The organism is Flavobacterium sp., assembly GCF_044341265.1.
Classification (GTDB): domain Bacteria; phylum Bacteroidota; class Bacteroidia; order Flavobacteriales; family Flavobacteriaceae; genus Flavobacterium.
The window spans coordinates 1-57,671 of record NZ_JBIISA010000015.1 but is presented as its reverse complement, the minus strand read 5'-3'; the positions used below and the strand labels follow the sequence as shown (position 1 = coordinate 57,671).

The 57,671-nt window shown below is 31.4% G+C and carries 41 protein-coding genes and 1 tRNA gene (1 of these 42 running past the window's edge); 19 read left to right on the top strand and 23 right to left on the bottom strand.

The window, feature by feature from the left end:
* The 12 genes from ACIQ06_RS09075 to ACIQ06_RS09020 all read right to left on the bottom strand — a co-directional run.
* Nucleotides 1-2,601, bottom strand: partial view of a fibronectin type III domain-containing protein gene (locus ACIQ06_RS09075; RefSeq protein ID WP_396145618.1) — the 5' portion only. The gene continues 1,065 nt to the left of window position 1, outside the view; 2,601 of the gene's 3,666 nt are visible here — the first part of the coding sequence; the start codon lies at nucleotides 2,599-2,601; its stop codon lies beyond the left edge, outside the window.
* Between the two features lie 122 nt (nucleotides 2,602-2,723).
* Entirely contained in the window at nucleotides 2,724-3,938 is a 1,215-nt protein-coding gene (locus ACIQ06_RS09070; RefSeq protein ID WP_396145616.1) for an NAD(P)/FAD-dependent oxidoreductase, read from the bottom strand.
* 63 nt (nucleotides 3,939-4,001) lie between these two features.
* Complete coding sequence (locus ACIQ06_RS09065) at nucleotides 4,002-4,688, bottom strand: glycerophosphodiester phosphodiesterase (protein WP_396145614.1); 687 nt, start codon at nucleotides 4,686-4,688, stop codon at nucleotides 4,002-4,004.
* Between the two features lie 138 nt (nucleotides 4,689-4,826).
* The gene (locus ACIQ06_RS09060; protein ID WP_396145611.1) at nucleotides 4,827-6,482 is read right to left on the bottom strand and encodes an alpha-amylase family glycosyl hydrolase; all 1,656 of its coding nucleotides are present in this window, start codon (nucleotides 6,480-6,482) and stop codon (nucleotides 4,827-4,829) included.
* On the bottom strand, nucleotides 6,483-8,906 hold the full coding sequence (locus ACIQ06_RS09055) for a TIM-barrel domain-containing protein (RefSeq protein ID WP_396145609.1): 2,424 nt from the start codon (nucleotides 8,904-8,906) through the stop codon (nucleotides 6,483-6,485).
* Between the two features lie 9 nt (nucleotides 8,907-8,915).
* A complete protein-coding gene (locus tag ACIQ06_RS09050; protein ID WP_396145607.1) occupies nucleotides 8,916-9,854 on the bottom strand; it encodes an alpha/beta hydrolase in 939 nt (312 codons plus the stop codon).
* A 1-nt stretch (nucleotide 9,855) separates the two neighbouring features.
* On the bottom strand, nucleotides 9,856-11,730 hold the full coding sequence (locus ACIQ06_RS09045) for a glycoside hydrolase family 13 protein (protein ID WP_396145605.1): 1,875 nt from the start codon (nucleotides 11,728-11,730) through the stop codon (nucleotides 9,856-9,858).
* Nucleotides 11,717-12,097, bottom strand: coding sequence for a GxxExxY protein (locus ACIQ06_RS09040; protein WP_396145603.1), 381 nt, complete (start codon nucleotides 12,095-12,097; stop codon nucleotides 11,717-11,719). Before ACIQ06_RS09040 ends, ACIQ06_RS09045 begins: the two co-directional genes overlap by 14 nt.
* Before the next feature lie 115 nt (nucleotides 12,098-12,212).
* Nucleotides 12,213-14,516 carry a glycoside hydrolase family 65 protein gene (locus tag ACIQ06_RS09035; protein ID WP_396145601.1) on the bottom strand — a complete coding sequence of 768 codons (2,304 nt, stop codon included), beginning with the start codon at nucleotides 14,514-14,516 and terminating at the stop codon, nucleotides 12,213-12,215.
* Between the two features lie 94 nt (nucleotides 14,517-14,610).
* Nucleotides 14,611-15,267, bottom strand: a complete 657-nt coding sequence (pgmB, locus tag ACIQ06_RS09030) for a beta-phosphoglucomutase (protein WP_298303041.1) — start codon at nucleotides 15,265-15,267, stop codon at nucleotides 14,611-14,613.
* Nucleotides 15,260-16,789, bottom strand: coding sequence for an MFS transporter (locus ACIQ06_RS09025; RefSeq protein WP_396145599.1), 1,530 nt, complete (start codon nucleotides 16,787-16,789; stop codon nucleotides 15,260-15,262). Before ACIQ06_RS09025 ends, pgmB begins: the two co-directional genes overlap by 8 nt.
* 190 nt (nucleotides 16,790-16,979) lie before the next feature.
* The gene (locus ACIQ06_RS09020; RefSeq protein WP_396145597.1) at nucleotides 16,980-18,002 is read right to left on the bottom strand and encodes a LacI family DNA-binding transcriptional regulator; all 1,023 of its coding nucleotides are present in this window, start codon (nucleotides 18,000-18,002) and stop codon (nucleotides 16,980-16,982) included.
* 226 nt (nucleotides 18,003-18,228) lie between these two features.
* Between ACIQ06_RS09020 and ACIQ06_RS09015 the strand changes: the two genes are divergently transcribed.
* From ACIQ06_RS09015 to ACIQ06_RS08995, 5 genes are all read left to right on the top strand, one after another.
* Complete coding sequence (locus ACIQ06_RS09015; RefSeq protein ID WP_396145595.1) at nucleotides 18,229-21,156, top strand: SusC/RagA family TonB-linked outer membrane protein; 2,928 nt, start codon at nucleotides 18,229-18,231, stop codon at nucleotides 21,154-21,156.
* A gap of 3 nt (nucleotides 21,157-21,159) precedes the next feature.
* On the top strand, nucleotides 21,160-22,773 hold the full coding sequence (locus tag ACIQ06_RS09010) for a RagB/SusD family nutrient uptake outer membrane protein (RefSeq protein ID WP_396145593.1): 1,614 nt from the start codon (nucleotides 21,160-21,162) through the stop codon (nucleotides 22,771-22,773).
* Between the two features lie 17 nt (nucleotides 22,774-22,790).
* Complete coding sequence (locus ACIQ06_RS09005) at nucleotides 22,791-23,942, top strand: SusE domain-containing protein (RefSeq protein WP_396145591.1); 1,152 nt, start codon at nucleotides 22,791-22,793, stop codon at nucleotides 23,940-23,942.
* A gap of 54 nt (nucleotides 23,943-23,996) precedes the next feature.
* A complete protein-coding gene (locus ACIQ06_RS09000) occupies nucleotides 23,997-26,900 on the top strand; it encodes an alpha-amylase family glycosyl hydrolase (RefSeq protein WP_396145589.1) in 2,904 nt (967 codons plus the stop codon).
* Nucleotides 26,901-27,003: 103 nt separating this feature from the next.
* Complete coding sequence (locus tag ACIQ06_RS08995) at nucleotides 27,004-29,739, top strand: AsmA-like C-terminal region-containing protein (protein ID WP_396145588.1); 2,736 nt, start codon at nucleotides 27,004-27,006, stop codon at nucleotides 29,737-29,739.
* A gap of 89 nt (nucleotides 29,740-29,828) precedes the next feature.
* Here ACIQ06_RS08995 and ACIQ06_RS08990 read toward each other — a convergent pair.
* A tRNA-Phe gene (locus tag ACIQ06_RS08990) sits at nucleotides 29,829-29,901 on the bottom strand.
* 122 nt (nucleotides 29,902-30,023) lie between these two features.
* Between ACIQ06_RS08990 and ACIQ06_RS08985 the strand changes: the two genes are divergently transcribed.
* The 7 genes from ACIQ06_RS08985 (at nucleotide 30,024) to ACIQ06_RS08955 (ending at nucleotide 37,557) form a co-directional block, all read left to right on the top strand.
* The gene (locus ACIQ06_RS08985) at nucleotides 30,024-30,755 is read left to right on the top strand and encodes a type III pantothenate kinase (protein ID WP_396145587.1); all 732 of its coding nucleotides are present in this window, start codon (nucleotides 30,024-30,026) and stop codon (nucleotides 30,753-30,755) included.
* A complete protein-coding gene (locus ACIQ06_RS08980) occupies nucleotides 30,748-32,046 on the top strand; it encodes a hypothetical protein (RefSeq protein WP_396145585.1) in 1,299 nt (432 codons plus the stop codon). The genes ACIQ06_RS08985 and ACIQ06_RS08980 overlap by 8 nt, the downstream gene beginning before the upstream one ends.
* A gap of 18 nt (nucleotides 32,047-32,064) precedes the next feature.
* The gene (locus ACIQ06_RS08975; protein WP_396145584.1) at nucleotides 32,065-33,312 is read left to right on the top strand and encodes a hypothetical protein; all 1,248 of its coding nucleotides are present in this window, start codon (nucleotides 32,065-32,067) and stop codon (nucleotides 33,310-33,312) included.
* A complete protein-coding gene (gene lptC / locus ACIQ06_RS08970; protein ID WP_396145582.1) occupies nucleotides 33,312-33,866 on the top strand; it encodes an LPS export ABC transporter periplasmic protein LptC in 555 nt (184 codons plus the stop codon). Before ACIQ06_RS08975 ends, lptC begins: the two co-directional genes overlap by 1 nt.
* 2 nt (nucleotides 33,867-33,868) lie before the next feature.
* Nucleotides 33,869-34,084 (top strand): hypothetical protein, encoded by a 216-nt coding sequence (locus ACIQ06_RS08965; RefSeq protein ID WP_396145581.1) that lies wholly within the window; start codon nucleotides 33,869-33,871, stop codon nucleotides 34,082-34,084.
* On the top strand, nucleotides 34,084-35,343 hold the full coding sequence (locus ACIQ06_RS08960) for a hemolysin family protein (RefSeq protein WP_396145579.1): 1,260 nt from the start codon (nucleotides 34,084-34,086) through the stop codon (nucleotides 35,341-35,343). Before ACIQ06_RS08965 ends, ACIQ06_RS08960 begins: the two co-directional genes overlap by 1 nt.
* Before the next feature lie 108 nt (nucleotides 35,344-35,451).
* Nucleotides 35,452-37,557, top strand: coding sequence for a peptidylprolyl isomerase (locus ACIQ06_RS08955; protein ID WP_396145577.1), 2,106 nt, complete (start codon nucleotides 35,452-35,454; stop codon nucleotides 37,555-37,557).
* Between the two features lie 57 nt (nucleotides 37,558-37,614).
* Here the strand turns inward: ACIQ06_RS08955 and ACIQ06_RS08950 are convergent, their stop codons facing one another.
* Nucleotides 37,615-38,529, bottom strand: coding sequence for a GYDIA family GHMP kinase (locus tag ACIQ06_RS08950; protein ID WP_396145575.1), 915 nt, complete (start codon nucleotides 38,527-38,529; stop codon nucleotides 37,615-37,617).
* Between the two features lie 4 nt (nucleotides 38,530-38,533).
* Entirely contained in the window at nucleotides 38,534-39,850 is a 1,317-nt protein-coding gene (locus ACIQ06_RS08945; RefSeq protein ID WP_396145574.1) for a hydroxymethylglutaryl-CoA reductase, degradative, read from the bottom strand.
* 168 nt (nucleotides 39,851-40,018) lie between these two features.
* Between ACIQ06_RS08945 and ACIQ06_RS08940 the strand changes: the two genes are divergently transcribed.
* From ACIQ06_RS08940 to ACIQ06_RS08920, 5 genes are all read left to right on the top strand, one after another.
* Nucleotides 40,019-42,190, top strand: coding sequence for a S9 family peptidase (locus ACIQ06_RS08940; protein ID WP_396145571.1), 2,172 nt, complete (start codon nucleotides 40,019-40,021; stop codon nucleotides 42,188-42,190).
* A gap of 31 nt (nucleotides 42,191-42,221) precedes the next feature.
* Nucleotides 42,222-43,910, top strand: a complete 1,689-nt coding sequence (locus tag ACIQ06_RS08935; RefSeq protein WP_396145570.1) for a peptide MFS transporter — start codon at nucleotides 42,222-42,224, stop codon at nucleotides 43,908-43,910.
* A gap of 74 nt (nucleotides 43,911-43,984) precedes the next feature.
* Complete coding sequence (locus ACIQ06_RS08930; RefSeq protein ID WP_396145568.1) at nucleotides 43,985-45,643, top strand: peptide MFS transporter; 1,659 nt, start codon at nucleotides 43,985-43,987, stop codon at nucleotides 45,641-45,643.
* Between the two features lie 2 nt (nucleotides 45,644-45,645).
* Nucleotides 45,646-47,157: a peptide MFS transporter gene (locus ACIQ06_RS08925; protein ID WP_396145567.1), complete on the top strand. Its 1,512-nt coding sequence runs from the start codon at nucleotides 45,646-45,648 to the stop codon at nucleotides 47,155-47,157.
* A 48-nt stretch (nucleotides 47,158-47,205) separates the two neighbouring features.
* On the top strand, nucleotides 47,206-47,748 hold the full coding sequence (locus tag ACIQ06_RS08920; RefSeq protein WP_396145566.1) for a thioredoxin family protein: 543 nt from the start codon (nucleotides 47,206-47,208) through the stop codon (nucleotides 47,746-47,748).
* On the opposite strand, the gene ACIQ06_RS08915 is transcribed toward ACIQ06_RS08920, so the two are convergent.
* The 5 genes from ACIQ06_RS08915 to surE are packed head-to-tail and all read right to left on the bottom strand — an operon-like array spanning nucleotide 47,749 to nucleotide 52,525.
* On the bottom strand, nucleotides 47,749-49,782 hold the full coding sequence (locus ACIQ06_RS08915) for a ComEC/Rec2 family competence protein (protein ID WP_396145564.1): 2,034 nt from the start codon (nucleotides 49,780-49,782) through the stop codon (nucleotides 47,749-47,751). It abuts the gene before it with no gap.
* A 45-nt stretch (nucleotides 49,783-49,827) separates the two neighbouring features.
* Nucleotides 49,828-50,295: a C40 family peptidase gene (locus ACIQ06_RS08910; RefSeq protein WP_396145562.1), complete on the bottom strand. Its 468-nt coding sequence runs from the start codon at nucleotides 50,293-50,295 to the stop codon at nucleotides 49,828-49,830.
* A gap of 44 nt (nucleotides 50,296-50,339) precedes the next feature.
* Nucleotides 50,340-51,452: a lipid-A-disaccharide synthase gene (gene lpxB, locus ACIQ06_RS08905; protein ID WP_396145559.1), complete on the bottom strand. Its 1,113-nt coding sequence runs from the start codon at nucleotides 51,450-51,452 to the stop codon at nucleotides 50,340-50,342.
* A 5-nt stretch (nucleotides 51,453-51,457) separates the two neighbouring features.
* A complete protein-coding gene (locus tag ACIQ06_RS08900; RefSeq protein ID WP_396145557.1) occupies nucleotides 51,458-51,730 on the bottom strand; it encodes a hypothetical protein in 273 nt (90 codons plus the stop codon).
* 24 nt (nucleotides 51,731-51,754) lie between these two features.
* Nucleotides 51,755-52,525, bottom strand: a complete 771-nt coding sequence (surE, locus tag ACIQ06_RS08895) for a 5'/3'-nucleotidase SurE (RefSeq protein ID WP_396145555.1) — start codon at nucleotides 52,523-52,525, stop codon at nucleotides 51,755-51,757.
* 152 nt (nucleotides 52,526-52,677) lie between these two features.
* Between surE and ACIQ06_RS08890 the strand changes: the two genes are divergently transcribed.
* Entirely contained in the window at nucleotides 52,678-54,951 is a 2,274-nt protein-coding gene (locus ACIQ06_RS08890) for a carboxy terminal-processing peptidase (RefSeq protein WP_396145553.1), read from the top strand.
* 67 nt (nucleotides 54,952-55,018) lie between these two features.
* Here ACIQ06_RS08890 and ACIQ06_RS08885 read toward each other — a convergent pair whose 3' ends face one another.
* The 3 genes from ACIQ06_RS08885 to ACIQ06_RS08875 all read right to left on the bottom strand — a co-directional run bounded on the left by ACIQ06_RS08885 (nucleotide 55,019) and on the right by ACIQ06_RS08875 (nucleotide 57,194).
* On the bottom strand, nucleotides 55,019-55,591 hold the full coding sequence (locus ACIQ06_RS08885; RefSeq protein WP_396145551.1) for a hypothetical protein: 573 nt from the start codon (nucleotides 55,589-55,591) through the stop codon (nucleotides 55,019-55,021).
* A gap of 17 nt (nucleotides 55,592-55,608) precedes the next feature.
* On the bottom strand, nucleotides 55,609-56,529 hold the full coding sequence (locus ACIQ06_RS08880) for an OmpA family protein (protein WP_396145549.1): 921 nt from the start codon (nucleotides 56,527-56,529) through the stop codon (nucleotides 55,609-55,611).
* Nucleotides 56,530-56,651: 122 nt separating this feature from the next.
* A complete protein-coding gene (locus tag ACIQ06_RS08875; protein ID WP_396145548.1) occupies nucleotides 56,652-57,194 on the bottom strand; it encodes a hypothetical protein in 543 nt (180 codons plus the stop codon).
* Nucleotides 57,195-57,270: 76 nt separating this feature from the next.
* Between ACIQ06_RS08875 and ACIQ06_RS08870 the strand changes: the two genes are divergently transcribed.
* Nucleotides 57,271-57,591, top strand: coding sequence for a hypothetical protein (locus ACIQ06_RS08870; RefSeq protein WP_396145546.1), 321 nt, complete (start codon nucleotides 57,271-57,273; stop codon nucleotides 57,589-57,591).
* The last annotated feature ends 80 nt before the right edge of the window (nucleotides 57,592-57,671 follow it).

Genomic DNA, 57,671 nt, shown 5'->3' with positions numbered 1-57,671 from the left:
TTGAGTTAGAACAATAGGGAAGTAAAGAATTTGTGTTCCACTTCCTACTGGAATATTTACATCATTGAATGAAGTTGTTCCAGAGCTATAGTAAGGAAGGTATTCTGTTTGGATACTATATGAGAAGTCATAAGTATTTACAGGATTTGAACCGTAAACTGTTTGTCTTCCAGTTGATGAAAAGGCATTTGTAATTGGTCCAGTATTATTTTGCTGATAAACAAATGAACCATTTGTAAAGTAGGTTTCACCTGAATCTTTAATACCGTTATTATTTTGGTCATTGAAGGCAACAAGAATAATTTTATCTAAATCAGGACCACAAGTAATACTAGCAAACCAACCTGTTCTTACTACAGAAGAATCACTTCTAAATCTAAAGGTCAAGCAACCACTAGGATCTGAAGATGTAAATGGTCCTGGAATAGATGTACCCCAGAAAGAACCAGTTAAACCTCCTGGAACTTGTCCAGCTCCATTTGTACTAGCGATTTGTGGAGAAGTAATTGAGTTACCGTCAAAAACATATAATCCATCCCAATTTGTTTCAACATCAAATAGTGTAAATGTTACAGTTACAACCTCTCCAGGATTTGTAGGGCATATAGTATAAGTATTGTCAGCGTTATTGGTATAATTAGCGTTTGAGCCACCATTGTCAACAAATACACCTCCGCATGCAGGTGGAGCCGGTGTTGTATTAATACTAATTCCGTTTGACCAATCACTTGAATCACTTGCTGAACAAATTGCTCTTACAAAAATACTATAGCAAGTATTTGCTGTTAGACCATTTAAAATAAATGGATTAGTTGTTGTAATTGTACCTGTTGTTGTGCTGTCAGGAACTGTGTTACAAGGAAGGACAGCAACTTCCCATGAAGTGGCAGTACTATTATTTGTCCAAGCTATCGAAGCAGATTGTGATGTTATTGCAGATGTAACCAATGCAGTTGGTTTTGGACATGTTGCTGGTGTGTTAAGAGTTGCGCCAATAGACCAATCGCTCATATCTGAAGGAGAACAAATTGCTCTAACATACAATTGGTAGCAACTATTTGGAGTCAAGTTTGTAAATGTATATGGATTAACAGTTGTTACTATACCTACTGATGTTGCAGTCGGAGCAGTTCCGCATGGTAAAGCAATTACTTCCCAACTTGTTGCTGAGCTATTGTTAACCCATCCTAAAGTTGCTGAAGTTGTTGTAATTCCAGTAACAACTAAGTTTGTTGGCTTTGGACAAGTTGGCGCTACACCGCATGTAATATTTGCTATCCAACCAGATTGTACAACTGAGCCATCACTTCTAAATACAAAAGTTAAACATCCACTAGAATGTGTTGAAGTAAATGGACCAGGTAATGTTGTTCCCCAATAAGCTCCAGCTAGACCTCCAGGAACGTTTGCCGCTCCATTTGCACTTGCTATTTGAGGTGATGTAATTGAATTTCCATTATAAACATACAACCCATCAAAATTTGATTCAAGAGAGAATGATGTGAAAGTAACTGTAACTTGATCGCCTATATTGGTTGGACAAATTGTAACAGTTGAATTAGTATTATTTGAGTAATTTGCATTAGCACCTGCAGGATCTGTAAAAATACCTCCACATGTAAATGGGTTTGTTGTATCTGCCAATGTAGTAAAAGTATAGGCTTGCGACCAAGAACTTGAAGTTGTAGGAGAGCACATTGATCTAATAAAAACAGAATAGCAAGTATTTGGATTCAATCCAACGGCTTGATAGGTATTTGTAGTAACCAATACTCCGGTATTATTTGGTGTTGGATTTGGTGATCCGCATGGTACAATATAAACTTGCCATTGAGAATTATTAGAAGAAATTGCCCAATTTAAATTAGCTGTAGTTGTTGTTACGCCAGAAATAGCTATGTTAGTTGGTTCAATACATGTTGCTGTTGTTCCTGTTGTAAAAGTTATCGGAGATGACCAATCACTTGTAGTATTTCCACAGATTGATCTTACAGAAGCTGTATAAATTACACCAGGTGTTAATCCAGTTAAGTCAAATGGATTTGATTGTGCTATAATTGGTTGCGAAATTGCAGTGCCATTTGCAGTTAACAAGATTTCCCATGGACCAGTTCCCTGATTAGGATTTAACCAATTCAATACTGCAGTAGTATTGCTTGTTGGAGTTGCATTTACGGAAATAGGTGATAAACATATTGGAGTTGATCCACAAGTAATGTTTGCAACCCAACCTGCCTGATTTATTGAAGAATCAGATGTAAAAACGAATGTTAAACATCCACTTATATCACTTGATGTGTATGCAGGTGGAATTGTATTTCCTGTTAAATCAGCAATTAAAGTTGCACTTGCAGAAGTTCCGTTATAGATTTTTAACCTATCAAAATTGTTTTCTAATGCAAATGATGTAAAAGAAACAGTAACAAATTCTCCTGGATTTGTTGGACAAATAGTTGTTGTTACGTTAGAATTATTTGCATAATTTGCAGTTGCACCAGCAGGGTCAGTAAAAGTTCCTCCACAAACAGGAGTAGTTTGTGCAAGAGTTAAAAATGTTCCTAAAAAGAGTGCAAAAAAACTTAAAAGTAATTGTTTTTTCATTTTTGTTTGTTTTTTGGTAAACCAAATATAGGTTGATTTTTAAATACTTACAAACAAAAGGTAGTTTTATTTTATTGAAAAACAATCAGTTTCAATGATATCAAGGGATAAGAAATTTTAAATTAATTAACAATTGTTTGAGCAATAATAAAACCACCAGTCCAAGCATTTTGAAAATTAAATCCGCCAGTAATTGCATCAATATTTAAAATCTCTCCAGCGAAATATAAATTTGGATGTAATTTACTTTCCATCGTTTTGAAGTTGATTTCTTTTAAATCGATTCCGCCAGCAGTTACAAACTCTTCTTTGAAAGTACTTTTGCCATTTACTTGAAATTCGCCATTTGTTAATTGATTGCCTAAATTGGATAGTTGATTTTTAGATAAATCTGCCCATTTTGTATCTTCTGAAATTTCAGATGCTAAAACCAAACTTTCCCATAATCGATTTGGAAATTCAAACGGAGATTTCTTTGAAACTGCTTTTTTAGAATGTTCTAATTTTAGTTCCTTAAGTTTTTCAAGCGTTTCTTCAAATGTTAGGTCGTTTAACCAATTGACTTGTAAAACAAACTGATAATTTTTATCTGCCAATATTCGTGCGCCCCAAGCTGAAAGGCGTAATATTCCTGGTCCAGACATTCCCCAATGGGTTATCAATAATGGTCCAGACGATTCCAATTTTGTGTTTTTAACTTTTACAGATGCAAAAGCCGACAAACCCATCAAATCTTTAATTCGTTTGTCTTTTATATTAAAGGTGAACAATGAAGGAACAGCCGAAATGATAGAATGACCGAGTTCAGTAAGCATTTCCCAAACTTTTGGATTACTTCCAGTAGTCATCACTAATTTTTGACAAGAAAATGTTTCTACATTGGTTTCTACTTTCCAATAATTTTCTGCTTTGAAAAGTGATTGCACACTTTGATTGGTAAGAATATCAATTTTTAATTTTTGAGTAGCATTAAAAAAACAATCAATGATAGTTTGAGAAGAATCGGAAGTTGGAAACATTCTACCATCGTCTTCTATTTTTAATTCAACTCCATGTTTTTCAAACCACTCAATTGTATCACCAGAACAAAATTGATGAAAAGGTCCGCGAAGTTCCTTTTCGCCACGAGGATAAAATTTGACTAAATCATTTGGAACAAAACACGCGTGTGTAACATTGCAACGTCCGCCGCCAGAAATTCTTACTTTAGATAAAACTTCTTTTCCACGTTCTAAAATAGCGACTTTTAACTTCGGATTTTTCTCAACAATATTAATTGCCGTAAAAAAACCTGCTGCACCACCACCAACAATTAGTATGTCGTATTTTGAATTCATTTTTTGTAAATCTTTGTTAGAGTTTTAATCTTTGACAAAGATAAACTTTTATAACACTAAACTTTAATGCAATCTTTCAGGATAATTGCAAAAAATTCCGTCAACACCTAAACGAATCATTTTTTTGATGGTTTCAGGTTCGTTTACTGTGTAAGTATAAATTTTGAAACCTTTTTTATGAAGTAGGTCAATATTTTCTGATGTTAAAGTCTTATACCAAGGATTAATGCTTTGAGCTTTTAATTTTTCAGCAATGTTAATGGCATCAATTGGATTCTCTTCTGTTAAAATTCCAATGGAAATAGCATTGTCAAGTTGTCTATAATTTTCTAATTCATCCCAAAGAAAACTTGAAATTGTAAAATTATCTTTTGTCCATCCTTTTTCATAAAACGTTTGAAGTATATCAAAAACAGGTTTAGCAGTTTTGCTTCCTTTTAGTTCAATATTTAAAGGAGTTTTTTTATTTATTGTTGAGATTACTTCTTCTAAAAGTGGAATTTTATGGTTTCCTTTTACAATTACTTTTTGAAGTTCTTCCCAATTATAGTCTTCTATTTTTCCTTTAGCATTAGTCAAACTATCTAAAATGTCATCGTGAAAAACTACAACTTCGCCTGATTTAATTACAAAAACGTCAATTTCAATCATATCAACATTAAGCTCCAAAGCTTTTTTGATAGAGGAAATAGTGTTTTCAGTTTCGTGTCCCATTGCTCCACGATGTCCAATATTGAGTGGTTTTTTCATCACGTTGCATTGTATAAATAGAAATGAAATTAAAAATAAATAACAGATTTTCATTGTAGTATATTGAATTGAAATTATTATTTCAAAACTAATTTGTTGAAAATTATTACTTTAAATTATCACGTTATGATATTGTTATTAATTTTTCTCCAATAACACAATCCCAAATTCACTATCAATCGCAACTTTTCCATCAATAACTTCTGAAGTCGTTCCAGAATAAGCATCTTTTACTTTTGTTCCATTTTCAAAAATAGTTCCAACAGAAATTTCTTTTTTTCCGATAGGTAAATCTAAACCAACAACAACTTTATCAGAATAATTTCCATTAGAATAGTCACGACTAAATACATAAGGAGAATTCGTAATTTGCTTGTGAATTCCTGCGCCAACTGATGGATGATTTTTTCTAAATTGTCCTAATTTTTGCCAATGATTTAATAGTTTGAAAGTCATTTTATTGGTTTTCAAATCGTCCCAATTCATCATCGAACGCAAAGTTGCATCGCCATTTGTTCCTTCAATATCTAAAGAACGAGCAGTTTCATCTCCATAATACACTTGAGAAACTCCAGGAGTAAGCAATAATTTGGTTCCAGATTCAAATGTTTTTTCACGTTTTTTGTCAAAAGGATATCCATCATCGTGAGACGAAACATAATTCATAACCGTTTTTCCTTTCAAATCATTCTGAAGAATATTGGAATATTTAGAAAACAATTCTTCGTAGTTCATTTTGGCTTCATTTCTAAAATCAAAATTGATTAAACTAGTAAATCCGTTGGCATAATAATCTACTTTTTTGTCTCCAAAATCGTAAATTCTTTTGCTTCCAATGTTGTAACCATAAACTTCTCCAACAGTAAAAAACGCATTATTATCCAAAACTTTTGTTGGATTTCTAGCTTTAAATTCTGCAAATGACATTTCGCAAACTTTTCCAAAGTCATACCAAACATCTTCCATAGTATGTTTTACGGTATCAACACGATAAGCGTCAATTCCGAAATCTATAATATAATCAGCAAGCCATTTCATGATGTAATATCTTGGTGCTCTTGGATAACAAGTTTTTTTGAAAAAAGCATCCAATTCGGCAACTTCTTTTTCATAACGTCCTTCTTTTTTCCATTTTGCAATCAAAAAAGGAGGTAATTCAACATTTTCTTTGCTTTCTGTTTTAACGTCAAAAAGTCCTGTAACTAAAGTACAATTGATATTAGTATCATATGAATTGTATTTGCAATTTGGTGTAGAACGAACCCAATCATCAGGATATTTCTCGTCAAATTCTGTTGCGTGACCAGTGTGATTTATAACTGCATCAAGCATAATTCTAATTCCTTTTGCGTGCGCTTTATCAACCAATTCCTTTAAATCTTCGCGCGTTCCATAACTTGGATCTAATGCGGTCCAATCTTTTGTCCAATATCCGTGAAAACCATAAGTATTTCCTGTTCCTTCATCAACTGAGCCGTGAATTTGCTCTACAACAGGCGTCATCCAAATGGCGTTGATTCCTAAATCGGTAAAGTAACCTTCGTCTAGTTTTTGAATAACACCACGAATATCGCCACCTTCAAAACCGCGCAATTTTGCAGTGGGTTTATCTCTTTTAATGATAGCATTGTTGTTTGGATTTCCATCTAAAAATCTATCGGTTAATAAGAAATAGACATTGGCACTTTCCCAAACGAAAGGTGTTTTTGTTTTTTGAGTATAAGTTACTTCTTTGCTTGAGTTACAACTTGAAAAAGTAATAGCAAGTAGTAGGAGTAAGGCTGTTTTTTTCATCTATAGTTTTATTTCAATTTTTTTATTATTATCTAATTCACATTGTAAAGAAATGTAGATTAGATTATTTTCAAATTTGTATTGGTTATTATTTAAAATCTTATCATTAAGAAGAATGGTTGTCGGATTTTTGTCAAATCCGTGAATAATTATATTTATTTTTTTGGAGGTTGTGGTAGAATAGGTTTTGTCAAATTCAATATCTAAAAAAAGTGAGTTTTTATCAATAGCACTTTCAAAATCAAATTCTTCATAAACCGATTTTTCAATAGAAGTAGTTGATAATCCATCATCATTAAATAATTCTAATTCTGATTTTTTCACCTCTTTATCAAAATAAAAATGCACATCAAAATCGTTTAAAATATAATTCTGTGTGTTTGGTTGAACTTTACTCATCGGAATAAAACTTCCGGCACGAACAAATGTTGGAATGTTATTTTTGTTTAATTCTATTTTTTGAGTTGTTCCAGCATCGTATTTTTTTCCAGTGTAGAAATCAAACCAATTTGAATTTTTCGGAAAATAAACTTCTTTTTGAGTTTGACCTTTTTCAGTAATTGGATATACTAAAAAATCATTTCCCCAAAGATAACCATCCGATTTTGAAAGTAATTCTTTGTTGTTTGGTTCATTAAAAAACAATGGTCGCATTAAAGGTTTTCCTTCTGTAGTATTCTCAAAAGCCAATTGATAATTATAAGGCAGTAATTGATAGCGTAATTCGACAGCTTTTTTAGCAATTTCTTTCGTGTCAACGTCTTTATAAGCCACTTCTGAAGCTACATCTTCTTGAGCGTGCGGACGAAAAATTGGGTTGAAAACACCATATTGCAACCAACGCAAATACAATTCGTTATCAAAATAATCTCCAGCAAATCCACCTAAATCACTGTGCATATAAGCCATTCCTTGCATTCCCATTTGAAGTGCAATTTCCATTTGACTTTGCAATCCGCCCCAACTTCTTGAAACATCGCCACTCCAAGGAATCATCCCAAAACGTTGACTTCCAGAATATCCAGAACGCATTAAAATAAATGGACGTTGATTAGAAAAATCTTTTTTGTAACCATCAGCAATTAACTTTGCCCAATTGTGACCGTAAACATTGTGAACTTCATCGGCTGTTCCTGCAAACGTATTGGCATAAGATGGAAAAACTTCAGGTTCACCTAAATCACCCCAAAGTCCAGCAACTCCTTGATTGATTAATCGTTTATAAACATTCCAAAACCATTCTTTTCCTTCGGGTTTGAAGACGTCAACAATTCCAGTGTTTCCAAAATAGAAATCCCAAGTAGCAGGTTTTCCATCTTTTAATGTTGCTAAAACTTTTTTATCAACGGTTTCCTTCCATTTAGAAGATGTTGTAAGGATAAATGGTTCAGTTATCAAAACGGTTTTTACGCCTTTTGCATTTAAGTCTGCTATCATTTTATCAGGATTTGGGAAATTCTCTTTATCCCATTCTAGATTTCCCATCGTACCTTGAACTGTTTTTCCGAACCAATATAAATCCAGAATTATAGCATCGACAGGAATTTTACTTTCTTCAAATTTACGAAAGGTTTTTTCAACTTCTTCTTGTGTATGATAACCAAAACGAGAAGAGAAATTTCCGAAAGCCCAACGTGGTGGCAAAGGTTGTTTTCCGGTTAAATCTGTGTAGTTTTTTACTAAATCTTCCCAAGAATTCCCTACAATAACTTGATAGGTTTTTCTACCAGAAATTGTTTCGTACTCTAAAGTGTTATCTTTTTTTGAATCTAAATCCAAATATCCAATGGCTTCATTATCAAAATGAACAGCATATAATTTGGAAGACAAAACCAAAGGAATACAGAAATTCATTAATTCGGCACGTGTTTCATAACCATATTGCGCTCTGTTGTAAAGTGCTAATTTGCTACCACGACGGTTCATTCCTAAAGCTCTTGCACCACCACCATAAAGTACTTCATCTGATGAAATATTGAATTGTAAAACTTCAGTAGAATCGGCAGTAATATTTCCTTTAACATTATCTAAAGGAATGTGTTTGCGTTTTAAATAACCTGATTTTTCAGAAATAATTTCTTGGTTATTATTTAAATAAGATATTTTGAATGGTGTTTTTTGAATAACGACCTTCAAATTACTTGATTTGGAACTACATTCAACTGAGTTTTTATTCTCTTTGAAAGAGATGTTTTTCAATTTATTTTTTAATACAACTGCATCTGATGGATTGTTATTTTTTTCTCCTTTTGGTGTAAATGAAGTTTCAATAATTTTATCATTTAGAAAATTTATTAAATAATTTCCATCTGAAATTCTAACCGAAAATCCACTAGAAAGTTTTTCAATTTTAATGAATTTTCTATCTGCATTTTGAGCAAATGAAATTGTTGATATAAATAGTAGTGCAAATATTTTTTTCATTTTCATTGTTTATTTTTCAAACATAAATTCTACAGGAATATTAATTCGTTTTTGCCAAGAAGCTTCCGAATGGTTTTCTCCTTCAAATTTAAGACTTTTATAATTTTCTGTTGTATATCCTTTTGATTGTAACACTTCATCAACACGATATTCATACTTTAAATAACTAGCGTCAAGTGTTTCAGTTCCGTAATCGAAATAGATTTTGTGATTTTTTGGATCGGGTAAATTTTTCTGCATATAAGTAAAAAAACTTTCCGGAATAGGATTGTTCTCAAAATCACGAAATCCAACCCAATGCGTTGATAGACAACTCGCTTTTCCAAATACATTTGGATATTCACAAATCGCATACATCGAAATCAATCCACCCATACTCGAACCCATAATTCCAGTGTGCTCAGCATCAGTGTAAACAGAATAATTTTGATCGATGTAAGGTTTTAATTCAGTAACAATAAATTGAAGATAGTTATCAGAATTTATCTTTTTGTCATCAAATGGAAATTTTGCCTTTTTTACTTCTGTTTGAATTTGTTCTTGAATTTCTTTTGATAGTAATTGATACGGTTTGTTTGGATATAAATCCATATGACGCAAGTTTGGAATGTTCCAAATGGCAACAACAATAATATCTTGAATTTTATTTTCAGAATTCAATTTTGAAACTACTTCATCAACCATCCATTCTTGTTTGTTCCAAGTTGAAGAGGCATCAAATAGCATTTGTCCGTCGTGCATATACAAAACGCTGTATTTTTTATCTTTAGAATAATTGGATGGCAACCAAATATCAACGGTTCTCGGAACAATGAATTTTGTTGGAAAACTATCAATTCGATTAATAATTCCTTCAAATTTTTCTTTGTCAATGATTTGATGGCTTTCAATTTTGCTTTGAGCAAATGAAAATGTAGCTGTTAATAAGATTAAAAGTAGTTTTTTCATTTTACTTCAATTCTAAAATTAAAACTGATTTTCCTTCAATTTCAATATCATTTTTTAAATCAAATGATTTATCAGTAAGGACATCTTTTCCTGAAGTATTGTTTTTGATATTTTCTTGAAATCTTGTAGTTTTTATAGTTTGTTTTTCAGTTGAATTATTCATTACAATCATTACACTTTCCTTTTCATTATATCTGAAATAAACATAAACATTGTTTTCTGGAATGTAGTGAGTTGTTTTTCCAGTGTGAATTACTTCTTTGTTTTTTCTCCAATTGAAAAGTTTCTTAGTTACTGCATGATATTTTTCTTGTTCAGAAGTTCTTCCTTCTTTTGTAAAGGCGTTTTGTTTATGGTCAGACCATCCGCCAGGAAATTCTCTACGAATATCACCATCTCCTACATTTTTACTTCCAGTCATTCCAATTTCTGAGCCATAATACAACTGAGGAATGCCTCGAATAGTTGCTATTAAAGCCATTGTAATTTTGTAATCATCAAATTTTGGATAGACAAAATTGATACGTTGTGTATCATGATTTTCTGCAAAAACAAACATATTGTTGATGTTTGGATATAAGAAATCATTTGAAAAGGTATCATAAAATTTGGTTACACCTTCATTCCAATTTTGCTTTTCTTCTTTCAAAACACCTTTTTCTAAAATGGTTTGCAACATAAAATCCATTACAGTTGGGCAATAAGAATTATAGCTTTGAATAGCTGCAATTTTACTGTCTTTTTGCCAATAAGAAATTTGTGCATGAGAATATAACCATGCTTCTGCTGCAATATTGAAATTTGGATATTCGTCAGTTACAGCTTTTGTCCAAAGAGCAATTGATTCTTTATCAGTATAAGGATAAGTATCTACTCTAAAACCATCAAGATTTGCATATTCTATCCACCAAATGGCATTTTGAATTAAATAGTTAAGGACTAATGGGTTTTTCTGATTCAAATCGGGCATTGATTTTACAAACCAACCACTTGTTGCTAAGTTTTTATCAGTTTCAGAGGCATTTGTATCAGAATGTATTGTGGTTTTAAAATTGGTCTGCTTAAATCCTGGAAATTGATGAAACCAATCGTATGTTGGCATGTCTTTCATCATCCAATGGTTATAACTCCAGTGATTTGTAACATAATCCATGATTAATTTCATGTTGCGATTATGTAGTTCATTACTTAATTTTACATAGTCTTCATTTGTACCAAATCGTGGATCAATTTTATAAACATCTGATTGACCATAAGTGTGATATGAGCCTCTTTCATCATTATCTTCACAAAGTGGTGTTGGCCAAAGAGTTGTTGCTCCCAAGTCCTTAATGTAATCTAAATTTTTAATCATCCCATCAATATCGCCACCATAACGACCATCAATTTTTGTTCTATCAGCTTTTTCAATTACCGATGGATGGCTGTCATTGTTTGGATTTCCATTTGCAAATCTATCAGGCATTAATAAATAAATCATATCAGAACTATCGAAGCTCTTTCTGAATTTAGAATTTTCCTTTCTCGATTTTAAAGAATAGTTTTGAGTAAACGATTTGTTTTTGTTTTTGAAAGTGAAAACTAAATCTTGAGCCGTTGTATTTTTTGTGTCGATGGTTACGAAAACGTAGTTAGGATTTTCGGTTTTTTGAATGCCTTTAATGATAATTCCATTGGAAACGGAAACTTGATTTTCTGCGATATTTTTTCCGTAGAACATTATTTGAACATCAGAAAGATTCATATCACTCCACCAAAATGGAGGTTCAACTCGGTCAACTTGAGCGAAAATTGAAGTTGATATCAATAGAAAGATAACTAATTTTGTTATTCTCGCAAAGGCGCAAAGGCGCAAAGTTTGTTTAGTATAGTCCATTTACTACTCTTTTGATTCCATTTTTTATTAAAGCTTCATTAAAATTTATTAGTAACCCTAACCTTAAATCAGTTACTCTTACATACGTTAGTAACTGTTTCAGATGAACATTTGAAATACTTTCTACAGATTTTATTTCAATTATTATTTTCTCTTCAACAATCAAGTCAGATCGAAATCCTATGTCTAAATGAACATCATCCCAAACTAAGGGAATAGGTTTTTGTCTTTCTACTTTTAAACCTTTTTTGATCAGTTCGTGATGTAATATTGCTTCATAAACGCTTTCCAATAAACCAGGACCAAGTTTTGTGTGAATTTTGTAACTTACATCGACTATTATTTTTGAAAGTTCATTTTCTGTCATAATCTTCATTTTTTCTCGCAAAGTCGCAGATGGACAAAGTTTTATTTTCTTGGTATTTATTTTATTAAAAAAGTCGCAAAGTTCATTCTTTGCGACTTTGTGTCTTTGCGAGAAACTAAACAGTTACCAAACTATTCGGCTCCACTAAAACTTCTTTTCCATTTACAAAAACTGAAATTTCTTTACTTCCTTCTAATGAAAATTTAGTCTCATTTTGAAGCACTTCAACTTTTAAAATTTGATTTCTGAAGTTAATTTTAAAAGAGTAACCTTGCCATTGTGATGGAATTTTTGGTTCAAAATGTAAAGTGTCATTTTTAACTCTCATTCCACCAAAACCTTCTACAATACTCATCCAAGTTCCTGCCATTGATGTGATGTGACAACCTTCTTCTACTTCTTTGTTATAATCATCTAAATCTAAACGAGATGTTCTTAAGTAAAATGTGTAGGCTTGTTCCATTCTATCAAGAGTTGCAGCTTGAATAGAGTGAACACAAGGAGAAAGTGAACTTTCATGAACAGTAAATGGTTCATAAAAGTCGAAATGTTTTTCTAATTGTTCTTTGGTAAAATGATCTTCAAAGAAATAAAAACCTTGTAAAGTATCGGCTTGTTTTATGTATGGCGAACGCAAGATTCTATCCCAAGACCATTTTTGGTTAATTGGACGTTGACTCTTGTCTAAATCATGAACTTTTACCAATTCTTTATCTAAGAAGCCATCTTGTTGTAAGTAAACATCATGTTCTTTAGAATATGGGAAATACATATTATCAGCAACTGCTTTCCAATGTGCGATTTCTGCATTATCCAAATTCACTTTACTCATTATTCGAGAATAATCTGAAGTATATTCTTTTTCTACTTTATTAATTTGTTCAACGGCATAATCGATACACCATTTTGCTAAATAATTCGTATAGAAATTGTTATTAACGTTGTTTTCATATTCATTCGGACCTGTAACTCCAAGAATCACATATTGATTTCTGTAAGTAGAATAGGTTGCTCTTTGGTGCCAAAAACGTGCAATTCCGATAAGAACTTCTAATCCTTTTTCAGGAATGTATGAGTAATCTCCTGTAAATCTGTGATAATTAAATATCGCAAAAGCAATCGCACCGTTTCTATGAATTTCTTCAAATGTGATTTCCCATTCGTTATGACATTCTTCGCCATTCATAGTAACCATCGGATACAAAGCAGCTCCGTTTTTGAAACCTAATTTACCTGCATTTTCAATCGCTTTATCCAATTGATTATATCGGTAAGTCAATAAATTTCTTGCTACTTGTTGGTCTTTGGTTGCCATATAGAAAGGAATGCAATAAGCTTCGGTATCCCAATAAGTTGAACCACCATATTTTTCACCTGTAAATCCTTTTGGACCAATATTTAAACGAGAATCTTTTCCTAAATAGGTTTGATTTAATTGGAAAATATTGAAACGAATTCCTTGTTGTGCTTTTACATCGCCATCAATAGTAATGTCACTCATTTCCCAAATTTTTGCCCAAGCTTGAATCTGATTTTCTTTCAAATTTGAATAACCAATTTTCAAACCTTCAGCAATAACATTTTGAGCGGCAACTTGTGTGTTTTCATGATTTAATGAAACCGTATAACCACCTAATTTTTGAATGGTAGCAGTTTGTTCTTTAGCTACATTTATTTCATACGAAAATTGAACTTTTTCGTTGTTTTTTTCAATATTAATAGGTGAAGCATTTACGTTTGAACCGTTCAACAGAATGGTATTTTGCATAAAAGTGGTTGCCGTGAAATGCGTTTTGAAAGTTCTAGCAGTAACAAATGCTTCATTATTTGAATGTTGAACGTTCAATGGTTCCCAGAATTTTTCTTCCCAGTTAGCATCTTCGTTGTGAACTCCGGCATCAATATAAGGTTTGTAAACAATTTTGGCATCACCATTTAATGGAGTAATCTCAAAATTAATCACACCTAGTTCGTCAATATCTAAGGAAAGAAAACGCGTTACTTTAACTGAAATTTCTAGTCCGTTTTGCAATGTGGCAGAGAAAGAACGATAATAAATGCCTTCTTTCATATTCAACTCACGTTTAAAATTGGCAATAGTTTTGCATATAGCCAAATCAAAAACTTCATTGTTTATTTCAATGTCAATTCCAATCCAATTTGGAGCATTTAATACTTTTGCAAAATATTCAGGGTATCCATTTTTCCACCAACCCACTTTTGTTTTGTCAGGATAATAAATTCCTGCAATATAGCTTCCTTGAAATGTTTTTCCTGAATAGTATTCTTCAAAATTGGCACGTTGTCCCATAGCACCGTTTCCGATACTGAATAAACTTTCAGATGATTTTACTCTTTCTGCATCAAATCCTTCTTCAATGATGGACCAATTGTCTGCTTTGATATAATCTTGGTTCATTTTTTTTAAGTTTAAAAGTTTAGAGGTTTAAAAGTTTAAAAGTTCATTGTTAAACTTTTAAAACATCTATGCTCTATGTTCTATTCTCTTTTTTCTAATTTATTAACGATTCAATAAAAGAAACATCAATAAATGTAAAATCTTTAAATATATATTTTGCTTCGTGTAATGTTGTTGCTTCTCCAATTCCAATGCTGGTCATATTTGCAATATTAGCGGCTTGAATTCCTGCAACTGAATCTTCAAAAACAATTGAATTTTCGTTAGTTGCTCCTAATTTTTTTGCAGCTTGAAGAAATACTTCCGGATCTGGTTTTGCATTCGAAACATCATTTCCATCAACGATTGCATCAAATAGATTTAGAATTCCTGTTTTTTCTAAAATTGGTCTTGCGTTTTTACTTGCAGAACCTAATGCAATTAATTGATTTTTATCTTTTAAATAGTGCAATACAGGAAGTACACCTGGTAAAATTTCACTTTCATCAATATCTACCAAATAGGATAAATAATCTTCATTTTTTTGGATAAGCCATTTGTTTTTGTCCTCTTGAGAAGCTTGAATTCCTCCAAGCTCTAAAATAATATCAAGAGAACGAACACGGCTAACTCCTTTTAATTCTTCATTGTGTTCGGGTGTAAATTCGATGCCTAGTTCTTGAGCTAATTTTTGCCACGCCAAAAAATGATATTTTGCTGTGTCAACAATTACTCCGTCAAGGTCGAATATGAATGCTTTTTTGTTATTCATTTAAATTAATTTTCGATTCGTCATTAATTGTCAAAGCAATTATTCCGGCAAGAATCATTGATGCTCCTCCAATTAATAAAGCGTAAATCGGTTCACTGTTAAAAAATCTGGACACTAAAAATCCTAAAATTGATGCGGCAACTAATTGAGGAATTACAATAAAAAAGTTAAAAACTCCCATGTAATAACCCATTTTACTTGAAGGTAATGAACCAGAAAGCATTGCATAAGGAATAGATAAAATACTTGCCCAAGCAATACCAACTCCAATCATTGGAAGCCATTCCATTGTGAAAACTGTTGGTTCAGAAATAAAATAAACAGAAATTAAACCTAATCCTCCGCAAACTAATGCAATGAAATGGGTGAATTTTCTACTTGTGTATTTTGCTAATAATGGTAAAAGAAAAGCTGCTAGTGCTGCAATTAAATTATAATTTGCAAACATTTCGCCAACTTGATTTGCGCCAATGTTGTATGCTTCAGAAGTTGTATCGGTTGTTTTGTAAATGTGTTGTGTAACGGCAAGTGTCGTGTAAATCCACATTGAAAAAAGTGCAAACCATGAAAAGAATTGAACCCAAGCCAATTGTTTCATGATTTTTGGCATAAACTGAAAATCATTCATGATAGTCACAAAACCATTTTCAGTTTTACTAGCTTTTTGCATCAAGCCAGAAATTAACATAGCTATTCCGCCAAGACCAATTAGTCCAATAGAAAGAACGTATAAATCTTTTTTCAAGTCATAATTATAAATGGCAAAAGAGAATAATGCACTTATAATTAAAAATAATAATCCTTTACTTAAATGTGATTTACCATTAGCTAAAAACCATTCTTTTGAATGCGTTTCTTTTTGGTAAGTTTCTTTGTTGTGGTTTTCAAAAGCTTCTAATTCTTCAGGTGAATATTCTTTAGAAGTTAAAACTGTCCATAAAACTGTAATTAGAAAAGCAATACCTCCAAAATAGAATGAATATTTTACAGAATCAGGAATAATTCCCAATGGCGCTGTATTGCTTACTCCAAAATGAGTAAAAATTAATGGAAGTTTAGAAGCGAAGTAAGCACCAATTCCAATAAAGAAACTTTGCATAGCAAAACCTGTAGTTCTTTGTGAATCAGGTAAATTGTCACCTACAAATGCGCGAAAAGGTTCCATGGAAACATTTATTGACGCATCCATAATCCATAACATACCTGCTGCAAACCATAACATAGGAGAATTTGGCATTATAAACAAAGCGGCTGAAGCTAAAATTGCACCAGCAAGAAAATAAGGTTTTCTTCTGCCCAATTTAGTCCATGTTCTATCTGAAAAATATCCGATAATTGGCTGAATTATTAATCCAGTCATTGGAGCGGCAACCCAAAGAATTGGTATGTCATCAATTTCAGCACCAAGTGTTTGAAATATTCTACTTACATTAGAATTCTGAAGGGCAAAACCCATTTGTATCCCTAGAAATCCGAAACTCATGTTCCAAATTTGCCAGAAACTTAACTTACGCTTTTCCATTATCGTAATTTATTGATTAGAAATACGATAAGCGCGATGCTTATCAAAACTTATTTTTTGTTTTCGAAGTAAAAAGTATAAGCTTTGATTCGGTAAAGATATTTAAAAATTTCAGATTTCAGATTTCAGATTTCAGAAATTTGAATAAATGAGTAACGAAAACGTTTTTTTGTTGATAAAATTTTTGAAGTTATTTTGTGGATTCTCTTTCAACTAGTTCGGTTTCAATCACTTCTGTCTTGTATTGTTCTTCGTAATCTTCTTCTTCGATTTCAAGTTTTTCGAGAAGCATTCTTGCTGCTTTTTCACCCATTTTCACTCCATTTTGACTAACAGTAGTAATGGAAGGTGAAGAATATTTAGAGATAATTCCATCGGTAAAACCAATTACAGAAACATCATTTGGAACTGATTTTCCTAATCGTGTTGCAACTTTAATTGCGGTTACTGCAAAAATTTCGTTTACTGCGAAAATTGCATCTAAATCATTGTTCAATATTAAGTTTTCGATTTGATCTTCAAAGTTGTCGGTATCTTCTATTTTAACAATTAAATTTTCATCCACTTTAAGATCATTAGTTTTTAAAGCTTTGATGTAACCTTCAGTTCTTAATTTTCCAACACTAACATAATCTACGGTTGTTAATAACGCAATTTTTTTAAATCCTTTATCGATTAGAAATTGAGTTGCGTTGAAAGCAGCTAAGTTGTCGTCAATAATTACTTTGTCGCAAAGAATGTCGTTTGTAATTCTATCAAACATTACAACTGGCATTCCTTGACTAATTACTTCTGTAATATGATGAAAATCTCTTTTTTGTTGGGTTTCTTTTGATAATGACATAATGAATCCGTCAATGCTTCCATTGGCTAGCATTTCCATGTTAATCACCTCTTTATCAAATGATTCGTCAGAAAGGCAGACAATTACATTGTATCCGTTTTCATTAGCAACATGTTCAACACCACTAATTACGGTAGCAAAAAAATGATGAATAATTTCAGGGATTATTATGCAAATAGTTTTAGATTTTCTATTCTTTAAACTTAAAGCAATATTATTGGGTTTGTAATTGTATAATTTGGCAAAAGCTTGCACTTTTTGTCTTGTATCTTCACTGATTTCTGAGCTGTCTCTTAATGATTTTGAAACTGTTGAAATTGATACATCTAATTCCTTGGCAATTTGCTTTAAAGTGACTTTTCTTCTCATTATGTGATTTTGATAAATGTTTAATTTTCAATAAAGATATATTTATTTTTTTATACTATCAATTTTGTAACAAAAAATGTGAAATATTCAGAAAGTTTTCAACACGAAAACGTTTTCGGTAGCTTTATATTAAGGTGTCATTTTTTTATCTGAAAATTTATCTTAAATTTAACATTCGAAGTTAAAGTATAAGCAAAAAACAAATTTATTAACCTAAACAAAATGTATGAAAACAATTTATAAAAAGTTGTTATTTTTATTGCTAATGCTCCCATTAAGTGTTTTGGCTCAAACCACTGTGGAAGGAGTTGTTGTTGATTCAAAATCAAACCAACCGATTCCTGGAGTAAATGTAATTATTCAAGGTACCCAAATGGGTACATCAACTGATTTTGATGGAAAGTTTAAACTAACTAAACTTAAAAATGGAGACAAATTAGTGTTTTCTTTTATTGGTTATAAAAACGAAACCATTGCTTTCGATGGTCAAAAATCGCTTACTGTTTCTATGACAGAAGAGGCTAACGTATTACAAGAAGTTGTAGTACAAGTTGGTTATGGAGCTGTTAAGAAAAAAGACGCTACGGGTTCAGTTACGGTAATTGGATCAAAGGACTTTAACAAAGGTGCAAATGTTACAACCGAAAACTTATTACAAGGTAGGGTAGCTGGTGTTACTATCAATACTGGAGGTGGAGCTCCTGGTTCTGGGTCAACAATAAGAATTAGAGGTGGTTCATCACTTACTGCAAGTAATGATCCTTTAATAGTTATTGATGGATTGCCATTAGAAAATTCTACAGTTACTGGTTCGACTTCTTTTTTAGCTTCATTAAATCCAGCTACAATTGAGTCTATTTCGGTTTTAAAAGACGCTTCAGCGACTGCAATTTTTGGATCGAGAGCCTCTAATGGAGTTATTATTATTACAACAAAAAAAGGTTCGAAAAGTTTGTCTGTGGACTATAATTTTCAATACGGTTCTGGGAAAGTTGTTGAAACGGTTGGTGTTTTCAGTGCGAATGAATTTAGAAATTTAATACAACAAAACTATCCGTCTGATGCTTCTTTGTTAGGTAATTCTAACACAGATTGGCAAAAAGAAATTTATAGAAGAACAGATTACATAGATAATAGCATTGGTTTAAGAGGAAATTTATTTGGCGTAATTCCAACAAGATTAACTGTAGGGAATACTTATCAAGAAGGATTGAGACTTACTAATAAATTCAATAGAACTACTGCTGGAATTGCTCTTAATCCAAGTTTCTTGAAAGATCATTTAAAATTAAGGTTAAATGCAAACTTTTCAAATGAAAAAAATCGTTTTGCTGATGGTGTTGAAGGATCAGCAATTTCTTTTGACCCAACGCAACCGGTTTATGATTCTAATTCCATTTATGGTGGTTTTTTTGAATATTATAATACTTCAAATGGCGAGCTAACTACACAAACACCACGAAATCCAGTAGCCCAATTGCTACAAACATATGATGTTGGTAGAAGTAATCGCTATTTTGGTAATTTTGAAATTGATTACAAATTACACTTCTTCCCAAAAATTCGTGCAATTGTTAATGTTGGTTTTGATGAAGCTAATGGTGAAAGAACAAGATTGGTTGGCACTAATGCTGCATCTGCTCCTTCCAATAATAATTTTCCATTTGGAACAAATGAGTTTAGTGAACAAATGCGTAAAAACAAATTATTAGATGCTTATTTCGTTTATAACGAAACTTTTGGAAATCTTAAATTTGATTTTACTGGTGGATATTCATATCAAAAATGGGATTCTGATAGATTTGAAACTAGAAATAAGTTAGGTCCAAATCCATTAGGCTCAATAAACATAGTTGATTTCGATAGAGTTTTAATAAGTTATTTCGGAAGATCAAACTTATCGTTAAAAGACAAATATCTTTTAACTTTATCGCTTAGAAGAGACTCATCGTCTAAGTTTGCACCAGAAAACAGAGATGCATTTTTTCCTGGAGCAGCATTTGCATGGAAAATCAAACAAGATTTTTTTAAAAACAGTAGTACAATTTCTGATTTGAAGTTGAGATTAGGAGTGGGAACAAGTGGACAACAAGATGTTTCAAATAATAACGACTATTTACAGTTTTATAACATGGGTCAGTCAAATTCGCAGTATACTTTTGGTTCATTACCAACACCTATTGCAGTATCTGCAAAAGTTAGTAACGAACTTAAATGGGAAACTACAATAACCTATAACGCAGGTTTAGATTTTGGAATTTTTAATAATAAAGTAACTGGAAGTGTTGATGCTTTTTTAAAGCAATCTAATGATCTTTTAGCGAGAGTAGCTACTGCTGATGGGGGAAATTTTTCAAATACTTCTTTTCAAAATATTGGTTCATTAGAAACTAAAGGTATTGAGTTTACTATAGCATCAGATGTGATTAAAACTCAAAACACTACCTGGAATCTTTCTTTTAATGCAACTAGTTTTGTCAGAAGAGTTACAGAATTAAACAAGACAGATATAATTAGAGTTGGCGAAAACGTTGCTGGAACAGGAACTCAGGCTCAGGTTCATATTGAGGGTTTTGCACCAAACTCTTTTTATGTTTACAAACAATTATATGATGCTTCTAACAATCCAATTGAAGGAGCTTATGCTGACATAAATGGTGATGGTGTAATTAATGGTGATGATAAATACATATATAAAAATGCTGACCCTAAAGTTTCACTTGGGTTTGCCTCTTCATTGAATTATAAAAATTTTGATTTTTATTTCAATTTAAGAGCAAACATTGGAGGTAGCGTTTTTAATCAAGTAGCTGCAAGCAAAGCACAATACTCTATTGTTGATTCAGGAAATGCTTTGTTTAATATTCCTTCGTCAGTTCAAGATACAAACTTTAACACAACTCCAGATGTATTGCTTTCGGATTATTATGTAGAAAATGGTTCATTTTTGAGAATGGATAACATTACCTTAGGTTATACTTTTCCAAAATGGTTAGATGGTAAAGCTAGTTTGAGATTGTTTACTGGGTGTCAAAATGCATTTATACTAACAAAATACTCTGGCTTAGATCCAGAGGTAGGCAATAATGGTTTCGATAATACAATTTATCCAAGACAAAGACAATTTTTGTTTGGAGCTAACGTAAAATTTTAAGTTATGAAAAAAGTAAGTTTATTAAGTTTAATCGGATGTTCGTTAATCTTTTTTGCTTCTTGTGAAAAAGATTTAGATGTAGAATCAGAAAATGCTTTTGATATTTCTGCCGATCAACAGTATTCGACTCCTGAAGGATACAAGCAAGCACTGGCAGGAGTTTATGGTAATTTGAGTTTGACTGGTACTGCTGGTCCAGGAAATTCTTTTTTAGAAGGAATTGATGCAGGAACAAGTCAATTTGCTCGTTGTTTGTGGTACCTTCAAGATTTGACAACTGATGAAGCAGTATGGAGTTATGAAAATGATGAAGGAGTTAGAGAATTACAAAGAAATATTTGGACATCAAATAATCCTATACTTCTAGGAATGTTCAGTAGAACTATGGCAGAGGTTGCGTTTGTTAATGATTTTTTAAGACAATCAACACCGGAAAAATTATCATCTAGAGGGATTACCTCACCAACAGATGTGGCTAACATCAATGATTATAGAAATGAGGTTAGAGTTTTGAGAGCATACTCTTATTATGTGATGATGGATTTATTTGGAAAAGCTCCTATGGTTACCGAAAACAATCCACTAGATTTTAGTGGTCCAGAATTTAACAGACAACAATTATTTGCATTTATTGAAACTGAGTTAAATGCAGTAATTCCAAATTTGAAGGCAGCAAGAACAAATGAGTATGGCAGATTAGATAAAGCTATGGCTCAGATGATTTTGGCTAAAATGTATTTGAATTCAGAATCATATGGCTTAACAAACAAGTATTCAGAATGTATGTCTTTGTGTTCTAGTATTATAAGTGGTGGTTATACTTTAAATACTAATTATTTAGATAATTTTAAATCAGATAATCATCTTTCAGGTGAAATGATTTTTACATTACAATCTGATGGTGCTGTTACTCAAAATTACGGTGCAACAACAGTGATCATAAACGGACAAGTTGGTTCATTAGAAAATAATGGTGCTGAGTTTGGTGTAGGTGGTTGGGGCGGAGCATTAAGATTGAGAAAACAGCTAGTACAGAAATTTGATGGTTCCGATTTTGATTTTGACGCAAGAAAAACAGCTACTGGTGGAGGTGCTAGAACTTTGGAAATCAGTAATATTGCACTTCAAAAAGAAGGGTATATATTAAAAAAATATTCAAATAAAAATTCAGCCGGTATTCCAAGTGCTAATTCAACTTTTGTTGATACTGATTTCCCATTATTTCGTTTAGCAGATGTTTATTTAATGTATGCAGAAGCTCAAATGAGAAGAGATGGCGCAACAAATTCTTCTTCTACTACTAATGCCTCAACAATTTCTTTAGATTATTTAAATCAGTTGAGAGATAGAGCAAATGGTTATGATTTCCCAGATTTTGCACAAAATCAGGTAACTTTAGATTTTATACTTGATGAAAGAGCTCGTGAACTTCACTGGGAAGCACACAGAAGACAAGATTTAATTCGTTTTGGAAAATATACAGGAGGATTATATAATTGGGCATGGAAAGGAAACGCAATGAATGGTGTTTCGATTTCATCAAACCTAAAAGTATTCCCTATTCCAGCAAATAATTTATTAGCAAATACAAATTTAACACAAAACCCAGGTTATTAATACAAAAAATTATAGATATGAAAAATAAAATAATAGCACTATTTATCGCTGCAATTGGATTAACAAGTTTAAATTCTTGTGAGGACGAAAATTTTGAATTAACTAGTCCAGAGGGAAGTTTTCGAATAACAACTCCTTTAAATGGTGAGTCTGTTGTTCTTTCAGAGACCACATTAACAAATCCAGGATTGTCAATAACTTGGTCTGCAATGAGTTATACTACTCCAACATCTGTTTCTTATACAGTTGAGATTGCGAAAGATGGAACTGATTTTGCTGCTCCAATTGAACTAGGTACAACTACCAACCTTTTTGCGTCATTTCAAACAGGTGATTTTAATTTAAAATGTTTAATGTCAGGAGCCGTACCTTTCGTTCAAACAGCTATCAACGTGAGAATTAAAGCAACATCAGGTACAACAGGTTCTCAACCGGTATATTCAAACTCAATAACTTATCTAGTTACTTGTTTTGGATGTTTAAATCAGTACGCTGTTGGTCAAGGACTTCCTCAATCAGGATGGAATTGGAACAATCCTAGAACATTGTTGTGTGACAACGGTGTTTTATCTATGACCGCCGATTTTCTTAATGGAACTAATGATACATTCCGTTTCTTTACAACTGAAGGTGACTGGAATACAGGTAGAAATTATCCGTACTATTCAGGATTAAATTATAAAATTGTCTCTACTCTAGTTAATGCAGCTGATGGAGATCAAAATTTTAGAAATACAGGTGTTGCAGGTAAATATAAACTTACAATTGATTCTAACAATAAAACAATTAATATAGCTAGAAGAACATTAACTTCAGGAAATTTAGATCTAGAACCAACTTCTAATTGGTTAGTTGGTGCAGCAACTCCAGGAGGATGGTCTTGGGCAGGAAACAATGAAACCGAGCTAGGACAAGTTGATACTGGAATTTTCGAAGTAGCTCTTGAATTAAAAAATAATGATACATTCAGAGTTTTCTTAGGAAACAATGGCGGTGACAGTTGGGGCTTAGGAGATAGAAATTTTCCTTGGTATGTTAATAATGGTTATACAATTGATTCTGAATTAGCAAATGCTGCAGATGGAGATTCTAATTTTAGATATACTGGCCCAACTGGAGTAAGGTTGTTTAAAATTAACTCAATTACAAAAGTTATAACTGTTGATTAAATTTTTATTAACAGGGTTGTATTTATGCAACCCTGTTTTTTTAATTCAAATGCTATGAAGAAAAAAACTTTAATTTTACTATTTTTTTTACAGAATTTGTTGACTTATTCACAAGTTCAGACTATAACTCCTGTGGTTTCTCCAAATCCTTTTGAAAGAAATCAATCAATTACTATAACTGTTCAAGGTTCTCAAATCAATGAAGCAACTTGGGGTGTTACAAATAATGCATTATATTATTGGGGATGGATGTTAGATGCTAATAATAATCCAATTGGAGATTGTCCATCTAATGGTGTTTGGACTTCCTCGAGTGAAACAAATAGATTTGTTTATAATGCTGGAAATGACACTTACACATTAACTTTTGTTCCTGAAACGTTCTATTCTAACACAATCTTTGGAAAATTAGGTTTTTTAGTTAAAGCTAAAGACGGAACTGGTGATAAAAAAACAAATGATAATGTTTTCGGAATAGGTGCATTTCAATATACACTTAATACTCCTTTGCCAAATAGTACAACATTATTAAATTCTGGATCAAATTTTACAATCTCAGCGGTTAGTACTAATGGAAATGCAGCTTATAATTTATTTGTAAATGGTTCTTCTACACCATTAAATACTCAAAATACTGCTTCTTATTCTTTTACAGACACAGCAATTTCAACTAATAGAAATTATGAATTAAGAATTACACAAGGATCTACAACTTACATTTCTAAATTTTCTGTTGTAATTGCGGCAACACCAGTTTCTCAAGCAATACCAGCAGGAATGGTTGATGGTATAAACTACAATCCTAATGATGCAACAAAAGCAATTTTAGTTCTAAATGCACCATGGAAAAGCTTTGTTTATGTTGCTGGTAATTTTAATAATTGGAATCCGAATTCTACTTATTTAATGAAAAGGGATGCTACATCAGGTTCAACTAAGTTTTGGTTAGAGTTAACTGGTTTAACTCCTGGTCAGCCATATGCATACCAATATTGGGTTTGTGATAATGTAAATCTTCCAGCTAATTCTCCTAATGTAGTTAAGACAGCGGATCCGTTTTCAACATTAGTATTATCTCCATTTGATGATCCAGAAATAATTACTCTTGGAGTTTTCCCTAATCTTCCTGTGTATGCGACTATTGCTCCCGGTCAAGAAAGAGAGGTTTCTTTATTCCAAACAGGTTCAAATAATTATTTTTCTTATAATTGGAGTAGTGCTACCACAAATTTTGTAAAGCCTAAAAAGAAAGATTTAGTATTTTATGAAGTTTTAATTCGTGATTTTGATGCTAACAGAACTTATCAAGATTTAATTAATAAAATAGATTATTTTAGAAATCTTAAAATCAATGCAATCAAAATAATGCCTGTAATGGAGTTTGAGGGAAATATGAGTTGGGGATATAATACCGTTTTTCATATGGCTTTAGACAAGCGTTATGGACCTCCTACTAAACTAAAAGAGTTTATTGATTTATGCCATCAAAATGGAATTGCAGTTATATTAGATTTAGCTTTAAATCACGTTTTTGGTCGTTCTCCTCTTGAAAGAATGTGGATGTTAGATTCAGATAATGATGGATGGCCTAATTCCACTGGGCCAAGAACAACAACTGAAAATCCATACATAAATCAAGTTGCTTTACACACCTACAGTGTAGGAAGTGATTTAAATCATTTTAGAGAAACTGGACCTGGTGGAAATTTAACAAATACTTATGCAATAAGAACAATTCAATATTGGATAAATGAATTTAAAATCGATGGTTATCGCTGGGATTTAACAAAAGGATTCACAAACCAATGTTCATCATCAGATGAAACATGTACTAATGGATACCGTTCTGATAGAGTTGCAAAGTTAAAATGGTATGCCGACAAACAATGGGAAGTTGATCCAAATTTTCTTGTAATTTTTGAACACTTAGGAAGTGGTGGCTCTTACACAGAAGAAGTAGAATGGGCTAATTATCTTCGTTCAGGTGATACAAAAGGTATTATGCAGTGGAGAAAAATGACAGATCCGTATGCTAATTTGTTAAAAGGTAATTTTGCAGATATTTCTGGGATAGCAGATGCGACAGACCGATTTATAGGTTATGCAGAAAGCCATGATGAAGAAAGAGTTGCTTATAAAGCTTTAAATGAAGCTGGACAAACTTTTGGCAATCTTAACAAAGTGCATCAAAGACTTCAAGCAATGGGTTCAGTTCTTTTTCTTGTTCCCGGACCAAAAATGATCTGGCATTTTGGAGATCTTGGATGGGAATATTCATTATTTACATGCAGCAATGGTTCTGTTCAGTTTAATGATGGTTGCAAATTAGACACCAAACCACAACCTCAATGGACTGGAAACTGGTTAACAGATACAAATAGAAGTGCTATTTACAATAGTTGGGCAAAAATGATTGACATGAAAAAAACTGAAAATGTTTTTGAAAATGGAACTTATGCTTGGAATATTGGAAACACAGGGCGTCCTAGATTAGATGTTTGGACAAGCCAAACTCAAACCTCTGCTTTAAGTTATGTTTTTGTCTTGACTAATTTTTCTGATAATACTTACAATGTTGTTGGAGGATTTCCATTCACTGGAACTTGGGCAAATCTAATGGATAATACCACTTTTAATGTTACAGATGTTAATATGAATATTAGTATTGAGCCAGGTGGATACAGAGTTTTTGGAAACAGAGCTCTTCTTAATAATGATACATTTGATGCTTTAGATTTTGTAGCGTTGTCTCCAAATCCAGCTTCAACTTATTTCACAATTAATACTTTGGTAGAAAAAGTTCAAATCTATTCTATCACTGGTCAATTAGTAAAATCGTTTTCAAATGCTTCAATAAACGATAGTTTTTCAATCGAAGATTTAACTAAAGGTGTTTACATCGTTAAAATTTCAGATGCAAATAATCGTGAAAAAACTTTAAGATTAATAAAAGAATAATTTTGTTGAGTTAGTTTAAAATAGAATTTTCTAAAAGGCCCTTCATAATTTTGAAGGGTCTTTTTTATACTATAACTTTGCAAAGTCATATTTCAATTGTTAAATGAAGAAAATAGTAGTAAAATTTTTAAAAATTTTAGGAATCTCAATCTCAATTTTATTGTTAGGAATGTTTCTATTTCCAATAATCTTCCCAGGTAAAATTGAAAAAGAAATTAAAAGTTTTGCAAATGAAAATCTAAAAGGTGAACTAAATTTTAAAGAAGCAAATCTTTCATTTTTCAATCATTTCCCATCATTAACTTTATCGCTTGAAGAGTTCAGTTTAAAAGGTTCCGAACCATTTAAGAGAGACACATTAGTTTCTGCTAACGAAATTGCTTTCGGAATCAATCTTAAAGATTTAATCTTTGACGGAAAAGTGACAATTGATGAAATATATCTCTCTGATGCTTTTATGAACGTAAAAGTTAATGAAAAAGGAGAAGCAAACTACAATGTATATGTTTCTGAAAACAAAAAAGTTTCTAAAGACACATCATCCACAGCTATTCGATTGGATAAAATTTCTATAAAAAATAGTCATTTAGTTTATGATGATAAATCAACAAAAATTTTAATCAGTGCTAAAGGATTTAATTATCATGGGAAAGGTGATTTAGATAAAGCTGTATTTGACTTAAAAACCGAAGCTAAAATCGATGATTTTAATTTCACTTTTGGTGAAGATCAATATCTTAAAAATAAAAAAGTAAATGCTGATTTGATTACAAAAATCAATACCAATTCGCTTTCCTTTATTTTTGAAGAAAATAATTTAAAAGTAAATAAACTTCCAATTGAGTTTATAGGAAAGTTAGATTTCCTGAAAAATGGTTATGATTTAGATTTTAATGTCAAATCTCAAAATAGTAAATTGAATGACTTTTTTACAGCATTGCCACCAGCTTATGTTACATGGTTAGAGAAAACAAAAGTTAAAGGAAGTACAGATTTACTATTGACTCTAAAAGGAAAGTATATAGCTTCTACAAATGAAAAACCAGATTTAGCTTTCAATATGAAAATTAGAGAAGGTGAGATTAATCATAAAGAAACACCTCTTCCAGCTTCAAATATATTTTTGAATTTTGACACAAAATTACCTTCATTAGATACGGAAAAATTGAAAGTCAACATCGATTCTATATTTTTTAATGTTGGAAAAGATTATGTAAAAGCTATTCTAAAATCTGAAGGTTTATCACGTCCTAAAATAGATGCTAGAATAAAAACAGCAATAGATCTAGCCAAATTAGATAAGGCTATTGGAATCCAAAATATGGATTTGAAAGGGCAATTAAATTTGGATGTCAATTCTAAAGGTGTTTATGATTCAAAAAGTAAAATTGTTCCAATAACCAAAGGAAAAGTTTTATTCAAAAATGGTTATATCAAAACAGATTATTACCCTAATCCAATAAGAAATATAAATGTTTTAGCTGATGTTTCAGATAATACAGGTTCGTTAAAAGATTTAAAAGTTACTATAAAACCAGCCTCTTTCAATTTTGAAGGAAAACCAGTATATGTGACTGCAAATCTAGAAAATCTAGAAAATGTCAAATATGATATAGTCGCAAAAGGCGAATTGGATTTAGCCAAAATTTATAAAGTATTTTCACAAAAAGGATTGGATTTACAAGGTTACATAAAAGCAGATGTGGCTTTGAAAGGAACTCAAGCCGATGCAGTTGCTGGGAATTATAATAAGTTGAATAATAGTGGGACATTGCTGTTGAGAAACATAAAAACAAGTTCCGAATATTTGCCAAAACCATTTGTTATAAAAGAAGGTGAATTTGTTTTCAATCAAGACAAAATGAATTTCAATAACTTCTCTGCTGTTTATGGTCAATCCGATTTTAAAATGGACGGATACATGCAGAATGTTATTGATTTTGTTCTTTCAGAAAAAGGTGTTTTAAAAGGAAATTTTAGCATCAATGCTAACTATATTAATGTAGATGAATTCATGTCTAATTCAGCAAAAAATCAAGCTGAGAACAATCCAACAACAGCTGCGACTGGAGTTGTAATTATTCCACCAAATCTTGATTTGCAATTCAATTGTTTGGCTCAAAAAGTGGATTTTGATGAATTGAAAATGCAAAATCTTAAAGGAAATGTAAGAATCAACAACGGAAAACTCCAATTAAAAAAATCTGGTTTTGATATTATTGGCTCTAATGTAAATATGGATGTTATTTACGGAAGTGAATCACCAGAAAAAGCTTTTTTTGAGTTTGAAGTACTAGCTAAAGATTTTGATGTAAAACGTGCTTACAACGAAGTTAAAATGTTCAGGGAAATGGCTTCAGCTGCAGAAAGTGCTGAGGGAATAGTTTCATTAGAATACAAAGTTGGTGGAAAATTGAATAATGCAATGCAACCCATTTATCCTTCATTAAAAGGAGGCGGAACTCTTTCTGTGAAAAATGTAAAGATGAAAGGGTTTAAAATGTTTGGAGCTGTAAGTAAGAAAACAGGTAAAGATGCCATAAAAAACCCTGATTTGTCCAAAGTTGATATTAAAACTACTGTAAAAAACAATATAATTACAATCGAGAGATTCAAATTTAAAGTAGCAGGATTCCGACCAAGGATTGAAGGAACAACAAGTTTTGACGGAAAATTGAATATTAAAATGCGCCTTGGATTACCACCATTAGGAATCATCGGGATCCCATTAACAGTTACTGGTACTCAAGAAAATCCAAAAGTAAAACTCGGAAGAAAAGGAGAGGATATTGAAGAAACAGAATATGATGATACAAATCCTGAAATAGTAAAACCTTAAATAAAAAAAGCATCAAGTTATTATTTGATGCTTTTTTATTTGTCAGATTTTTAAAAACAAAAAACCCGAATATTGCTATTCGGGTTTTGTGGTACCTCCAGGGATCGAACCAGGGACACATGGATTTTCAGTCCATTGCTCTACCATCTGAGCTAAGGTACCTTTACAATTTAGAGCATTACTGCTACTTGATTGCGGGTGCAAATATAGAACGATTTTTAATTTATCCAAAACAATTTTTAAAAAAAATCTATTTGTAACTTTGCAACTCTAAACTTAGAATTATGCTTTTAGTCATCGATGTAGGAAATACACAAATCAAAGCGGCTGTTTTTGAACAGAATACGCTTTTGAAAAAAGAAATAATAGCCTATGAAGACTGGCAAATCTCATTGAAAAAAGTCATGAAAAATTTTTCAGAAATCAGTATTTTAGTTGTAGCATCGGTTGGAAAACTAGAAAAAAGTGATTTTTTGACATTAGATTCAGGACTAAATGTTTATTTCATTACTAGAGAAAGTAAGTTTCCGTTTAATAATCTTTATGCTTCTCCATCAACCTTAGGTATCGACAGAATGATTCTTGCATCAGGTGCCGTTCTGCAATTTCCTAAAAAAAACAGATTGGTTATCGACGCTGGAACTTGTATTACTTATGATTTTATTGATTCAAATGATAATTATTTAGGCGGAGCTATATCGCCTGGAATAAGATTGAGATACGAATCCTTGCACAATTACACTGCTAAATTACCGTTATTAAAGAAAGAAAAACCCATCGATATTGTTGGAAATTCAACAACACAATCCATTCATTCTGGTGTTATTAATGGTGTTTCTTTTGAAATTGAAGGTTTTATTAACTCTGTTTTAGATAAAAATGATAACTTTATCATAATTTTAACTGGTGGAGACGCAGTTTTTTTGGCTGAACGATTAAAAAATACCATATTTGCCAATCCAAATTTTCTTTTAGAAAGTTTGAACCAAACTTTTCAATATAATAACAATGATTAAAAAAATTATAGTAAGCGTTTGTTTACTTTTTTCGCTAGTTTCATTTGCTCAAGAAGGAACATCTTCTCCCTATTCATTCTACGGAATTGGCGATGTTAGATTTAGAGGTACAATAGAAAATCGTTCTATGTCAGGATTAGCTATAGTTCCTGATAGTATTCACATCAATCTTCAGAATCCTGCAATGTATTCTAGTTTGAAATATACTTCTTTTACTGTTGGAGGCACTTTTTCAGCAAATCAATTGAAAACAAATCAGAAAGACGAAAAAGCACAACGTACCACTCTTGATTATCTTGCAGTTGGTATACCTTTAAAAAAATTAGGTCTTGGTTTTGGATTAATTCCTTATTCATCTGTTGGATATAATATTAGAAATTCTGAATATTCTAATGAAAATAACATTGTTAACTATAATAGAACGGATAACTTTTATAAAGGTTCTGGGGGTTTAAACAAGGTTTTCTTTGGTTTTGGATATCAATTAGCTAAAAACTTGAGTATTGGTGCAGATGTACAATACAATTTTGGAAAAATAGACACTAGAAGCTTATCGACACAGTTTACTTTAAACTCGTCAAATCTATATGAACAAGTGCAATACAGTACTAGGGAAACTAATTCATCGTCTGCTAGTGGAGTGAATTTTAATGCAGGGTTGTCTTACAACACTAAATTATATAAAAATATTTCTCTATTTTCTAGTCTAACTTATTCGCCAGAAGCAACAATTACTTTAAATAATGAAAGATTTATTGCAATTGTTCAATCGGCTAATGGTATTTTAGATACAGTTGATGATGAAGTAGAGATTCAAGTAGCAGATACGAAATTAAAAATGCCTTCTAAATTTTCTTTCGGATTAGGTATTGGTGATACAAAAAAATGGATTGTTGGTACAGAACTAACTTTTCAAGGGACAAGTAATTTCGGGAATAGATTTAATGATATCGACAACGTATCTTATGAAAACGCTACTAGATTTACAGTAGGAGGTTATTATATTCCAGATTATAAGTCATTTACAAACTACTTTGAAAGAATAGTTTATCGTGGTGGTTTTAGATTTGAAAACACTGGTTTGGTAATTAACAACCAACCTATAGAAGATGCAGCAGTAACACTTGGATTAGGTTTGCCACTAAGAGGAGCTTTCTCAAATGTAAATGTAGGTTTCGAACTAGGAAATAGAGGAACTCAAAATAGAGGATTAGTCAGAGAACATTACATGAACTTTAGCATTGGATTATCTCTTAACGATAGATGGTTTATTAAAAGAAAATACAACTAATTTTAAATCTCAATTAGCATGAAACGTAAATTAATTATTCTATTAATGATTTTTGCTTTCCAATTTGGAACTGCTCAAGAAACGAATTGTGCTGATAAAGAAAGTAAACTTGCAAAGTATTTATCAGAAAATGATTATATCAAAGCAAAAGAAGTTTGGAATGACATAAAAATGACTTGTCTTACTTCAAGCGAAAAGTCTTTTCAACTTGGATTACAATTACAACAATATAACATCGAGATTGCTTCAAGAGAAGATAAAGAAAAAGAAGTTCGCGAAATTTTAGGTCTATTTAAATTATACGATAAAACATTTCCAAACAATAGTAATGGGAACTTTGAGAAAAGCGCAATGGCTTTGTACCTAAACAAAGTTGGAACAAACAACGAAATCTATAGCTTATTAGATCAAGCATTTGAGTTACAGAAAAAAACATTTCAAGATCCAGAAGCAATTTTTGTTTACCTTCAATTGTATGTAGAAAAGTATAAAGCTGAAAAATCAACAATTACTAGCGATAAATTGTTAAGCAAATACACAGATGTAATTTCATTAATAGAAATGAATAAGGAAACTGTTCCTGCTAACCAAGAAATTTATGATAGAGTTCTTGTTTCTATGGAATCTCTTATGAAAGATTTTTTGGTTTGTGAAAACATTGTTTCTCATGCTAAAAACAATTTCCAAAATAAAACAAACGATGTTTATTGGTTGCAATCTGTAGCAAAAATGCTCTCAGTTTCTTGTAAAAACGCTCCAATATTTGAATCGATTGCCACAGAATTACATACTAGAAAACCTTCTGCTAAATCGGCTTATTATCTTGCAACCTACAATTTAAATACAGCCAAACAAGATAAAGCTATAGAGTTCTTTTCGGAGTCAGTTAAATTAGAAAGTGATAAAATGACTAAAGCAACTACGGCTTACACAATTGCATCAATACTTTCTACAACAGATAAAGAAAAATCAAAAGAAATGGTGCTTACTGCAATAGAAAACAATCCAACTAATGGAAGATACTACATCTTTTTAGGAAATTTATATGCAAATGCTGTTTCAGAATGTGGCACAAATGATTTAGAAAAAAATGCTATTTACAAATTGGCTTCCGATACAGTTTTAAAAGCAATTTTAGTTGAGCCAAGATTAAAAGGTACTTCAGAAGAATTGTCTAAATCTTATTTGCAGAAAATAATTACAACTAAGGCCAATACAAAATCTGTAAAAATTGGTTGTTGGATTAATCAAACAGTAATTTTGTAATGCAATTAATGGTTAAAAAATCACTACTTTTTTCATTTACTACAATAGTGGTTTTTTTACTATTTGCTTGCGAAAGTAATTTTAAAGAAGTTCAAAAATCTACTTTTGCAGAGTTTACTCCAAGTGGTGAGGCTGATTCTATAAATATTAAATACACAGATTCTGGTAGAATTAAATCTATTCTTATTAGCGATAAGATGTTAGATTATGCTACAGTTGATTTTCCTTTTACAGAATTTCCAAAAGGTGTAAATGTAACTTTGTATGATGAAAACGGAAAGCGAACCTTTGTAACTTCAAAATACGCTGTGACTTTCAAAAATACCGATTTAATTGATTTGCAAGGAAGTGTGAAAATCACAAATGAAACAGGACAATTATTTGAAACAGAACAATTGTATTTTGATCAAAAAAACGAATGGTTTTATACCGAAAAAAGATATAAATTTACAGATCCAAAAGGAATATCGTTTGGAGAAGGTGTAGATTTTAGTAAAGATTTTAAAATAATAAACTCTCAGAGTGTTTCTGGAGAAGTTGAAAACGATAAATAAACATGAACTATCTTAAAATAACAAAATATATTTATTTACTAATTGGTTTCATCATGGTTTATGATGCAATCTCTAAATGGAATGATGCTGAAAAACCATGGTTGAGCGTTGTTCTTGCAGGATTAGCTTTTTTCACTTTTTTCTTTAGAAGCCGTTTTGCAAAGAAATTTGAAGATAGAAGAAATCAGAATAGTCAAGGTAATCAAAACAATACTTAGTGGAAATAACAGTAATCATAATATGTTTATTACTGTCTGCTTTCTTCTCTGGGATGGAAATAGCTTATATTTCATCCAACAAAATCTATCTTGAAATTGAAAAAAAACAAGATACATTTCTTTCAAAAATTTTAACCAAAATTACTGAAAAACCTTCCAAATTTATTGCAACAATGCTTGTTGGTAACAATATTGCAATTGTAGTTTACGGTTTTTTTATGGGTGATTTGTTAATGAATTGGATAAACTCGTTCGGATTTCAATTGTCTGAATTTTCAAATTTATTATTGCAAACGGTAATTTCTACATTAATAATTTTAATTACTTCAGAGTTTTTACCAAAAGTTTTTTTTCAGATTTATTCTAATAGTTTGATGAAATTTTTTGCGATTCCATCTTATGTATTCTATTTAATTTTCAATTATATATCAACATTCATAATATGGATTTCTGATTTTATTTTAAAAAAATTCTTCAATACAGAAGGTGATTACGTTCCATCATTTTTTAGTAAAGTTGAATTAGGAAATTACATTAATGAACAAATGAGTTCAGTAGAAGATTTTGAGGATGTTGATTCTGAAATTCAGATATTTCAAAATGCACTTGAGTTTTCAGGTGTAAAAGCAAGAGATATTATGACACCTAGAACAGAATTGGTTGCAGTAGATATATATGATTCTGTCACAGAATTAAGAGAACTGTTTATTTCAACTGGTTATTCTAAGATTTTAGTTTACCAAAACTCAATTGATGATATTATAGGTTATGTTCATTCCTTTGAATTGTTTAAAAAACCGCGAAGTATTAAATCGGTAATGATTCCAGTTGAGTATGTGCCTGAAACGATTTTTATAAAGGATGGTTTAAATTTATTAACCAAGAAAAGAAAAAGTGTTGCAGTAATTTTAGATGAATATGGAGGAACTGCAGGAATAATGACTGTGGAAGATATTATTGAAGAGCTTTTTGGAGAGATTGAAGATGAACACGATAGCGATGAAGAATTGGTAGAACAGCAACTTGATGAAACTTCCTATCTTTTTTCTGCACGTTTAGATGTAGAATATCTTAATCAAGAATACAAACTCAATATTCCTGAAAATGATTCCTACGGAACTCTTGGCGGATTTATAGTAAATACTTCAAAAGAGATTCCGCAAAAAGGCAATCAAATTACAATTGACAACTTTCATTTTGTGATTGAAGAGGCAACAAACACCAAAATTGAAGTAGTAAAAATGACCATTTCTGACTAAGAATAAAAAAAAATCACATTTTATTGTAAATTATAGCATATCAACTATAATTATTTCATAGATAATTGTATTTTCGCAAACTGAATTAAAAAATTAACATATATAAAAATGGCAGTTTTACAAAAAATTAGAAAGCGCTCGGGATTACTTTTATTAGTTATTGGTCTTGCTTTGTTAGCATTTGTTATTCAAGATTTGTTTTCAAATGGAATGAAAAGTCAATCGCATGATGTAGGAAGCGTAAATGGAAAAGACATTGCTTTTGAAGACTTTAGAATTAAAGTTGCAAACACTGAAAAGAACGGACAAAACGGACAACCTGTAACGCAAACTCAAGCGGCTAATCAAGTTTGGGAGCAAGAAGTTGCAATTGCTTTAATAAATGAGCAATTTGAAAAAGCTGGTATTCGTACTAGTGATAATCATATTGTTGAATTTTTCAAAAAAGATCCAAATATTGGTCAAAATCCAATGTTCTTAAATCAATTAGGAAAATTTGACTTGGCTAAGTTTAAAGAATATTTTAAAAATAATCCAGAACAAGCTCAGATGATGAAAGATAGAGAAAAAGATGCTGACATCAACTCTAAATTCCAAATCTACAGTTCAATGATCAAAGCTGGAATGTATGTTACAAATGCTGACGGAAAATTCAAATATGAATTGGAAGCTAACAAAGTAAATTTTGATTACGTTTCTGTTTTATATTCTACAGTTAAAGATAGTGACATAAAAGTTACAGATGCTGACATTTTAGAATACATGAAGAAAAATGAAAAACGTTTCAAATCTGAGGAAACTCGTGAAATTGAATACGTTTTAATTGAAGACAAACCATCTGCTAAAGATGAAGAAGAAATGAAAGCTAAAATCAACGGACTTTTAACTGGTAGCGTTGTTTATAATAAAGAAACAGGTAAAAACGATACTTTACCAAGTTTTAGAAACGCTACTAATGTTGCTGATTTCGTTGGTGCAAACTCTGACAAACCATATGATTCAACTTACGTAACAAAACAAAATTTACCTGCAGAACATGCTGATAAATTATTTGCTTTACCAGCAGGTGAAATCTACGGGCCATACATCAACGGAAACTACTATTGCATTTCTAAAGTGATGGGAAGAAAAGCTGGTGATCAAGTTAAATCTAGTCACATTTTGATTAGTTGGGTTGGTGCTGAAAGAGCTGCTCCAAAAGAAAAAAGAACTAAAGAAGAAGCTAAAGTTAAAGCTGATGCATTGTTAGCTCAAGTTTTGGCAAATCCTTCAATGTTCCAAATGATGGCATTAACAAATTCTGAAGACCCATCAGTTCAACAAAATGGTGGTGATATGGGATTCATCTCAAGAGAAACTGGTTTTGCTAAAGGATATAAAGATTTCGTTTTTAATAATCCAGTTGGAAAAATTGGTATTGCAGAAACTGAATTCGGTTACCATATTATTAATGTTACAGATAAGCAAGATGCAGTTCGTTTAGCTACTGTTGCTCAAAAAATTGAAGCATCAGAGCAAACAACTAACGAAGTTTTTACTAAAGCTACACAATTTGAAATGGATGCAGCAGGTAAAGATTTTGCTACAGTTGCAAAAGCAGCTAAACTTACTGTAAATCCTTCAATAAAAGCTAAACCAATGGATGAAGCTTTTGGAATTGCTGGTAATCAAAGACAAATTGTAAAATGGGCTTACAGCGATGATACTAATGTAGGTGATGTAAAAAGATTTGAAGTTGTTAATATTGGAAACATCATTGCTAGATTGAAAAAAATCAACGAAAAAGGTCTAATGACAGTTGAAGATGCTAAACCAATGGTTGAAAGTATTATAAAAAACAAAAAGAAAGCTGAAAAAATTATGGCTAAAATGAAAGGTTCTTCATTAGAAGCAATTGCTAAAGCTAACGCAACTACTGTTCAAAATGCTCCAGCTGCATCTGTTGATAATGCTGTTTTAGCAAATGTTGGATTAGAAGCTAAAGTAGTTGGAACTGCTTTTGGATCTCCAGCAAATAAAGTATCTGCTCCAATCGAAGGAAATTCTGGAGTTTATGTTATCAAAACAAAATCTGTTGCTAAAGCACCAAAATTGCCTAAGTATGACGATTATGTAAACAAATTGAAAGCTAATGCAGGTCAAGCTTCAGGAAGAGTTTTCCCAGCATTGAAAAATGATGCAAAAATTGACGATAATAGATTAGAATTCTATTAGTAGATTCTTTCTAAAAATTATATAAAAAATCCCGAAGTAATTCGGGATTTTTTTGTTTTATAATATCATGTCTTTATAGGGTATCACTACCTTGTATCCTTTATTGTAAAAATATTCTGTTGGGTTTTCTTTGGAAATGGCTAAAACAAAATCGCCACCCCAAGCGCCAAGACTTTTAATAACTCCACGAAAATCATCAAACAAAGCTTCTTGAACTGTTTGAAGTTCTAAAACATTACTCATTTCAATTTCATGTTTATGTAATGCTAATGCAAATTCTTTTGGTCCTGTTGCATCTACAATTGTCTTTGTAATTGCATCAATTATTTTAACAGTTTTCCCAATATCTCCTTGCTTGTCTAGATATGAAGCAATTGCAGATTTGCTACTTTGCTTTCTGTTCAAATAAACGAAATGTATTTTATCAGTAAAATCAGGTTCGAAAGCTATTTTTTCTACTGTTGGTTTTTCATTGATTAATTGGTAGATAATTGCCGAATCATTTTGAGCACAAGCCAAGTCGTAACCGCTTCCTCCAAAACTTCTTTTAAGTAAATCATAGGCATCAATCTCTAACCATTGAGCAATATTGTTAATTAGAGTAGAAGAAGTGCCCAAACCCCAAAATTTAGGAAAGGTGAGTTCCGTTGTAATCTTATAACCTTTTGAATTTGTAATAAAGTCAGAATTCATAAGATATGCTTCGTGCAAAATCTCAATCAATGTATTTTTTATGTTATGAATTTCATCATAATTTTTCTTCTCAATGATACTAGAAAAAGGAATAGTGTCTTCAAACCAAATACTTCCATCATGGTCGTGACTTCTCCATTGAATAACTTCATTTTCTGAAGATTCAATAATTAAATTCTGACCAAATTTTGTTGGTAACGCTAACGCTTTTGCGCCATCAAGAACCACATATTCTCCTGTGATTAATAATTTACCGTTGCTGTAGAATTCTTTTTTCACAAAATTATTTTCTTAAATTTTCAATAAATTCTACAACTGCAGCATGAGAAATAGTGTTATTTTCAAAGTGCTTTTTAATCATTATTCTTTCTTCATCAGAAGTTTGAAACTGATTCAAAATATTATTAATGTGCATTTTCATATGTCCTTCTTGAATTCCAGTTGTGGTTAACGAACGCAAAGCTGCAAAATTTTGTGCCAATCCAGTTACTGCAACTATCTGCATTAATTCATGTGCCGATGGTTTTCCTAAAATCTGTAAAGCCATTTTTACTAATGGATGCAATGAAGTTAATCCGCCAACAGTTCCTAAAGCTAATGGAATTTCCATCCAAAAAGTAAAGACACCATTTTCTATTTTAGCATGAGATAAACTTGAATATTTTCCGTTTCGAGAAGCATAAGCATGAACGCCAGCTTCAACAGCTCGAAAATCATTTCCAGTTGCAAGAATTACTGAATCAATTCCGTTCATAATTCCTTTATTGTGCGTTACTGCTCTAAAAGGTTCTATTTCTGCAATTTTCACCGCTTGAACAAATTTCTCTGCAAACTCTTGAGGATTCTCGATTTTCTTTTCGGCCAAATCTTCAATTTTACATGAAACTTCAGCACGAACAATACAATTGGGAACATAATTAGAAAGAATGCTCATCACCACTTGAATGTTTTTTTCTTCTTCAGAAAAACCATCATAATTTTGAGCTTCTACTTTTAATGTTTTAGCAAATTGCTCTAAACAAGAGTTTATAAAATTTGCTCCCATAGAATCTTTCGTTTCAAAAGTAGCATGCAATTGAAAGTAGTTTTCTAATTCATTGGTTTTATTTCTTAGTTCAATATCCAAAATTCCACCACCACGCTTTTGCATGTTTTTGGTAATATTTTCGGTTTCTGAAAAGAATTTGGATTTTGTTGTATTGAAGAAATTTTCTAATTTTTGAACATCACCTTTATAAATAAAATGTACCTGTCCAATTTTTTCCGAATTCAAAACCGTTGCTTTAAATCCGCCACGAGTACTCCAATATTTAGCTGATTTTGCAGCCGCAGCAACAACTGAACTCTCTTCAATCACCATTGGAACCGAATAATACTTGTTATTGATTAGAAAATTCGGAGCAATTCCCATTGGTAAATAGAAATTGGTAATCGTATTTTCAATAAATTCATCATGCAATTGTTGCAATTTAGAATCGTTGTTCCAATATTGTTTTATAGTAGTAATAGCTTCTGTTGGATTGGTAAAGTATTCAGTAGCAATCCAATTGATTTTATCTTCTTTTGATAGTTTTGAAAATCCGGCAACAGCGTTATTCATGTTCAAATGATTATATCTTATTTTTAGCAAAGATACGCTTTAGAATTAATTCTTATATTTTGTTTTGGAGGAATTTAAAAATACTAAAAACTGCATTTAACATAAAAATATGCCATTATTTGGGAATTTTTCACTAAAATTGAACTCGTTTTATAATCAATCAAGAAAATGAAAATTACTAAAATTATTACGCTCTTTCTTTTAACAACTTTTTCTGTTGTTGCACAGCAAAAAATTTCGGTAGAAGAAATCTACACAGGTGCTTTTCGTGCCAAAGGAATGGATGCATTACAATCCATGAAAAATACTAATCAGTACACGGTTTTAAATACTGATAGAGCTACAAAAAGCCAGCAAATCGATCTTTATGATTTTGCTACACTAAAAAAAGTGTCGACATTAATAGATACTAAAAACTTCAAGGAATTATCAGATGATGGAATTGATAGTTATGTGTTTAGTAATGATGAAATGCAAATTTTAATTGCTAATAATTCTAATCAAATTTTCCGACATTCTTTTACTGCAGATTACTTTTTGTATGATACAAAATCTCAAAAAATTTCTGGATTTTTAGGTCAAGTTCAAGAGCCAACATTTTCTCCTGACGGAACTAAAATTGCGTTTGCAAAAACTAATGATTTATACATTTATGATATTGCTTCAAAAAACACAACACGAGTTACTAATGACGGAGTGAAAAATGCTGTTATTAACGGAATTACTGATTGGGTTTACGAAGAAGAATTTGCTTTTGTTCGTGCTTTCGATTGGAGTACGGATAGTAAAAAACTAGCTTACATTCGTTTCGACGAAAGCGAAGTGCCACAATTTTCGATGGATATGTATAAAAAAGATTTGTATCCAACATCAGATACTTTTAAATATCCAAAAGCAGGTGAGAGAAACGCATTAGTTTCATTGCATATTTATAATTTAAGTGGCAATATTTCGCAACCAATTAATTTAGGAAATTACTCTGATTTCTATATTGCAAGAATGAAATGGACTAATGATGCTAATTTAGTTTCGGTTCAAGTTCTTAATCGTCATCAAGACAATTTAGATTTGATTTTTGTTGATGCAACTACAGCAAATGCAAAAGTTGTTTTGAATGAAAAAGATAAAGCTTATGTTGACGTAACAGACAATTTAACGTTCTTGAAAGACAACAGTTTTATTTGGACATCAGAAAAAGATGGTTACAATCATATCTATTTGTACGATAAAAACGGAAAACTAAAAAATCAAGTTACTAAAGGAAATTGGGACGTAACTTCTTATTATGGTTTTGACGAAAAAACTAAAACTGTTTTCTATCAATCAGTAGAAAAAGGTTCTATATTGAGAGACGTTTATAAAATTTCGCTTGACGGAAAAAAGAAAGTAAAATTATCTTCACAAGTTGGAACAAATGCCGCGACTTTCAGTCCAGATTTTACTTATTTTATTAATACTTATTCAAGTGTGACAACTCCGCCAACTTATACTTTGAATAGTTCTAAAGACGGAAAACAAGCTCAAGAAATTGTTAACAACACAGCTTTGGTTGATAAATTAAAAAAATATGATTTACCAGCAAAAGAGTTTTTCGAACTTACAACTGAAAAAGGTCATAAACTAAATGCTTGGATGATCAAACCGAAAGATTTTGACGCAACTAAAAAATATCCGGTTTTTATGTATCAATATTCAGGGCCAGGTTCGCAAGAAGTGGCTAATAATTGGTTAGATACTAACGATATGTGGTTCATGATGTTGTCTCAACAAGGTTATATAATTGCTTGTGTTGACGGTCGTGGAACAGGATATAAAGGCGCGGCTTTCAAGAAATGTACTCAAAAAGAGTTAGGAAAATTTGAAGTTGAAGATCAAATCGATGCTGCAAAAGTCATAGGGAACTATGCTTATGTAGATAAATCTAGAATTGGTATATTTGGCTGGTCTTATGGCGGATTCATGTCGAGCAATTGCTTGTTCAAAGGTGCTGATGTTTTCAAAATGGCAATTGCCGTTGCTCCAGTTACTAATTGGAGATTTTATGATAGTATTTACACCGAAAGATACATGACAACACCACAAGAAAATGCCAGTGGTTATGATGACAATTCGCCAATCAATCATGTGAGTAAATTAAAAGGTAACTTTTTACTAATTCACGGAACAGCGGATGATAATGTTCATGTTCAAAATTCAATGCAAATGATTGAAGCTTTAGTTCAAGCTAACAAACAATTTGATTGGGCAATTTATCCAGACAAAAATCACGGAATATTTGGTGGAAAAACAAGAATTCAGTTGTTTAATAAAATGACGAATTACATAAAAGAGAAACTATAATCAACTAAATACAAACTAAAAACAAATTAAAATGAGTGAACAAGTAAAAACAGGACATCCAAAAGGACTTTACTTCCTATTTTTCACAGAAATGTGGGAACGTTTCAGTTATTATGGAATGAGAGCAATTTTCATTCTATTTATGACAAAAGTATTACTAATGAAAGATGCTGACGCTTCTGAAATCTATGGAAGTTATACAGGGTTAGTTTATTTAACACCACTTTTAGGAGGTTACTTATGTGATAAATTTTTAGGTAACAGAAGAAGTATTTTAATTGGAGGTTTGTTAATGGCAATAGGACAATTTTTTATGTTTTTTAGTGCTTCTGCAGGTGCAAATGGTGGTGTTTCATTAATGTGGATGGGATTAACAGCAATTATTATTGGAAACGGTTTCTTCAAACCAAATATTTCTACAATGGTTGGTCAGTTATATCCTGCAAACGATAGAAGAATTGATAGTGCATTCACAATTTTTTACATGGGAATTAACCTTGGAGCTTTCTTTTCGCCATTAGTTTGTGGTTCTATGGATTTCAAATGGGGATTTCTTGCAGCCGGAATCGGAATGTTAATTGGTCTTGTTGCTTTTATTCTGGGTCAAAAAAAATACCTTATTTCTGAAGATGGAAAACATATTGGTTTGCCTGTTAAAAAATTAGATGCAAAAAGCATCGGAATGATAATTGGTTCAATCGCAATTATTTTCTTTATGTTGAACTTCAAACAAATGTTCAAAAGCGATTTAGATATTATTAGTTATTTCATTTATGGAGCAATGGTAGCAATGCCTGTATTAATTTTTAGTGATAAAAGTTTATCAAAAATTGAGATACAAAGAATAACAGTGATTTTTATTCTTGCATTTTTCGTGATTTTCTTTTGGGGTGCATTTGAACAAGCCGGAGCTTCTTTAACATTATTTGCTGATAGACAAGTTGATAGACAAATTAAAATAGTAATACCAGCTTGGTTAATAGTTGGTTCTGGTGTTGTTACAATGTTTTATTTATCAAAAGGATTGCAATGGTTTTTTAACTGGACTTCAAAAATTAGATATGTTGTTTTTGGAATTGTTTCAGCTTTATTAATTGTTTTTATGTTTACAGGACATATTGAAGATTTTATGAAAAACGAATTTCCTGCAAGTTGGTTTCAATCAGTAAATCCATTAGCGGTTATTTTGCTTGCACCTTTATTTTCAATTTTATGGGATTTTCTATACAAGTTTAAAGCTGAACCATCTTCGCCTAAAAAAATGGCAATTGGTTTAGGGTTAGTAGCTTTAGGATATGTAATCATCGCAATTGCAGTTAAAGGTTTAGGTTTAGGCGAAAAAGTATCTATGTGGTGGTTAATTGCTCTATATGTAATTCACACAATGGGAGAATTATGTTTGTCACCAATTGGTTTGTCAATGGTTTCAAAATTAGCGCCTTTACGTTTATCATCTTTAATGATGGGAACTTGGTTTTTAGCAAATGCTGCAGCTAATAAATTTGCTGGAACTTTAAGTGCCTTAATTCCTGGTGGAGAAGATGGAACTGGTCCAGCAACTAGTTTCTTAGGTTTCCAGATTACAAACTTATATGAGTTCTTCGTGTTATTCATAATCATGTCAGGAGTTGCAGCTGCGATTTTATTTGTATTGAGTTCTTGGTTAGAAAAAAGAATGCACAACGACCATGTTGAAGTTATTCCTGAATTAGATAGATAATCATTTAAAAATATTTTTATATCTTTCAAACCTACAAGAAATTCTTGTAGGTTTGTTTTTTAAATTGAATTATTATGTGGAAAAGTCATCCTAAAGCATTGCCTTACTTATTTTTATCTGAAATGTGGGAACGTTTTGGTTATTATTTAATGATTGGAATTTTTACTTTGTATCTTAAAGATGTCGAAGCAGGTTTCGCCATGACAGAGAAAGAAGCTTCCGATTTGTACGGAACTTTTATTGCTTTGGTGTTTTTAACACCGTTTATTGGTGGTTTAGTTGCCGATAGATATTTGGGTTACAAAAAGTCAATTGTTATTGGTGGAATTATGATGGGCGCAGGTTATTTTATGATGGGAATTCATAGTTTACCAATGCTCTACGTAGCCATGACTTTAGTAATTGTAGGAAATGGATTTTTTAAACCCAATATCTCAACTTTACTAGGAAATTTCTATAACGAAGACCAATACAAAGAGAAGAAAGACGAAGGTTACAATATTTTCTACATGGGAATCAATGTTGGTGCTTTTATTTGTAACTTTTTTGGTGCTGCTTTGCAAATTTTATTGGGTTGGCAATATGCCTTTATGGCGGCAGGTTTAGGAATGTTTATCGGTGTAATCGTATTTCTTCTAGGAACAAAACATTACGGCGATAAAACCGATAAAAAAGGAATCCAAGAAGGTGATATGCCATTTTCTAAAATTGTATTATACATTTTAGTTCCGTCAGTGGTTTTTGGAGTTATTGGTTGGTTAATTAAAGGAGTACAATCAGATGTAAATCTTGATAGTGCCATTTTTGGTTCAGATAGTACTGATGCCTTTATTTTTGCTTGTCTTCCAGTAGTTTACTTTTATGGAAGTTTATATTTCAAAGCAAAACCAGAAGAAAAACGACCAATCGGAGCATTACTTTCCATATTTGCAGTTGTGATTTTATTTTGGGCAGTTTTTAAATTAAACGGTTCGGCATTAACAACATGGGCAGATAGGTACACCGATAGAGAAATAAGCGGAACAACTCAAGCTGTTTTTAGTAATTTAAAATTAGCAAAAGATATAGAATACAAAAAAGATTCAACTGAGTTATACGATGCAAGTTTTCGACTTCAAAAAGAAAATGGAAAAGTAGTTAAGGAAGTAAACTATCCTGTTTATTTTAGAAATGTTGAAAAAAATAAATTACCTCAAGAAGGTTCGACAGTTTCCATTTGGGCAACCAATTTAAGTCAGTCTATTAATCCAGGTTGGGTGATTATTTTAACACCTTTGGTTGTTGCCTTTTTTACCTTTTTAAGAAGCAGAAAAAAAGAACCATCAACTCCAACAAAAATCGCTTTCGGATTATTAATTTCAGCTTTATCTGTTCTAGTAATGGTCGCAGCAGTTCATATTGGGAACAACGGAATGGAAAAAGTATCGGTTTGGTGGTTGGTTGCTAATTACGGAATTATAACAATCGGAGAACTATTCCTAAGTCCAATGGGATTATCGATTGTTTCTAAATTATCTCCAAAAAATATTACTGCATTAATGATGGGCGGATGGTTTTTATCAACCTCCATCGGAAATAAATTATCAGGAGTTTTAGCAAGTATGTGGGATCAATATGACGATAAAGCCAATTTCTTTTGGGTAAACTTCGGATTGTTAATGTTTGCAACTGTATTGATGTTTGCCTTAGTGAAAAACTTAAATAAAGTAATGAAAGACCACGGAATCAATTAATTATGGAAATCAATCAGTCAATAGAAGAAATTCAAAATTTTAAAGGAAAATATCCAAAACAACTTTGGTATTTATTCTTTAGCGAAATGTGGGAACGTTTTTGCTTCTACGGAATGCGCGGAATGTTAGTAGTATTTATGGTGAATCATCTTGCAATGGATGAAAAAACGGCCAATCTACAATATGGTGCAACGCAAGCATGGGTTTATGCCTTTACATTTATTGGAGGATTATTTGCAGATAAAATCCTAGGTTTAAGAAAATCACTTTTTTGGGGCGGAATTCTGATGATTATCGGAAGTGTAATTCTTGCCGTTGATCCTAAGAATTTTTTCTTTGTTGGATTAGGTTTTACAATTGTTGGAACTGGATTTTTCAAACCAAATATTTCTTCAATGGTGGGACAATTATACAAAAATGATGATCCAAGAAGAGATGCTGGATTTTCATTCTTTTATATGGGTGTAAATCTTGGAGCATTAATTGGAGGTTACATTTGTATTGCTGTAGCAGAAGGTTCAATGTGGCAATCCTTAGTTCCAGAAAATTTAAGATGGAATGTAGGTTTCGGATTTGCAGCAGTTGTAATGATTATTAGTTTACTAACATTCACTCAAACTCAAAAAAGTTTAGGTCCAATTGGTCTTTCGCCTTTAATGAATGTAGAAAAATCTAAGAAGCAAATTCTTGAAGTTGCAACTTATGTAGGTTCACTTATTATTGTTCCAATTATCATAGTTATGGTTGCTAATACAAAGTATACCGATTATTTCATGATGTTTATTGGTCCAGCTTCTATTTTATATCTATTTTATGAAATGAAGAATTTTTCATCAGCTGAAAATAAAAAGCTTTTAGCTGCTTTGGTATTTATTATTTTCTCTATTTTCTTTTGGGCATTTTTTGAACAAAGTGGTGGTTCATTAAGTTTATTTGCAGCAAACAATTTGAATAACGAAATCTTAGGAATAGAGTTAAGTCCAAATGGAGTTAATAATTCAGCTAATTCATTATTCGTAATCGGTTTTGCAGCATTAGTTGGATTAGTTTGGCTATGGATGGCAAAACGAAAAATCGAACCTAATACAGTTATAAAATTTGGATTAGCATTTATATTTCTTGCAGGTGGTTTTTGGATATTTTATTACACTAAATTCTTTGCCGATTTAAACGGAAGAACTTCTTTAGGAATTTTTACTTTTGGATGGTTCATCATCACTTTCGGAGAACTTTGTTTGTCTCCAATTGGAATGAGTGCTATGACTAAATTATCGCCTCAAAAAACACAAGCTGTAATCATGGGAATGTGGTTTTTAGCAAGCGCGTACGGTCAATATTTTGCCGGTTTACTTGGAGCCAACATAGCTGAAGCATCAGAAAACGCATCCAATTTAGAGAAATTAAACGTATATGCTGATGGTTATTATCAATTAGGAATTTATGCTTTAGTTGCGGGAGTAGTTTTAATAGCGATTTCACCATTAATTAAAAAACTAATGCAAGAAGTAAGATAGCCAACATTTTTTGGTACCATTTTTGAATATATTTGTAAAAAATAAAACATGAAGAAAATATTTATAACATTATTACTTGTCGTTTCCTCAATGACAATTCAAGCCCAAGAGAAATTAACTTGGCATACTAATATCGATGAAGCCATTGCAGTTTCAAAAACTGAAAACAAACCTTTGTTCTTGTTTTTTACAGGAAGTGACTGGTGCGGATGGTGTATTCGTTTGCAAAATGAGGTTTTTAAAACACCTGAGTTTATTGCTTGGGCAAAAGAAAATGTGGTTTTAGTTGAGCTTGATTTTCCAAGAAGAACACCACAATCTGATGCTTTAAAAATTCAAAATAGTCAATTGCAACAATTTTTTGCTATTCGAGGATATCCTTCAGTTAGAATTGCAAAAGCTGGCGCACCAGTTGATGGTAAAACTAGTTTTGAGCTTCTTGGTGAAACTGGTTATGTGGCTGGTGGACCAACAGTTTGGTTAGATGGAGCCAATAAAATGGTTGCCAAGTTTGTTCCTTACACAGCAGAAGAACAAAAAACTGCAAAAAAAGCTGCCAAAAAGAAAAAAGCAACTAAGAAAAAAGCTTAGTTACAATTTATAGAATCCCTTTTCTGATGTATCATGAAAAGGGATTTTTTCTTTTCTACAAGTTTCACGCCACACTTTGATGTATGTTTTATAATTGGTAGCATCAACTACAACTTGATGAGGTTTCCATGATTGAATTATACGCTCTAAGTTCACTTTTGGCGAATTTGTAAGTAATAAAATATCTGGTTTTTCTTCTTCAATAAAAACTGCACTACTATCTATTAAAAGAATTTTTTTGTCTTTGAAATAAAATAAATTTGATAAAGCTTTTTTCTTTTCAATTTCACAAAAATTGGCAACTAAATAAGATTTTAAAGCAAGATTGTCGTCAGTTGTTTTTAGTATGCTATCGTTACTATAAAGTGTAACTTTATTTCCTAGTCTTTCTGTAATTATAGTTACTTTCTTTTTACTAAAAACGATAAATTCACTATTTTTCTGACTGTCATATTTTGCATAAATCGTAACAAGTTGTAATCCAATAATGGCAATTAAACTAAATGCCAGTTTCTTGAAAGTCGGTTTTTTGAACCAAAGAATTATTCCGATTATGACTAAATACCAACACCACATCATGTAGGAGTTGAGTGATAAATCTTTAAAAATAAAATCTTCAAACGATGCTACCCAAGAAATAATCTTATTCAATAACCAAATACTCCATTCTAATAATTTCATCATCGGAATCCATACAACATTGAATGCAGCAAGAATCATTACAATAACTCCAATGCCAAGAATTACACTCAAACCTGGAAGAATTACAATATTGGTAATAAAAAATAATCCTGGAAATTGATGAAAATAGTAAATGCTTAAAGGAAATGTTCCAATTTGAGCGGCAAATGAAACGGTAATTATGTCCCAAAAATACTTTACGATTTTGTTTTCTGGAGTCCAAATAGAAGTTAGGAGCGGTTGCAACCAAACAATAAAAAATAAAGCAACGTAACTCAATTGAAATCCAATATCAAAAAGAAATGATGGTTTTACCAATAAGATTAACAAAGCAGAAACCAGCAAAGTGTTATAAATATTTATGCTTCGTCTTAAAAACATTCCAACTGCAACAAAAGAAAACATTGTTACAGAACGAACTACTGATGGTGCAAGTCCGGCTAATATTCCAAAAGTCCAAAGTGATAAAATAACAAGAACTAATTTAAGAATTGAACCTCTTTTTGTATTTGGAATTGGAGTTAGTAAAAAGGTTACGAATAATAGAATACAACCAACATGCAAACCTGAAACTGATAAAACATGAACGGCTCCTGCATATTGATAATCTCGTATTACTTCTTGAGAAATATCTTGTTGTTGACCAAGAATTAAGGCGATAACAACACTTAATTCTGTTTTGTTGAAATTATTTTTTTCTAGATTCTGTATAATCCTATTTCGAAGTTTACTTGCATAATAAGAAATGCTTTTATCTACAATTGGATTGATTTTGATATCGGTCACATCGGCATAAATCTGAGCATAGATTTGCTGATTTTCAAGGTACTTTCCATAGTCAAATTGGTTTGGATTGTTTGGTTTTCTGTTTTTGTAGAAAGAACCATCAATCATTAAATGAGAACCAATTTCTAATGTGGGAAGCACGCTATCTTTTCTGATATTTAAAATTATTTTACCGTAACTTTTTTTACCATTTAATAGAATCATTTCGGTAACATAACGATCATTATTCAAAGTGTTTTTAAGTTTTTCTTTGATAATTAGTTCTGTAGAAATTTCATTTTCTGTTTCTTTTACTTGATGTAAATAATGATTCTTATTCAACGTTTGATTGCTAATACTCAAAGTAATCATTCCGATTATGAAAGAAGTAAAAAGTGCTACAAATCCAAATAAAGGTTTTTGAATTAAGTCGTTTTTATTTTTGAAATAGAAAAAAATCAAAGAAAAAACACAAAGTAATAGTACTATAAATAGCAATAATAAATTAGGTTTTGTGATTTGAGAAAAAATTATTCCAAACACAAAACAAAGCGTTATTCTTACTAATGGGAATTGTAATACTTTCATTTCTATAAAAGTATGCAAAAAAGTATATTCCTACAAAAAAAATAATTATTCTAAAATTCGATTAATTTGAGCAAAGGATTTTCTGTAATAATCTTCGGTTATTGAAGAAATGATTACACCTTTTTTGGTAGACGAATGAACAAATTTTATATCATCGCGATTAACATCTACAATCAATCCAACATGATTAATTTGACTAGAACCACCAGTTTTGAAGAAAATTAAATCACCTTTTTGAGCGTTACTTTTAGTAATAATTTTTCCTTCTTTAGCCATTTCTTTTGAAGTTCTCGGAAGTGACAAATCATATTTTTTAAAAGATGTAAATACTAATCCAGAACAATCATATCCAGCATTTGTAGTTCCACCAAAACGATAAGGTGAACCAATTTTACTGGTAGCATCATCTATAATTTTTTCAGCTAGTTTGTTATTAGAACTTGTAGTCGAGGAACTTGTTTTACAAGAAGTAACAATTAAAAGTAGTGTGAAAAGCAGTAGGATTTTTTTCAAAACAATAGGACTTTATTATTTTTAACGATAAAAAGAGGCTAATATTATTTTAAAGCGCTAACTATCAAATGAGCCGTTTTTTCGCTTGCGCCAATTCCACCCAGTTTTTGTTCTAAATCATCATACTTTTTAAGTAACTGTTTTCTGTGATTTTCATCAAGAATTTTAGTCAATTCAGATTTAATTCTTTTTGTATTGCATTCTTCTTGAATCAATTCGGTTACCACTTCTTCATCCATTATTAAGTTTACTAACGAAATATATTTTAAAGTAATAATTCGTTTTGCAATCTGATAAGAAATCCAACCACCTTTGTAGCAAACCACTTCTGGTACTTTAAACAATGCAGTTTCTAAAGTAGCCGTTCCAGAGGTAACTAAAGCTGCATGAGAATTACTTAATAAATCATAAGTTTTATTTGAAATAAACTTGATGTTTTTATTGTTTAAAAAGGTTTCATAAAAAGAATATTCCTGACTAGGAGCGCCAGCAATCACAAATTGATACTCTGGAAAATCATCGACAACACTTAGCATTACAGAAAGCATTTTAGAAATTTCTTGTTTTCTACTCCCTGGTAAAATTGCTATAATCGGTTTGTTGTCTAATTTATGTTCTTTTCGGAAAGATTCGGAATCAATAACAGTACGATTATGAATAGCATCGATTAACGGATGACCAACAAATTCTACCGGAAAATTATGTTTTACTTCATAAAAATCTTTTTCAAATGGAAGAATGACATAAAGTTTGTCAAAATCACGTTTGATGTCTTTGATTCTACTTTCTTTCCATGCCCAAATTTGTGGTGAAATATAGTAGTGTGTTTTTATACCTCGTTCTTTAGCCCATTTTGCAATGCGCATATTAAAACCAGGATAATCAATGAAAATTATCACATCTGGATTGAATTTTTCAATATCCGATTTGCAGATTTTAATGTTGTTTAAAATGGTTTTTAGGTTCATAACCACTTCAGCAAATCCCATGAAAGCTAGTTCACGATAGTGCTTTACTAAAGTTCCGCCAACATTTTGCATCAAATCGCCACCCCAAAATCGGATGTCAGCATTTGTATCTTCTTTATACAATGCTTTCATCAAATTGGAACCATGTAAATCGCCTGATGCTTCTCCAGCAATGATATAATATTTCATATAAACTATAAAAACATTGTGGTTATTGCTAAAATTATTGTTGCCATTACAACACCTCTTGCCATAAATTCTTTATTTTTTTTCAGTAAAATGAAGAAAATAATAATATTTAATACAGAACCTAAGGCAACAACTTTCCCAAGTAATCCTTCAGTTTTTAATATGGAAAAATCTTCTATTAAATCATATTCGGTTTGGGTTTTTAAAAATAAATAAGAACCTATAAATGTAGCAACCAGCCCAATAAAAAATCCGATAAGTAAATCTGTTTTCTTCATTTTAATAATATTTTTTATCTAAAATTATAAATCCCAATTATTTAATGTTTGAATAGCATGATGAGCAGTCAAATCAAATTGAACTGGAACAATAGAAATGTAGCCGTTTGCCAAAGCAAATTCGTCAGTATCTTCTCCTTTGTCTTGATTAATGAATTCACCAGTTAACCAATAATATTCTTTTCCAAAAGGTGTTACTCGTTTATCGAATTTTTCTTGCCACATAGCTTTCGCTTGACGACAAATCTTGATTCCTTTAATTTCCTCTGTTTTTAATTTAGGAAAATTGACATTTAAAACGGTTCCTTCTGACAAACCATTTTTCAGAACTTGTAGTGCAATTTTTTTCACAAAAGGTTTGATTTGTTCAAAATCGGCATTCCAATTATAATCTAAAAGTGAAAATCCAATGGCAGGAATTCCTTCAATTCCAGCTTCAACAGCAGCACTCATTGTTCCTGAATAAATCACATTTATTGAAGAATTTGAACCATGATTGATGCCAGAAACACATAAATCAGGTTTTCTTTTCAGGATTTCATTTACAGCCATTTTTACGCAATCTACAGGAGTTCCAGAGCAACTATATTCTAAAACTTCAGCATTTTCTGCAGAAATTTTATTCAAATGCAAGGTGTTGTTGATAGTAATAGCATGCCCCATAGCACTCTGTGGACTATCTGGTGCAACTACAACAACTTCTCCAATTTCAGACATAACTGCTATTAATGTACGAATTCCTGGTGCAGAAATACTATCGTCGTTGGTTATTAGAATTAAAGGTTTTTTAGACATTTGAATTTTATTTGTGTAACAAAAGTAATTATTTTAAGACTTATTCCATTACAAATTTTATAACTTTGAGCCATAGCAATGGTTTTAACAAAAAATTATGCGATGTCTTTATTTTATGGCATAGTTTTTTATGTATTTTAGTAGAAAAATTAATGAATACAATAGTTCAATTTATGAAAAGACATTATAAAATAGTACTTTTAGTGCTAGCGCTTTCCGTTGGTTTATGGAGTTTTATCCCAAAAGATAAAAATGATCCAGAAAAAGATAAATTGCTTATTGAGTTATTGACTTATGTAATTGAAAAAGGACATTACAGTCCAGCTCAAATAGATGATACTTTTTCTAAAGGAGTTTACAAAGATTATATCACGGCTTTAGATCCATCAAAAAGATTCTTTTTGCAATCAGATATTGATGAGTTTTCTAAATACGAAACACAGATTGATGATCAAATCAATAACAAACAACTTACTTTTTTCGATTTGACTTATACACGTCTTATCAAAAGAATGAAAGAAAGTGAAAGCTACTATAAAGCTGCATTAGAAAATCCTATTGATTATTCTGTTAATGAAGATATTGATACAGATTATGAGAAAGCACCTTATTCTAAAAATGTTTCTGATTTAAAAGAACGTTGGAGAAAACAAGTAAAACTTTCAACATTATCTTCTTTAGTTGAAAAACAAAAAATTCAAGAAGATATTCAAAAGAATAAAAATAAATCTCCAGAAGAGCGTTTGAAAGAATATCGTTTAAAAATGGGTGATAAGCTGACTCCTGAATTGGAAAAAAAGTTTCAAGAAAGTATTGCTAAAACTGAGAATGACGCACCAAAAACATTTGAGCAATTAGAAAAAGAGACAAGAGAAAGTACTTTAAAATCATTGAATGAAAATTTCACTTTTATAAGTAAAGAATTAGATCGTTCTGATTGGTTTTCGGTTTATGTGAATGCTATTGCATCTAGATTTGACCCACATACTTCTTATTTTGCACCAGATGAAAAAGAACGTTTTGATGTAAGTATGAGTGGAAAATTGGAAGGAATTGGAGCACGTTTACAAAAGAAAAATGACTTCACTGAAATCACAGAATTAATTTCTGGAGGACCAGCTTGGAGAGGAAAAGAATTAGAAGCAGGCGATGTAGTTCTTAAAGTTGCTCAAGGCGATAGCGATCCTGTAGATGTAGTAGGGATGCGTTTGGATGATGTGGTTAAAAAAATAAAAGGACCAAAAGGAACTGAAGTTCGTCTTACTGTTAAGAAAACTGATGGTTCACTTAAGGTAATTTCAATTATAAGAGATGAAGTTGAAATTGAAGAAACCTATGCAAAATCTAGTGTTGTTGAGAAAAATGGTGTGAAGTATGGTATTATCTATTTGCCAAAATTCTATATCGATTTTGAAAATAAAGACAGTAGAGATGCTGGAAAAGATGTTGCTCAAGAAGTAGCTAGATTGAAAAGCGAAGGTGTTCAAGGAATTATTGTAGATGTTAGAGATAATGGAGGAGGTTCTTTAAAGACTGTAGTTGATATTGGTGGATTGTTTATTGAACAAGGACCAATTGTACAAATTAAATCAGCTGCAGGAAAAAGAGAAGTACTTTATGATAAAGATGCTAAAGTAGAGTGGGACGGACCATTAGTTATTATGACCAATGAGTTTTCTGCTTCTGCTTCAGAGATTTTGGCTGCAGCAATGCAAGATTATAAACGTGCTGTGATTTTAGGAAGCAAGCAAACTTATGGTAAAGGAACTGTTCAAAATGTTATCGATTTGAATCAGTTTGTGAGAGGAAATACTTTAGGTGATTTAGGTGCGTTAAAAACCACTACTCAAAAGTTTTACAGAATCAATGGTGGTTCAACGCAATTAGAAGGAGTAAGTAGCGATATTGTGATGCCAGATAGTTATGCATATTTAAAAATGGGTGAACGTGACGTAGACAATGCAATGCCTTGGGATAAAATAGAAGCTGCTGATTACAAACTTTGGAATAAAGCTGCTAATTATGATTTGGCTATTCAAAATAGCAAGAAACGTATTGCAAGTAATCCGCAAATGAATTTGATTGATGATAATGCTAAATGGCGTCAAGAGCGTAATGAAGAAAATGTATATAGTTTGCAAATTGACAAATTCAAGCAAGAGCAAAAGCAATTAGAGGAAACTAATAAAAAGTATAAGTCAATTGCTGATTATACAAATGCGTTTAAGTTCAAATCATTGCCTTATGAAGAAGAGCAAATGAAAAGTGATGTAACACTAAAAGAAAAACGCGAAAGATGGCATGAAAGTCTTTCTAAAGATATTTATATTGAAGAGGCAATTCATGTTCTTGATGATTTACAGTCAGGAAACACTAAAAAAGCATTGACAACTAAATTGAAAAAAGAAAAAGTTATTAAATCATAAATATCATTAAAAAAATGGCTGACAAAATTTAATTGTCAGCCATTTTTATTTTTAGTAAAACTATTGATTATTCTTTTCCTCCATCAAGAGAATCTTGCCAATCTTTTAGTTCTTGCCATTTTCCTAAATAAGCCAATTCAGCTTGTTTTGCCCAAGTTGATGGATTGTGAACAGCATAGCGTTCTCCAGCATTATCAAGAATTGCTTGCGATTTTTCAACAGAAGTTTCTGAAAGTGATTTCCAAGTTGTAATACCAGCATTGTGATACAATTCTTCAATTTTTGGTCCAATACCTTCAACAATTTTCAAATCGTCTTGTTTCCATTTTTTACCTAAAACAGAAAAAGCTAAATCTGCATTGTAAGGAATTGATGCAACTCCAGCGGAAACTGTTTCTACCGATTTAGCAAACGATTGAATGTTAGCATTAGCACTTGCTTTTGCAACAACTAACTCGCTTTCTAAAGAAGCAATTTTAGCGTTTAAACTTTTTGTGTTTGCTCTACATGCATCCAAATCAGATTGTAGAGAAAGAGAGCCATTATTATCGCCACCTTTAGAATTCATTCTTCCTAAAAGGTAACCTAAAAGACCTGAGATTAAACCTACCAAAGCAGGTATTAAGATACATAAACTCATAATATTATATTTTTAAATTATTTAATTGTAACAACTGTTCTTCTGTTTTTTGCTTTTCCTTCTGCAGTTTTATTATCTGCAATTGGTTCGTCTGGACCTTTTGATGAGGTTTCAATTTTTTCTTTAGAAACACCATTTCTAACTAGATAATCTCTAGCAAAATCAGCTCTTTCAAGTCCTAATCTTGTGTTGATTGTTCTGTCACCAACATTATCAGTATGTCCAACAGCACTTAGTTTTGCACCAGACACATTATCAAGATAACGAACTAAGTCAGCAACTTGTTGTCTCTGTTCAGGACTTAAAGCAATGTCGGTTTCGCCAGTTTTAAAATACAATGTTAATGGACTTGCATTGATTTTTGTTTTCATTGAATTCCAATCCACTTTTTCAGTTGTTGCAGCTGGTTCAATATTCAATAATTTGTAGTCAACTGGACCAAGAATTGTATCTGAACTCATTTTCCATGCATCACGAATTTCTCCTGATGTATCAAATTTAGAGGCAGAAAATCCTTTAGAAACGAAATAATTTTTAACATCATTTGCTCTTGCAAAACCTAAATTAGGATAAGCAGATGTGTTTTTTTCGTCAGATGTTGCATATCCAGTAATCATTAATTTTTGATTTGGATTTTTGTCAAAAAACGCTTTCAAGTTGTCAATTCCTAAATTAAGAGAATCGCTAACAGGCATAAGAGTTTTGAAGTCATTTTTCATGAATTTGAAATTATCATCACATTGATAATTAAATTCATCACCGTTAAGTTTGAATTTGTTTAAAGAAACGTCTGAAGTGGCTGCGACAGAAGTTGAGTCTGAAGCGGCACTTTTAGTGTCTCCATTACACGAACAGTCACAACAATATTTCTGATACAAAAAAGTACCAATAATGATTGTTAGTGCTATTCCGAGTAAATAGCTGGTTTTTTTATTCATAATTAATTAAAAATTAGAAGTTTATCAAATTTATGAAAAAAGAAGAAGCAATGTTTTTTTAACCTTTTTTTTTCTGTAGATTTTTAACTACAAAAAAAGTCCACCTTTTGGTGGACTTTAATTTATCTAAGTTTTTTCAGTTTCTTTTGAGCTTTTTCTAAATCTTCTTCAGCTTCTTTTATTTTAAGTTGTTGTTTTGTTAAAGCAACATTTCCTTTTTCAATTTCAACTGGAGAAAGTTTTCCTTTAGCTATTGCTTTCTCATGTTTGGCTTGCATTTTTTCAAGATTCTTTCTTTCTTTTTCAATTTTACTTTGAGCTTTTTCAACATCTTTCTCAGCGTTTGCTAATTTCTTTTGCTCTTTTTCAAACTTTTTTTGTTCTTTTTCTAATTTGTCTTGTTGTTTTTCGGCTTTTTTTTCAGCATCCTTAGCTTCTTTTTCTGCTTTTTCAACTTTCTCTTCAGCTTTTTCTTTTTCTTTTAAAGCTTTCTTTTCTTCTTTGAGTTGTTTTTCTAAACGTTCTTTTTCAAGAGCTCTTTGTTTTTCTACATCTATTACATTTTGTTTGACAGAATCAACAGCTTGTTTAACTGGCGTTTCTTGTGCAAAAAAGTTTTGAAAACTTACAAGAAGAATGGCTGTAAGTAAAAATTTAATTTTCATATTTGTTAAGTTTTAAATTTATTAGTTTCAACTACCTATATGTTGAAATAGGACAGTTAAATCAATTTATAAAATTATGAAAAATTCTTTAGTACTTGCTATCATTTTATGTCTAATATTTTCTACAATAACTGTTTCTTGTAGAAAAGAAATCGACTCTAGTTTAGAACCTAAAAAATCAACTGATTCAATAGAAAAAAATGAAACTTCAATTCAAACTGATAATGCGGAGTTTGATTTTCTACCTTCTTCAACAACCAATCAAGTTGTTGAGCATAAATATTATACATTGTCCTATAATGAAACATACGAACAAGCAGAATGGGTTGCGTATGAGCTTAAAGGAGTAAAATCATACCACGATTATGAGAGGGCACTGAAAAAGTCCTTTAAGTAATAAGTATAATAATTTAAGGAGTAGAAAACTTAGTTTTTCTGCTCTTTTTTTTGTATATTTAGCTGTAATTATAGAGTTTT

What these genes read in the sequence shown, in the direction of transcription:
- ACIQ06_RS08940 (WP_396145571.1), top strand. Translation starts at nt 40,019, where the DNA reads ATGAAAATTACTAAAATTATTACGCTCTTTCTTTTAACAACTTTTTCT.
- surE (WP_396145555.1), bottom strand. Translation starts at nt 52,525, where the DNA reads ATGTCTAAAAAACCTTTAATTCTAATAACCAACGACGATAGTATTTCT.
- ACIQ06_RS09020 (WP_396145597.1), bottom strand. Translation starts at nt 18,002, where the DNA reads ATGAGAAGAAAAGTCACTTTAAAGCAAATTGCCAAGGAATTAGATGTA.
- ACIQ06_RS09010 (WP_396145593.1), top strand. Translation starts at nt 21,160, where the DNA reads ATGAAAAAAGTAAGTTTATTAAGTTTAATCGGATGTTCGTTAATCTTT.
- ACIQ06_RS08935 (WP_396145570.1), top strand. Translation starts at nt 42,222, where the DNA reads ATGAGTGAACAAGTAAAAACAGGACATCCAAAAGGACTTTACTTCCTA.
- ACIQ06_RS08995 (WP_396145588.1), top strand. Translation starts at nt 27,004, where the DNA reads ATGAAGAAAATAGTAGTAAAATTTTTAAAAATTTTAGGAATCTCAATC.
- ACIQ06_RS08945 (WP_396145574.1), bottom strand. Translation starts at nt 39,850, where the DNA reads ATGAATAACGCTGTTGCCGGATTTTCAAAACTATCAAAAGAAGATAAA.
- ACIQ06_RS09050 (WP_396145607.1), bottom strand. Translation starts at nt 9,854, where the DNA reads ATGAAAAAACTACTTTTAATCTTATTAACAGCTACATTTTCATTTGCT.
- ACIQ06_RS08920 (WP_396145566.1), top strand. Translation starts at nt 47,206, where the DNA reads ATGAAGAAAATATTTATAACATTATTACTTGTCGTTTCCTCAATGACA.
- ACIQ06_RS08915 (WP_396145564.1), bottom strand. Translation starts at nt 49,782, where the DNA reads ATGAAAGTATTACAATTCCCATTAGTAAGAATAACGCTTTGTTTTGTG.
- ACIQ06_RS08930 (WP_396145568.1), top strand. Translation starts at nt 43,985, where the DNA reads ATGTGGAAAAGTCATCCTAAAGCATTGCCTTACTTATTTTTATCTGAA.
- ACIQ06_RS08955 (WP_396145577.1), top strand. Translation starts at nt 35,452, where the DNA reads ATGGCAGTTTTACAAAAAATTAGAAAGCGCTCGGGATTACTTTTATTA.
- ACIQ06_RS08925 (WP_396145567.1), top strand. Translation starts at nt 45,646, where the DNA reads ATGGAAATCAATCAGTCAATAGAAGAAATTCAAAATTTTAAAGGAAAA.
- ACIQ06_RS08875 (WP_396145548.1), bottom strand. Translation starts at nt 57,194, where the DNA reads ATGAAAATTAAATTTTTACTTACAGCCATTCTTCTTGTAAGTTTTCAA.
- ACIQ06_RS09060 (WP_396145611.1), bottom strand. Translation starts at nt 6,482, where the DNA reads ATGAAAAAAACAGCCTTACTCCTACTACTTGCTATTACTTTTTCAAGT.
- ACIQ06_RS08870 (WP_396145546.1), top strand. Translation starts at nt 57,271, where the DNA reads ATGAAAAATTCTTTAGTACTTGCTATCATTTTATGTCTAATATTTTCT.
- ACIQ06_RS08900 (WP_396145557.1), bottom strand. Translation starts at nt 51,730, where the DNA reads ATGAAGAAAACAGATTTACTTATCGGATTTTTTATTGGGCTGGTTGCT.
- ACIQ06_RS08880 (WP_396145549.1), bottom strand. Translation starts at nt 56,529, where the DNA reads ATGAATAAAAAAACCAGCTATTTACTCGGAATAGCACTAACAATCATT.
- lptC (WP_396145582.1), top strand. Translation starts at nt 33,312, where the DNA reads ATGCAATTAATGGTTAAAAAATCACTACTTTTTTCATTTACTACAATA.
- ACIQ06_RS08975 (WP_396145584.1), top strand. Translation starts at nt 32,065, where the DNA reads ATGAAACGTAAATTAATTATTCTATTAATGATTTTTGCTTTCCAATTT.
- ACIQ06_RS09040 (WP_396145603.1), bottom strand. Translation starts at nt 12,097, where the DNA reads ATGACAGAAAATGAACTTTCAAAAATAATAGTCGATGTAAGTTACAAA.
- ACIQ06_RS08985 (WP_396145587.1), top strand. Translation starts at nt 30,024, where the DNA reads ATGCTTTTAGTCATCGATGTAGGAAATACACAAATCAAAGCGGCTGTT.
- ACIQ06_RS08980 (WP_396145585.1), top strand. Translation starts at nt 30,748, where the DNA reads ATGATTAAAAAAATTATAGTAAGCGTTTGTTTACTTTTTTCGCTAGTT.
- ACIQ06_RS09035 (WP_396145601.1), bottom strand. Translation starts at nt 14,516, where the DNA reads ATGAACCAAGATTATATCAAAGCAGACAATTGGTCCATCATTGAAGAA.
- ACIQ06_RS09025 (WP_396145599.1), bottom strand. Translation starts at nt 16,789, where the DNA reads ATGGAAAAGCGTAAGTTAAGTTTCTGGCAAATTTGGAACATGAGTTTC.
- ACIQ06_RS09005 (WP_396145591.1), top strand. Translation starts at nt 22,791, where the DNA reads ATGAAAAATAAAATAATAGCACTATTTATCGCTGCAATTGGATTAACA.
- ACIQ06_RS09065 (WP_396145614.1), bottom strand. Translation starts at nt 4,688, where the DNA reads ATGAAAAAACCACTCAATATTGGACATCGTGGAGCAATGGGACACGAA.
- pgmB (WP_298303041.1), bottom strand. Translation starts at nt 15,267, where the DNA reads ATGAATAACAAAAAAGCATTCATATTCGACCTTGACGGAGTAATTGTT.
- lpxB (WP_396145559.1), bottom strand. Translation starts at nt 51,452, where the DNA reads ATGAAATATTATATCATTGCTGGAGAAGCATCAGGCGATTTACATGGT.
- ACIQ06_RS09045 (WP_396145605.1), bottom strand. Translation starts at nt 11,730, where the DNA reads ATGGACTATACTAAACAAACTTTGCGCCTTTGCGCCTTTGCGAGAATA.
- ACIQ06_RS09070 (WP_396145616.1), bottom strand. Translation starts at nt 3,938, where the DNA reads ATGAATTCAAAATACGACATACTAATTGTTGGTGGTGGTGCAGCAGGT.
- ACIQ06_RS08890 (WP_396145553.1), top strand. Translation starts at nt 52,678, where the DNA reads ATGAATACAATAGTTCAATTTATGAAAAGACATTATAAAATAGTACTT.
- ACIQ06_RS08965 (WP_396145581.1), top strand. Translation starts at nt 33,869, where the DNA reads ATGAACTATCTTAAAATAACAAAATATATTTATTTACTAATTGGTTTC.
- ACIQ06_RS09015 (WP_396145595.1), top strand. Translation starts at nt 18,229, where the DNA reads ATGAAAACAATTTATAAAAAGTTGTTATTTTTATTGCTAATGCTCCCA.
- ACIQ06_RS09000 (WP_396145589.1), top strand. Translation starts at nt 23,997, where the DNA reads ATGAAGAAAAAAACTTTAATTTTACTATTTTTTTTACAGAATTTGTTG.
- ACIQ06_RS09055 (WP_396145609.1), bottom strand. Translation starts at nt 8,906, where the DNA reads ATGAAAAAAATATTTGCACTACTATTTATATCAACAATTTCATTTGCT.
- ACIQ06_RS08885 (WP_396145551.1), bottom strand. Translation starts at nt 55,591, where the DNA reads ATGAGTTTATGTATCTTAATACCTGCTTTGGTAGGTTTAATCTCAGGT.